This is a genomic window from Lichenifustis flavocetrariae (assembly GCF_026130545.1).
GTDB lineage: Bacteria > Pseudomonadota > Alphaproteobacteria > Rhizobiales > Beijerinckiaceae > Lichenihabitans > Lichenihabitans flavocetrariae.
Genome location: NZ_JAMOIM010000020.1, coordinates 53,111 through 96,636, shown reverse-complemented (window position 1 = coordinate 96,636; position 43,526 = coordinate 53,111). Strand labels below are relative to the sequence as shown.

General features: G+C 64.1%; 40 protein-coding genes (1 of these 40 cut by a window edge). 11 read left to right on the top strand and 29 right to left on the bottom strand.

Translation table 11 applies throughout. The features are described 5' to 3' along the window. The 13 genes from tnpA to M8523_RS24005 form a co-directional block, all read right to left on the bottom strand. The coding region (gene tnpA, locus M8523_RS24065) for an IS66-like element accessory protein TnpA (RefSeq protein ID WP_282587448.1) at positions 1-447 on the bottom strand (447 nt) is incomplete at its 3' end. A gap of 24 nt (positions 448-471) precedes the next feature. After that, complete coding sequence (locus M8523_RS24060; RefSeq protein WP_282587447.1) at positions 472-2,670, bottom strand: nSTAND3 domain-containing NTPase; 2,199 nt, start codon at positions 2,668-2,670, stop codon at positions 472-474. Next, positions 2,637-5,288, bottom strand: a complete 2,652-nt coding sequence (gene uvrB / locus M8523_RS24055; protein WP_282587446.1) for an excinuclease ABC subunit UvrB — start codon at positions 5,286-5,288, stop codon at positions 2,637-2,639. Before uvrB ends, M8523_RS24060 begins: the two co-directional genes overlap by 34 nt. A 186-nt stretch (positions 5,289-5,474) precedes the next feature. Further along, positions 5,475-5,906: an NfeD family protein gene (locus M8523_RS24050; RefSeq protein WP_282587445.1), complete on the bottom strand. Its 432-nt coding sequence runs from the start codon at positions 5,904-5,906 to the stop codon at positions 5,475-5,477. Continuing rightward, a complete protein-coding gene (locus M8523_RS24045; RefSeq protein WP_282587444.1) occupies positions 5,903-6,886 on the bottom strand; it encodes an SPFH domain-containing protein in 984 nt (327 codons plus the stop codon). Before M8523_RS24045 ends, M8523_RS24050 begins: the two co-directional genes overlap by 4 nt. An 85-nt stretch (positions 6,887-6,971) precedes the next feature. After that, entirely contained in the window at positions 6,972-8,309 is a 1,338-nt protein-coding gene (locus M8523_RS24040) for an EAL domain-containing protein (RefSeq protein WP_282587443.1), read from the bottom strand. A 107-nt stretch (positions 8,310-8,416) separates the two neighbouring features. Next, entirely contained in the window at positions 8,417-8,869 is a 453-nt protein-coding gene (locus M8523_RS24035) for a cupin domain-containing protein (protein ID WP_282587442.1), read from the bottom strand. Beyond that, complete coding sequence (gene gloB / locus M8523_RS24030; RefSeq protein WP_282587441.1) at positions 8,866-9,636, bottom strand: hydroxyacylglutathione hydrolase; 771 nt, start codon at positions 9,634-9,636, stop codon at positions 8,866-8,868. Before gloB ends, M8523_RS24035 begins: the two co-directional genes overlap by 4 nt. A gap of 78 nt (positions 9,637-9,714) precedes the next feature. Beyond that, entirely contained in the window at positions 9,715-10,026 is a 312-nt protein-coding gene (locus M8523_RS24025; protein ID WP_282587440.1) for a hypothetical protein, read from the bottom strand. Between the two features lie 56 nt (positions 10,027-10,082). Continuing rightward, positions 10,083-11,255, bottom strand: a complete 1,173-nt coding sequence (aroB, locus tag M8523_RS24020) for a 3-dehydroquinate synthase (protein WP_282587439.1) — start codon at positions 11,253-11,255, stop codon at positions 10,083-10,085. Continuing rightward, positions 11,248-11,922 (bottom strand): shikimate kinase, encoded by a 675-nt coding sequence (locus tag M8523_RS24015; protein WP_282587438.1) that lies wholly within the window; start codon positions 11,920-11,922, stop codon positions 11,248-11,250. The genes aroB and M8523_RS24015 overlap by 8 nt, the downstream gene beginning before the upstream one ends. 60 nt (positions 11,923-11,982) lie before the next feature. Continuing rightward, entirely contained in the window at positions 11,983-13,062 is a 1,080-nt protein-coding gene (locus tag M8523_RS24010; protein WP_282587437.1) for an extracellular solute-binding protein, read from the bottom strand. Then, positions 13,059-14,210, bottom strand: coding sequence for an aminotransferase (locus M8523_RS24005; protein ID WP_282587436.1), 1,152 nt, complete (start codon positions 14,208-14,210; stop codon positions 13,059-13,061). The genes M8523_RS24010 and M8523_RS24005 overlap by 4 nt, the downstream gene beginning before the upstream one ends. Positions 14,211-14,276: 66 nt before the next feature. Between M8523_RS24005 and cobU the strand changes: the two genes are divergently transcribed. The 5 genes from cobU to M8523_RS23980 all read left to right on the top strand — a co-directional run bounded on the left by cobU (position 14,277) and on the right by M8523_RS23980 (position 16,571). Further along, the gene (cobU, locus tag M8523_RS24000) at positions 14,277-14,843 is read left to right on the top strand and encodes a bifunctional adenosylcobinamide kinase/adenosylcobinamide-phosphate guanylyltransferase (RefSeq protein WP_428351185.1); all 567 of its coding nucleotides are present in this window, start codon (positions 14,277-14,279) and stop codon (positions 14,841-14,843) included. Positions 14,844-14,915: 72 nt separating this feature from the next. Beyond that, positions 14,916-15,131, top strand: coding sequence for a hypothetical protein (locus tag M8523_RS23995; RefSeq protein WP_282587434.1), 216 nt, complete (start codon positions 14,916-14,918; stop codon positions 15,129-15,131). Between the two features lie 21 nt (positions 15,132-15,152). Next, complete coding sequence (locus M8523_RS23990) at positions 15,153-15,422, top strand: hypothetical protein (protein ID WP_282587433.1); 270 nt, start codon at positions 15,153-15,155, stop codon at positions 15,420-15,422. Positions 15,423-15,455: 33 nt separating this feature from the next. Further along, complete coding sequence (locus M8523_RS23985; protein ID WP_282587432.1) at positions 15,456-15,674, top strand: hypothetical protein; 219 nt, start codon at positions 15,456-15,458, stop codon at positions 15,672-15,674. A 111-nt stretch (positions 15,675-15,785) separates the two neighbouring features. Then, positions 15,786-16,571, top strand: coding sequence for a 3-hydroxybutyrate dehydrogenase (locus tag M8523_RS23980; protein WP_282587431.1), 786 nt, complete (start codon positions 15,786-15,788; stop codon positions 16,569-16,571). A 6-nt stretch (positions 16,572-16,577) separates the two neighbouring features. Here M8523_RS23980 and M8523_RS23975 read toward each other — a convergent pair whose 3' ends face one another. The 7 genes from M8523_RS23975 to M8523_RS23945 form a co-directional block, all read right to left on the bottom strand. Next, entirely contained in the window at positions 16,578-17,333 is a 756-nt protein-coding gene (locus M8523_RS23975; RefSeq protein WP_282587430.1) for a hypothetical protein, read from the bottom strand. A gap of 53 nt (positions 17,334-17,386) precedes the next feature. Further along, on the bottom strand, positions 17,387-19,741 hold the full coding sequence (locus M8523_RS23970; RefSeq protein ID WP_282587429.1) for a tetratricopeptide repeat protein: 2,355 nt from the start codon (positions 19,739-19,741) through the stop codon (positions 17,387-17,389). A 148-nt stretch (positions 19,742-19,889) separates the two neighbouring features. Next, positions 19,890-21,704: a DUF1217 domain-containing protein gene (locus M8523_RS23965; RefSeq protein WP_282587428.1), complete on the bottom strand. Its 1,815-nt coding sequence runs from the start codon at positions 21,702-21,704 to the stop codon at positions 19,890-19,892. Between the two features lie 99 nt (positions 21,705-21,803). After that, the gene (locus M8523_RS23960; protein ID WP_282587427.1) at positions 21,804-23,321 is read right to left on the bottom strand and encodes a sensor domain-containing diguanylate cyclase; all 1,518 of its coding nucleotides are present in this window, start codon (positions 23,319-23,321) and stop codon (positions 21,804-21,806) included. A 108-nt stretch (positions 23,322-23,429) separates the two neighbouring features. Continuing rightward, a complete protein-coding gene (locus M8523_RS23955) occupies positions 23,430-23,930 on the bottom strand; it encodes a gluconokinase (RefSeq protein ID WP_282587426.1) in 501 nt (166 codons plus the stop codon). A gap of 19 nt (positions 23,931-23,949) precedes the next feature. Further along, complete coding sequence (locus tag M8523_RS23950) at positions 23,950-24,711, bottom strand: SDR family oxidoreductase (protein WP_282587425.1); 762 nt, start codon at positions 24,709-24,711, stop codon at positions 23,950-23,952. A gap of 4 nt (positions 24,712-24,715) precedes the next feature. Next, positions 24,716-26,065: an MFS transporter gene (locus M8523_RS23945; protein ID WP_282587424.1), complete on the bottom strand. Its 1,350-nt coding sequence runs from the start codon at positions 26,063-26,065 to the stop codon at positions 24,716-24,718. Positions 26,066-26,320: 255 nt separating this feature from the next. Here M8523_RS23945 and M8523_RS23940 point away from each other — a divergent pair, with 255 nt between their 5' ends. After that, a complete protein-coding gene (locus M8523_RS23940; RefSeq protein ID WP_282587423.1) occupies positions 26,321-26,512 on the top strand; it encodes a hypothetical protein in 192 nt (63 codons plus the stop codon). A gap of 54 nt (positions 26,513-26,566) precedes the next feature. Here M8523_RS23940 and M8523_RS23935 read toward each other — a convergent pair whose 3' ends face one another. From M8523_RS23935 to M8523_RS23905, 7 genes are all read right to left on the bottom strand, one after another. Continuing rightward, a complete protein-coding gene (locus M8523_RS23935) occupies positions 26,567-26,830 on the bottom strand; it encodes a hypothetical protein (RefSeq protein WP_282587422.1) in 264 nt (87 codons plus the stop codon). 203 nt (positions 26,831-27,033) lie between these two features. Next, positions 27,034-27,510 carry a hypothetical protein gene (locus M8523_RS23930; protein ID WP_282587421.1) on the bottom strand — a complete coding sequence of 159 codons (477 nt, stop codon included), beginning with the start codon at positions 27,508-27,510 and terminating at the stop codon, positions 27,034-27,036. A 95-nt stretch (positions 27,511-27,605) separates the two neighbouring features. After that, on the bottom strand, positions 27,606-28,181 hold the full coding sequence (locus M8523_RS23925; RefSeq protein WP_282587420.1) for a YbhB/YbcL family Raf kinase inhibitor-like protein: 576 nt from the start codon (positions 28,179-28,181) through the stop codon (positions 27,606-27,608). Between the two features lie 83 nt (positions 28,182-28,264). Further along, entirely contained in the window at positions 28,265-29,785 is a 1,521-nt protein-coding gene (locus tag M8523_RS23920; RefSeq protein WP_282587419.1) for an HAL/PAL/TAL family ammonia-lyase, read from the bottom strand. 146 nt (positions 29,786-29,931) lie between these two features. Continuing rightward, positions 29,932-31,185: a peptide ABC transporter permease gene (locus tag M8523_RS23915; RefSeq protein ID WP_282587418.1), complete on the bottom strand. Its 1,254-nt coding sequence runs from the start codon at positions 31,183-31,185 to the stop codon at positions 29,932-29,934. A 117-nt stretch (positions 31,186-31,302) separates the two neighbouring features. Then, positions 31,303-31,719, bottom strand: coding sequence for an alternative ribosome rescue aminoacyl-tRNA hydrolase ArfB (gene arfB, locus M8523_RS23910; protein WP_282587417.1), 417 nt, complete (start codon positions 31,717-31,719; stop codon positions 31,303-31,305). Positions 31,720-31,755: 36 nt separating this feature from the next. Next, positions 31,756-32,262: a GcrA family cell cycle regulator gene (locus M8523_RS23905; protein ID WP_282587416.1), complete on the bottom strand. Its 507-nt coding sequence runs from the start codon at positions 32,260-32,262 to the stop codon at positions 31,756-31,758. 460 nt (positions 32,263-32,722) lie between these two features. Between M8523_RS23905 and M8523_RS23900 the strand changes: the two genes are divergently transcribed. From M8523_RS23900 to M8523_RS23890, 3 genes are read left to right on the top strand one after another with little or no spacing between them, the layout of a single operon-like run. After that, on the top strand, positions 32,723-33,925 hold the full coding sequence (locus tag M8523_RS23900; RefSeq protein WP_282587415.1) for an aspartate aminotransferase family protein: 1,203 nt from the start codon (positions 32,723-32,725) through the stop codon (positions 33,923-33,925). Beyond that, positions 33,922-34,875: an ornithine carbamoyltransferase gene (argF, locus tag M8523_RS23895; protein WP_282587414.1), complete on the top strand. Its 954-nt coding sequence runs from the start codon at positions 33,922-33,924 to the stop codon at positions 34,873-34,875. The genes M8523_RS23900 and argF overlap by 4 nt, the downstream gene beginning before the upstream one ends. Continuing rightward, entirely contained in the window at positions 34,872-35,852 is a 981-nt protein-coding gene (locus M8523_RS23890; RefSeq protein ID WP_282587413.1) for an Hsp33 family molecular chaperone, read from the top strand. Before argF ends, M8523_RS23890 begins: the two co-directional genes overlap by 4 nt. A 34-nt stretch (positions 35,853-35,886) precedes the next feature. Here the strand turns inward: M8523_RS23890 and M8523_RS23885 are convergent, their stop codons facing one another. Then, a complete protein-coding gene (locus M8523_RS23885; RefSeq protein ID WP_428351168.1) occupies positions 35,887-37,578 on the bottom strand; it encodes a cation acetate symporter in 1,692 nt (563 codons plus the stop codon). Beyond that, entirely contained in the window at positions 37,575-37,856 is a 282-nt protein-coding gene (locus M8523_RS23880; protein WP_282587412.1) for a DUF485 domain-containing protein, read from the bottom strand. The genes M8523_RS23885 and M8523_RS23880 overlap by 4 nt, the downstream gene beginning before the upstream one ends. Positions 37,857-38,376: 520 nt before the next feature. Here M8523_RS23880 and M8523_RS23875 point away from each other — a divergent pair. Together M8523_RS23875 and M8523_RS23870 are read left to right on the top strand one after the other, a co-directional pair. Then, positions 38,377-42,003 (top strand): hydantoinase B/oxoprolinase family protein, encoded by a 3,627-nt coding sequence (locus M8523_RS23875; protein ID WP_282587411.1) that lies wholly within the window; start codon positions 38,377-38,379, stop codon positions 42,001-42,003. Positions 42,004-42,271: 268 nt separating this feature from the next. Then, positions 42,272-43,526 carry the 5' portion of a methyl-accepting chemotaxis protein gene (locus M8523_RS23870; protein ID WP_282587410.1) on the top strand. 533 nt of this gene lie beyond the right edge of the window, so the window shows 1,255 of its 1,788 coding nt (coding positions 1-1,255); the start codon lies at positions 42,272-42,274; the stop codon falls past the right edge of the window.

The window sequence follows — 43,526 nt, the reverse complement described above, 5'->3', positions numbered from 1 at the left end:
CAACGCCGCGCCGTCGACCGGGCCATGAACCCGGATGCACGCGCCGCCGAGTGTAATTTCAATCACGGCCCCATGAGTGCTCGGCCTGGCCTCGCAGGATTCCTCCATCGCCAGGACAGGCACGAACGTCGTATTGGCGCCCGCGGTGGCGCTCGCAGCCTCGCGCGCCAGGCGTCGCCAGTGGTGAAGAAGGCCCAGGCTCATCCCATGACGCCGCGCCACGTCCGAGACATTGGCGCCGGGCACAAAGCTCTCCGCCGTGATCTGCGCCTTTTCCTCGCGCGCCCAACGCCGACGGCGCTCCACCCCGCTGATCACCTCAACACGGCGCCCGACCCCATATCCAACATGTACGCGCTGGGCATCATGCGGATCACCTTGCCGATCGTCGTCACTGGCCAAATCATCCCCCTCTACCTCATCGGAGTGGCCATCATCGCGCCTCACGCGCGGCTCCGAAACGTGGGGTGCTCATGCCGGATACTCCCCTTCTGCATCTCTCAGGGTGGAAAGCGCGTCATCGTCGTCTAAAAATATCCTCTCCAGGTCAAACAGGGCTGTTTTGTAATCGTCGAATGCTGATTCCCCATCCTCGTCGAGCCCTACTCTGTTCTCAATATCTGCGACATGATCTTTGATGTCGGGAAGAAACTTCCTCATCCAAATTGTAAATTCTACTAGATCCATCGGATTGAATAGGGAAAGCACATCGTCTGTTAGGAATAATGTATCGAGCTCGTCTCTCAAGCGCTGTTTGACGACGTACACAATGTTTGACCTTTCCTCGTCGGGCAGTAGACCTAGTTTCTGTGCGCGAGCCATGAGGCCGATTTTTGGATTGTTTGACAGGCTAAAATAGCTTCGAGACTCTCTTAGGAAAACGTCCGGTTCGTGTTCAAGAAACATTTTAAGACATACATCTGATGCTCGAACTTCAAGAAACCTGAATAGCAGCGTATTTACATCTGGTTCGTTAGTTACGTCCAATAGACGCCTTGCAAGTATAGGGAATTGATCCTCGCTGACAGCAATCGCGTCTTTAATGGGTTTACAGCCTATACAAACAACCTCAGAAAGTATGCTGCTCCAATGAGCTCCACGGATATAGAGCTCTGCAGATTGGGGATTCAGTGCGATAATCTCCGAAAAAGCATCCACTAGGGTTGGGTGTTTAAATGTCCACCAATTATGGACACCGTCGGTAGCTTTAACTATAAATGAATGGTCGAGCTCATGAAGCGCTTCAGATAGAGAAATGTCTTCAAGTCCATATGCTTTTGCAACAAGGCCCCATGCGCTACTGTTTTCTGATGAGTTAATAACGAGCCTACTTCTCTCGACATAAACAAGCGCCAGAGCCGCTTGATGAACACGTGCCAGCTCTCTTATAACTTCTACAAGGTGTGTCTTAGGTTCTCTAACAAATGCAAGTAGGGCAGCACGACTATACCCTACTCTACTTGTATACATAGAGTCGCCAAGTCGCCTGGCTATCTCGGGTATAAATCGGCCTTCCGACGCGAGATCCTGCAGATGCGGTTTGACCTCGCGTTTCCAGCAAGCGGGCTGGTTGCCCGCTTTGATGTGATTATAAAGGATTTGGCGACGTTCCTCCTCAGAAAGGTCGCCAACATCTACTATAGCCTTCTTATTCTTGAAAAGAGGATGATTGCGAGTACCTAATCTTGGCTTGGCTCCCTCATATATATGACGCCGCGAAGTCAGTACAAATCGATTCCCTTTCGCCATTGCGGCTTGCACAAATGGCATTATGGAAATCCATGTGTCTATGTAATCTGTACGGACTTGAGTTGGTCCAAATGCGTCATCTACCCAGTAAAAGCGGCTGGTCTCATGAGGATTCCATCGGTTTATGAGGTCCATAGGACCGTCGCACTTAATGGATCTCTGACCGTCGCCTTCGAGTACTGTTGTTGCCAGAATTGCGGCTATTGTCGACTTTCCAGTCGCTGGCTCACCCAGCAAAAGAATTATCTTGTGCTCTGTAAGAGCGCGTACGGCGTGTCTGTGTGCTTCAGTAGGTACATACACCTTTAGGGTGTCTGTCAGGTGTCCTAGTAGTGCAGCAGTCTGTGCGGCACGTCGCTCATCTAATATCGTTGACAGATCGCCAAGCCCATAAACGCGAGGTACAAGTGCCCGCAGCCTTGCACTCTGACGAATGACCTTAGTAATGAACTCACCACCAAAAACATGAGGCTTGCTCACCCCGAGTGCACGCAGCCGATCTCGTACCTGTACTGCTGTGGTAGCATCAACCCCCATGTTGGTGATGACAACATAGGTATTCGCCTGCCCACGAGCTACCAAATCAATAATAGATGCCTCTTCGGAGTGAAGGTCCGATAACTTAAACCTCCTCGTCGCTTTGGATGTGAACTTACATTGCGCAGTGCCGTCCTTGTACGTCCCCGATTTCGACTTAATCAGGAAAACGGCGTCTTGTCCCCCATCTTGGGCCTCTCGGAAAATCGCAACAGTGCTCCTCAAGGTCTCTTCTAAAATCTGAGCCGACAGATCCTGGAACGCCTTCCAGCCTAGCGTGTGTAATTGCAGATCAGTCCACGCGCCTTGCGGTCTGGAATGTAACGGGAGCTCTGGTGCATTATTCATTATTACGCCCGCCGCCCCCGCCCCCCCTTCTTCCAAACCCCCACCCCCGGATCCGGCCGCTCCCGCTTATCCGGCACCACGCCCGAGGCAACCGGCCGCTCCGTCGCCCCCGGCCCCATCTCCTCCAATGTCGGCTTCCGCGCCCGTGGCTTCGCCTCGCCGCCCCCGAAATTATGCGGCCCCATATCCGCATCCGTCGGCTTGTGCGGCCGGCTCTCCGGCAGGTTGGCGGCCCGCCCGTACTTCCGGTCCCCTTTGAACGCCCCGGCCTGGTCCTCCACGGCCTGCTGGCGCGCCATCGGGTCGTTGCCGATGACGAGTTCCGCCTGCTGCATGCGCTTCAGCTCATCGCGCAACCTCGCGGCGGTCTCGAAGTCGAGGTCGGCGGCGGCGGCGCGCATGCGTTTTTCGAGGTCGGCCAGCATGGCCTTGAAATTGTGGCCGATCATCTCGGGCTTGGCGAAGCCGGCGTCGACCGTGACGTGGTCGGCCTCGTAGACCGAGTTGAGAATGTCCTGGATGCCGCGCTTGATCGAAGCCGGGGTGATGCCGTGGAGGGTGTTGTAGGCCGTCTGCTTCTCGCGGCGGCGGCCGGTCTCGGCGATGGCGCGCTCCATCGAGCCGGTGGTCTTGTCGGCATAGAGGATCACCTTGCCGTCGACGTTGCGGGCGGCGCGGCCGATGGTCTGCACCAGCGAGGTCTCGGAGCGCAGGAACCCCTCCTTGTCGGCATCGAGCACGGCCACCAGGGCGCATTCGGGAATGTCGAGGCCTTCGCGCAACAGGTTGATGCCGACCAGCACGTCGAAGACGCCGAGGCGCAGGTCGCGGATGATCTCGATGCGCTCGATTGTGTCGATGTCCGAGTGCATATAGCGGATCTTGATGCCGTGATCGTGCAGGTATTCGGTAAGGTCCTCGGCCATGCGCTTGGTCAGCACGGTGACGAGCGAACGGTAGCCGGCCTGCGTCGTGGCCTTGATCTCGCCGAGGAGGTCGTCGACCTGGGAACGGGCCGGGCGGATCTCGATGGGCGGATCGATGAGGCCGGTGGGGCGGATCACCTGCTCGACGAAGACGCCCTGGGCGCGCTCCATCTCCCACGGGCCGGGGGTGGCCGAGACATGCACGGTCTGGGGCCGCATGGCGTCCCATTCCTCGAAGCGGAGCGGCCGGTTGTCCATGCAGGAGGGCAGCCGGAAGCCGTATTCGGCGAGCGTCGCCTTGCGGCGAAAGTCGCCGCGATACATGCCGCCGATCTGCGGCACGGTGACGTGGCTCTCGTCGGTGAAGACCAGGGCATTGTCGGGCAGGTATTCGAACAGCGTCGGCGGCGGCTCGCCGGGCTTGCGGCCCGTGAGGTAGCGCGAATAGTTCTCGATGCCCTGGCACGAGCCGGTTGCCTCCAGCATTTCGAGATCGAAGGTGCAGCGCTGTTCGAGGCGCTGGGCCTCCAGCAGGCGGCCGGTGCCGTAGAGCTCGTCGAGCCGCGTCTTCAGCTCGGATTTGATGGCCTTGATGGACTGCACAAGGGTCGGGCGCGGCGTGACGTAATGGGAATTGGCATAGACCTTGACGCTGTCGAGGTCGTTGGTCTTCTTGCCGGTGAGGGGATCGAATTCGACGATGCTCTCGATCTCGTCGCCGAAGAAATTCACGCGCCAGCCGCGGTCCTCATAGTGGGCCGGGAAGAGTTCGACCGTATCGCCGCGCACCCGAAACGTGCCGCGGGTGAAGTCGGGCGTGCGCTTGTACTGCAGGGCCACGAGATCGGCGAGCAGCTGGCGCTGGTCGATCCTCTCGCCGACCTTCACCGAGAACGTCATGGCCGTATAGGTCTCGACCGAGCCGATACCGTAGATGCAGGACACCGAGGCGACGATGATGACGTCGTCGCGCTCCAGCAGCGAGCGCGTGGCCGAGTGGCGCATGCGGTCGATCTGCTCGTTGATGGTCGATTCCTTCTCGATATAGGTGTCCGAGCGCGGCACATAGGCCTCGGGCTGATAGTAATCGTAGTAGGAGACGAAATATTCGACGGCGTTGTTGGGGAAGAAGCTCTTGAACTCGCCGTAGAGCTGCGCCGCCAGCGTCTTGTTGGGGGCGAGAATCAGGGCCGGCCGCTGGGTGGCGGCGATCACCTGGGCCATCGTGAAGGTCTTGCCCGAGCCGGTGACGCCGAGCAGCACCTGATCGCGGTCGCCGCGCCCCGTGACGCCCTCGACCAGCTCCTTGATGGCGGTCGGCTGGTCGCCCTTGGGCTCGTATTCGGAGACTAGATCGAAATGGATTCCGCCTTCCGACTTGTCCGGGCGGGGCGGCCGGTGAGGGACCCATTCCGAGGCCTTGCCCTTGAAGCGCGGGTCGCCCGTCTCCAGCAGGTTTTTGAGCACCTCGGCGGTCGCCTGGGCGCCGGAAATGCCGCGCGGGTGGCTGAGTTCCGGCTCGGGCTTTGGCGTGATCTTGCCGCTCGGCAGAGGTTCGCCGCTGTCGAAGCCGGCCTGGGGCGCCTCGCCGAAGCCGGGCCGTGGCGCCGTCTGGGGCTCGTTCAGGGCCGGATTCAGCAGGGCCGCGAGATGTTCGCCGAGCGGCACGACATCCGGGCGGGACGCCTTGGCGCGGGAGGGCTTGAGGGGCTTTTTGACGGGTGGCATGAAGCGAATATGGAGAGTTTAGGCGGCAAGGCCAAGACTTCCTTCTCCCGTGCGAACGGGAGAAGGTGTCGCGGTGAAACCGTGACGGATGAGGGCCGGCTCAGCGTCTACGATTCCCCTCATCCGACCTTGCTCCGCAAGGCCACCTTCTCCCGCTCACGCGGGAGAAGGGATGACGCCTTCGCTCTAAACTGGCTCCACCACCAGGGTCACGCCATCCATCCGGACGATCCGCACGCGCGTGCCGGCCGCGAGATCGGGCCCGACGAGGCGCCACGAGGTGTCGCCCTGCGGCAGGCGGCCGACGCCATTGTGGATCGGCGTGTCGAGCACCACCTCCCGGCCGACGAGATCGTGGCCGCGGCGGTTCAACGTGGGCGGCGGATTGCGCATGAGGCGGCGTCCCAGCAGGGCCGCCACGGGAGCCAGAAGCGCGAAGACGATCACCTGCACGGGCCAGGAAGGCGCGGTTGCCGCGACCACGAGCCCGGTCGCCAGGCAGGCGAGGCCGAGCCAGATGAGGAAAATGCCCGGCGCGATCACCTCGCCGATCGCGAGCCCAAGCCCGGCGATGATCCAACACCAGCTGGCCCCGATGCCGAGCGCCAGCGCGCTCATCGCGGCGGCGTCGCACCGGTGTTGGGCACCCGGCCGCGCGGAACCGGCGGCGTGTCGCGGTCGCCGAACACCGAGCGCGTGATCTCGGCGATGCCGCCGAGCGTCCCGGCCAGGGCCGCCGCCTCGATCGGCACGACGATGACCTTCTGGTTGGGCGCCGTGGCGATCGCCCGCAGGGCATCGATGTATTTTTCGGCGACGAGGAAGTTCGCGGCGGCGAGGTCGCCCCGGCCGATGGCCTCGCTCACCATGGCGGTGGCCTTGGCTTCCGCCTCGGCCTGGCGCTCGCGTGCCTCGGCGTCCCGGAAGGCCGCCTCCTTGCGGCCTTCGGCCTCCAGGATCGCCGATTGCTTGCGGCCCTCGGCGCGCAGGATGTCGGCCTGACGCTGGCCTTCGGCTTCGAGCACGGAGGCGCGCTTTTCCCGCTCGGCCTTCATCTGCCGCGCCATGGATCCGGCGAGATCGGCCGGCGGCAGGATGTCCTTGATCTCGATGCGGGTGACCTTGACGCCCCAGGGCGAGGCGGCCGCATCCATGACGCGCAGGAGTTTCTCGTTGATCTCGTCACGGTGGGACAGCAGCTGGTCGAGGTCCATCGAACCCACGACCGTGCGGATATTGGTCATGGTGAGCGTCAGGATCGCGGTCTGCAGGTTCGAGACCTCATAGGAGGCGCGCGCTGCATCGAGCACCTGCCAGAACGCCACGGCATCGATCTTCACGCCGGCATTGTCGCGCGTGAAGGCCTCCTGGCTCGGCACTTCGACGACCTGCTCCATGACATTCACTTTGCGGCCGATCTGCTCGATGTAAGGCGTGATCAGCCCGAGCCCGGCGCTCAGCGAGCGCGAATAACGGCCGAAGCGCTCGACCGTGTAGACATAGCCTTGCGGAATGGTGCGGACGCCGGCCGCGATGGTGACGATGACGAGAAGCGCAAGGACGAGCGCGAAGATACTGAAACCGACCGACAGATCCATGCGTTCCGCCTCGCGCTACGAGCGATCCTGTGTACGTCGGAAGCAAGGCCGGGGTCCAGAGCGGCGCACTTTCGCCGCATGGCGGCTACACCGGGAGTGGCAGGGCCGCGCCGATGAGATGTCCCTGCAGGTAGTCGACCCCCCAGCCGGTCAGCAGTTCGGCGGTTTCCTCGGTCTCCACATATTCGGCCACGACCGGGATGCCGAGATGCTTGGCGAGGCCGACCAGCGTGCGCACGAAGACCGCGTCGTCTGGCGACTGCGCGAGATCCCGCACGAAGGCGCCATCGATCTTCAACAGGTCGATCGTCAAGTCGCGAAGGTTGCGGAAGGACGAGAAACCGGCCCCGAAATCGTCCATGGCCACTCGCACCCCGCAGGCCTTCAGGCGCTTCACCGTCGCGGCCATCACGGCGAGGTCGTCGATGGCGGCGGTCTCGGTGATCTCGACGATCAGGCGCGAGGCCGCGGCGCCGTGTTGGGTCAGGCTGTCGAAGGCGGCTTCCATCCAGGCGGCATCCTGCGCGCTGCGCATCGACAGGTTGACCGAGAGCCGCGCCTGCGGATCGGCCTCGAGATGAGCCAGCGCAAGGTCGAGGACACGACGGTCGATGCGTTGGACCAGACCGGTACGCTCGGCGACCGGAAAGAAATCCGCCGGAGACACGAGCGTGCCATCGGGGCGGCACAGACGCGACAGGGCCTCATGGCAGAAAAGCGCCCGGGTGGAGGCGACCACGATGGGTTGGAAAGCAAGCTGCAGGCGTGATTCGTCGAGGGAGACGATGATCTCCTCGGCAACAGCCTGCTCTCGAAGCTCGCCGCGCCGCAGAAAAGCCGGCGCCTCCAAGATAACATGGCGTCCCGAGGCACGGGCTTGGTCGAGCGCCGTCTCGGCCCGTCCCACCACGGCCGCGGCATCGCGATCGCCAGCCGCCGTGGTCGCGGCACCGATGCTGACTTTGGCCGTCACGACGCCGACGGATGTCGGGATCCCGGTTTCAGCGAGAACGGACGCAAGACGGTCGGCAACATGGGCCGCCTCGGTCGGCGCCGCATCGGCGAGCAGGATGGCGAAGCAGAAGGCCGAATGGCGCATGACGATATCGGTGTCGCGCAGTGCGCGGCACAGCGCCTCCGCCACAGCGAACCGGAATTCCTCCTCGACATCCGCGGCGCCGAGGCCAAGCCTCCCGGGAGGCGCGGCATGGACCAGCATCAACACCGGCAACTTCCCGTCCCGGCGTGCTGTCTCCAGCAACGAGGGCAGCAGACCGAGAAGGGTGGTGCGGCAGAATTGCTGCGCGATCAGGCCGTGATAGCTATCCGTCGCCTCCGTGCGGCGCAGGATCGCAAAGGTCTGAGGGTCCAGGCCGGCGTCGCCGGTCGAAAGAGCCGGCGGATGATCGGTGGCACGCCGCATCGGGATCCGGGTCTCGCTGAGGTCATCATAGTGCGTCTGCGATCTGTCGAGTCGACACGCCGGACGCACCGTCATGCTAATCTACTGCCGTGGTCTTAACAATCGATTCACGATCGCCGCGGCGTCGGGCGCCATCCCGGCGGGGCCAGTTCGAAGCCCGCGAAGTCGAAGCCGGGCGCGACGGTGCAACCGACGAGCGTCCAGGCGCCCAGGCTTGTGGCCGTCTGCCAGCATCCGGGCGGCACCACGATCTGCGGGATCTGGCCAGCCATGATGTCGGGGCCGAGACGGCGAGCCTCGGCATCGTGCCCGTTGGGCGAGACCGTCAGCACAAGTGGCGCTCCTGCATAGAAGTGCCAGACCTCGGTCGCGTCGATGCGGTGCCACTCCGACACTTCACCCACATCGAGCAGGAACAAGATGGCTGTCGAACGAGAGCGCCCTGTTGCATCGACGGCCGGGTCGCGGAACATCTCGCGATAATGGCCGCCTTCCGGATGCGGCTTCAGGCCGAGCCGCGCGATGATGTCGCGCGCCTCCTGCCTGACCGGCGAGGTCACGCCCGGTTCTTCCGTTCCCGCAATTCGACGAAGACGGCCGTCGGATCAGCCCCTGCCATGCCGATCGAGCGCTGCAACGTCGGGTCGCCCGCCCGCAGGAACGGGTTCGTGGCGACTTCGAGGGCGATCGTGGTCGGTACGGTCGGCTTGTCGTCCTTGCGTAAGGCCTCGACATCGAGGAAGCGGGACTGCAGCAAGGCATTCTCCGGATCGACCGTCAGGGCGAAGCGAGCGTTGCTGAGCGTATATTCATGGCCGCAATAGACCAGCGTCTCGATTGGGAGCCGCGTCAGCTTCAGCAGCGATGTCAACATGATCGGCAGGGGAGTCTCGAGCACACGACCGCAGCCGAGCGGAAACAGCGTGTCGCCCGCGAAAAGCAGCGATTCGTCCTCGAACCAATAGACGACATGGCCGGCCGTATGGCCGGGAGTTTCCAGAACCTTCGCCTTCAGCTTGCCGACGCTGACAATCTCGTCTTCAGCGACTTCGAGCGCGACATTCCCGATCTTCGAAGCCTCTTTGGCCGGCGCCACTACGCGCGCCTCGGGAAAACGCGCTTTCAGGCCGGGGATGCCTTGGACATGATCGGCATGGTGATGTGTGACCAGAATGTCGGTCAGCGTCCAACCCTTCTGGTCGAGGGCGTCGAGGATAGGCTGCGCCTCGGGCGCGTCGATCGCGGCCGTGCTGCCGGTGACGGAATCGTGCAACAGGACGCCGTAATTGTCCTTGAGACAAAGGAACTGATGGACATGAGCTGTCATCCGGCTTCTCCGAAGCGGCCACGGCTCCTCACCTGAGCCGTTGGGGATGTGGGTCGGAATGGCGCGATGTCCATCCGGCTATCGTGTGAAGAACGAGAAGAACGTTCCGTCACTCATCTCGGGATCGCGTTTGATTCGGCAGGGTGTGATGAACTGGAAGGCATTGGAATTGTAGCAGTAAGTATCCTTGCCGCAGAAAGTCATCTTGCCTGTCTTCCGGTTGACCTTGATCTGCGTGATGGGACCGAACTCCTCATTGGTTTTCGATTTCATCTGTTCCGGCGCCTCTTCGGCCGGAACATCCATGAGGATCCGCATCATGCAGTGGGGTGCCTCGGCCTGGGCCCTCCCGGCCAGCAGCATGAGCCCGGCAGCGATGATGAAACGCATAGTCGTTGCTTCCCCTTCGTTCGCAAAACACCTAGGCGTCGCGTGCCTGAGGACAATCAGGCGCGCTCGCCGTCGGGAGGCAATTCGTCCCGAAGGAAGGCCCTGACGCGCTCCGGCACCACGCCGCGGGCGATGAAACTCTGGCCTATGCCGCGGGCCAGAATGAAGGTGAGACTGCCGCGCGAGACCTTCTTGTCCTGGGCCATGGCGTCCAGCATGGCGTCTGCATCCGCGGTCCAGCCCGGTATGGCCCCGATGCTCGTGGGGAGACCGGCGGCGCGCAGGTGGGCCGTGACCCGCTCCGCATCCTGGCCGGAGCAGAGGCCCTCATGAACGGAATACCGGAACGCGAGGCTCATGCCGATGGCCACACCTTCGCCATGCACCAGCCGGGTGCCGTCGTAACCGGTGAGGCGCTCCAGCGCATGGCCGAACGTGTGGCCGAGGTTGAGCAGGGCGCGGTCACCCGTCTCAAATTCATCGCGTGCCACGACGGCGGCCTTGGCCGCGACAGCGCGGCGGATGGCCTCGACGCGTTCCAGTCCGCCGCCGCACACGGCGCCGCGGTAGCGTTCGAGCCACTGGAAGAAATCGAGATCGTCGATAAGCCCGTATTTCACGAGTTCCGCATAGCCGGCGCGGAATTCGCGGGGCGCCAGCGTGTCGAGGCTCGCCGTGTCGGCCAGCACCAGGCTCGGCTGATGGAAGGCGCCGACCAGGTTCTTGCCAAGCGGGGAATTGATCGCCGTCTTGCCGCCGACCGACGAATCGACCTGGGCGAGAAGGCTCGTCGGCAGTTGCACCAGCGTCATGCCGCGCTTGAGGCTTGCGGCCGCGAAGCCCGCGAGGTCTCCCACGACGCCGCCGCCGAGCGCCACCACGCAGTCGCCGCGCTCCAGCCGCGCGGCCAGAAGCGCGTCGCAGACCTCCGCGAAGCCCGCATAGGACTTCGAGCCTTCGCCGGGCGCAACCGTCACCACGGTGTGACGGAGGCCCGCCTCGTCCAGGCTCGCCTGGAGGGGCGCCAGATGATGGGCCGCGACCGTCGTGTCCGTGACGATCCCGCAGGCTGCGCCGGGTGCCACCGCCGCGATCCGCCGGCCGGCGTCCCGAAGCAGGTCCGGGCCGATCAGGACGTCGTAGGACCGATCCCCGAGACGCACCGGGACCACGGCTGGAGATGTGGCCGTGACGGTCTCGAACTCGGTCGGCGACGCGGGGTTACTCATCAGGCTCTAGGTTCCGTGGTTGGCCCGACCAGGGCTGAGCGCCAAGCTCCGCCGCGGCCCGCAGTGGTCCGGCTTCGAGGGCCGCGAGAATATCCTGCACCACCTGGTCCTGCGAGCCGTCCCGCGAGATCACAGTGGCGTCCGCCTGGGCGTAGACGGGATAGCGGATGTCGATCAGGCGCCGCATCGTCCCTTCGGGATCGGAGGTGTAGAGAATCGGCCTGTTGTTGCGCTTGCGCACGCGTCGCATCAGCACCTCGAAATCCGCCTTGAGCCATACCGAGACGGCGCCCGACCGGACGGCCGCACGCGTGGCAGCATGAATGAAGGCGCCTCCGCCGGTCGCCACGACGCGGGGTGCGACGCCAATCACGCGGGCCACGACCCGGCATTCCCGATCACGGAAATAAGCCTCGCCATGGCGCTGGAAGATCTCCGGGATCGTCATCGCGGCCGCGATCTCGATCTCGTGGTCCGTATCGACGAATTCGAGGCCGAGCCGCGCCGCGAGGCGGCGTCCGATCACGGTCTTGCCGGCCCCCATCAGCCCGACAAGCGCGATCGAGCGATTGCCGAGGGCGGCCAGAATGGCCTCGGCCCGTGCGTCGCGGTCTAGCGTCAGCACGGCCTGATGGCCATGCTCATTTCCCTCTGGAAGTCCCCTCATGCGGCTTCTCTAGCACGACCGCGTCGTCGCGCTCCACCGTTCGACAGAAGAGGGAATTCGTCAATGGGCTGCGCCATGCTGCCACTGCGTTTCGATGACTCGTGCCAAAGCCGGATCGAGCGGCTGCGGAATGACGAGCGACCGAAGCATGGCGGCATCGGCCGTATTGCCGATCCCTGGGGCGGGAGGATTGCGGGTTGCAGGGGCAACATGGCCGGCGCGGGCCATGATGGCCGCAGTCTCGGGCCGCAGCAGAAACCGAAGCAGGGCCAGCCCAGCGTCACGGTTCACGGAGGCGGCCGGAACCGCCAGAACATCCATCCAGAGGAGGCTGCCTGTTTGCGGAGTAAGGACCATGAGATCGACCCCGCTCTCGGCCACTTTGGCGCGCTCGGAAGCGAGAACGGCGGCCGGCCCTGGCAGAATCGCGGCGCAGAGATCCCCTTGCGCGGCGCTGTCGGCGAGTTCGGCCTCCGTGCCGGATTTGGCCGCGAGTTTCAGCTGCGCCAGAACCGACAAAGCGCGCCGTCGATCGAGCACGGTGGGTGCGCGGTCGGGCGGAACGGTGATGGCCAGGGTTAGAGCGTAGAGGGTCCTCGGTTGGTCCGGCACCCCGAAGCCACAGGCCGCCACGGCGCGCAGCACATCGGGCTTGGTCAGGACGTCCCATCCCGTGCCAGCGTCGAGCGTGACGTTGGCCGCTTTGAGGCGGGCGGCGTTCAGCGCCAGCACGGTCGCATACCAGTCGAACGGAACGGCAAAGCCGGTGCCCGAGAGGGCTGCCAGGGCCTCGACCAGGCGCGGTTCGATCGGCACGGCGTCCGGGACCGCCGCCGCATCGAGCCGGGCCAGAAGACCGGCCTTCAACAGAGGCCCGAGAGCTGACGCGGGAATGAGAACGAGGTCATAGGGTGGTGCGGCCGCCCGCATCATTCGTTCGATCGCATCCGACGCCACGAAGCTGTCGACCAGGACCCCGATGCCCGTCTCACGGCCGAACGTGTCGAGGCTGGCGGGATCAAGCGCGTCGCTGATCGACAGAACCCGGACAGTTCCGGCCTTCTCGGCCGCGTCGACCCGCTCACCCACGGTGACCGAGGTCAGGACCAGGAAGGCCAGCGCAGCGACGTGTCGGATCACGCCAGGCTACCGGCCTGACCCAGCCGGTCCAGCGCGGCATCGAGGGTCTCGTCGGACTTGGCGAAGCAGAACCGGACCGCCGTGCGGATCGCGTCCTCAGCATAGAAGGCCGAGACCGGGATCGCGGCGACGCGCCGCTCGCGCACCAGGGTCTCGCAGAAGGCGATGTCGTCCACGAGACCCATACGGCCGATGTCGACCGTCAGAAAATAGGTGCCCTGGCTCGGCGCGACCGGCCAGCCGCGCGCAGTGAGCCCCGCCGCGAAGCGGTCGCGGCTGCGCTGCAGCCCGGTCCGCATGGTCCGGAAATAGCTCTCGTCCTTGCCGAGCCCGTAGGCGACGGCAGTCTGCAGATTGGGCGGGGTCGTGAAGGTGATGAACTGATGGGCCCGCGCGAGCACGCGCAGGAGGCTCGGCTGCGCCATCACGAAGCCCACTTTCCAGCCCGTGAGGGAGAAGATCTTGCCGGCCGATCCGATCTTGACCGTTCGGTCGCGCATGCCCGGACAGGCGATGAGGGGCGTGTAGGGGTTGTCATCGAAGACCACGTGCTCCCACACGTCGTCGCAGATGGCGATCACGTCATGGGCGACGCAGACACGGGCCAGCAGCGCGAGATCCTCGCCGCTGAACACCGTGCCGGTCGGATTGAGCGGATTGTTGAACAGCACGAGCTTGGTCCGCGGGCCGAAGGCCCGCGCCAGCATGTCCTCGTCGAAGCGCCAATGCGGCGGCCGGAGTGTGACGAAGCGCGGCACCCCGCCGGCCCGCCGCACGAGCGGCAGATAGGCGTCGTACATGGGCTGGAACAGCACCACCTCGTCGCCGGGCTCAATCAGGGCCATCAGGGCACCGGCCAGCGCCTCCGTGGCGCCGGACGTGACCATGATCTCGCTCAAGGGATCGAAGTCGATAGCCTGGAACCGCTGGTAGTGGGCCGCGATCGCCTGCCGGAGCTGCGGCAGTCCCAGCATCGGCGGATATTGGTTCCAGCCGTCGAGCACCGCGGTCGCGGCCGCCTCGCGTACGTCGCGCGGCCCCGGATCATCGGGAAAGCCCTGGCCCAGGTTGATCGCCCCGTGCTGGACGCTCAGGCGCGACATGGTTTCGAAGACGCTCGTGCCCGTCTCGGCGAAGATGGGATTCATGGGGCCACGTCATGTATGGTTTGCGGCGCGACGGCAATCGTCGAGCAGCCTGGAGACCGCGTTTTGATCGGAAGCCCTACGGAGCCGGCCGCCCTTGCGGTGCGGTCCTGCCTCGTTCTCGGGGGCGCCAGATCGGGCAAAAGCGCGCACGCGCAGGCGCTGGCCGAGGGGTCGGGCCTGTCGCCTGTCTACCTGGCGACGGCCGATATTTGGGACGCGGAGATGGAAAGCCGCGTGGCGCTCCATCGCGCCGCGCGCGACGGACGTTGGCGCACAGTGGAGGAACCGCTCGCGCTCAGCGCAGCGCTGGGTCGCGAAGCCGTCCCGGGCTCCCTGGTGGTGGTCGATTGCCTGACGCTCTGGCTCACCAATCTCATGCTCGGCGGACATGACATCGAGAAGGCCGTTCAGGGGCTTGCCGCCTGTCTGGGGAACCTTCCCGCCCCGGTCATCCTCGTGTCGAACGAGGTCGGGGGCGGGATCGTGCCCGACAATCGTCTCGGACGCGAGTTCCGGGACGCACAGGGCCGGCTCAACCAGTCGATCGCGCAGGTCTGCGACACGGTGGTGCTGGTCACGGCCGGCCAACCCTTGATGATCAAGCCGGCTGTGACGCCCCGTCTGGTGTTCTAAACCGGTTATCCGGCTCAGGATTCGTCCACGGACGTCGACGCGCCTTGCGACGCGTAGGACTGGAAGGCCCGCATGACCGCAGCCGCCTGCTCGTTGCTGATGGTCGAAATCGTGCTGTCGCCGGCGGTCACGCCACTGCTCGTCGTCGAAGCCGTGTTTGACGCGCTGGCCGATATTTCGGAGCTGACCGGCGGCGGGGGCGGCGTGGTGGCGTCCGTCCCGGAACGGCCGGACGCGACGCGTGAAGATGAGCTGTCGGCATCGGCAAAGCTCGACGCAAACGCCTGAAGTGCCGTCTCGATCGCCTTGATGAGCTCGGCGGAATCCGGGGTTGCGCTGGTCGAAGCCGAGGAGGTGGAGGACGCCGCGATGCTCGTGAGGCTGTCGGTGCTGGTCGAGGCGGTCAGAGACGAAAACAGAGACGAGGTGGTCGAATCCGTGCTGGTGGCGGTCGATGCCGTCGACGTTGAAGTCGGCGGTGGGCCGCCTGCGCCGTGCGGACCATGTCCGCCATGCGCGCCTTTCGTGTGCATGGTGTCCTGCGATCCCGAAGTCGAACTCGTCAGATCGGAGAGCTGAGTCAGGAAGGCCGCCAGGGCTGCCGCCGTCTGCGTGCTGCCACTGTTCGTGCTGTCGATCGTGGAGGACGCATCGGTGGAGGTCGACGTGGTCGCGCTGGTGCCGGAGGTACCGGTGCTCGACGTCGCGCTCAAGTCCTTCATCAATTTCAAAGCTTGCGCCATTTGGCTGCTGCTACTTCCCGATATCGAAAGAGACATCGTCGGCTCACTTCCTGTGAAATCGTTGCTCGTAGGGTGCAGATTAGGTTAAATGTCCTAAGGTGTGGTTATTTTTCCCACGAAACGACGGTGGGTCGTGAGTGGGAGCGCGCGACATTTCGGGTTAGAAAGCGACACGGACCCCGTCAGACAGGAGTGTTGCATGCCAAAGTCCCAGCATCGTGCCGTGGTAACCGGCTCCACCAGCGGCATTGGACTCGCGGTGGCGACGGCCCTCGCCGGCCGCGGGATCGATGTGATGTTGAACGGCTTCGGTGAACCCGAGGCGATCCGGGCCCTGGTGGAAACGATCGGCCGGGACCACGGGGTTCGCTGCCTGCACTCGCCGGCCGACATGTCGAAGCCGGCCGAGATCGCCGCGATGATCCAGGAGGCCGAGGACAAGCTCGGCTCCGTCGACATCCTGGTCAACAATGCCGGCATCCAGCGTGTCTCGCCGATCGAGGACTTCCCCATCGACGCCTGGGACGCCATCCTGGCCATCAATCTCTCGTCGGCCTTTCATACGATCCGAGCCGCCGTGCCGGGCATGAAGCGGCGGGGCTGGGGGCGGATCATCAACACGGCATCGGCCCATTCACTCGTGGCCTCCCCGTTCAAGGCCGCCTATGTGGCGGCGAAGCACGGCCTGACGGGATTGACCAAAACGGTGGCGCTGGAACTCGCGACCTCCGGCGTGACCGCCAATTGCATCTCGCCGGGCTACGTCTGGACGCCTCTCGTCGAGAAGCAGATCCCCGACACCATGAAGGCCCGCAATCTCACGCGCGAACAGGTCATCAACGACGTGGTGCTGGCCGCGCAGCCGACCAAGCAATTCGTGACGGTCGAACAGGTCGCCGCGACGGCTCTCTTCCTGTGTTCCAATGAGGCCGCGCAGATCACGGGCGCGAACATCGTCATGGACGGCGGCTGGACGGCCGCCTGAAGCGGTTCAGCTCAGCCCGACGGGAAAACGCGTGATAGGGTTGCCGCGATATTCAGCATTGCCGATATGGGTCAGCCGACACTGCGTATCGAGCCAGATATCGCCGCCAATCGCGTGCCAGCGATGGCAGAAGGCATAATCCTCGCTCAGATATTCGCCCGTCTCGGGAACGATCATCGTGTCGAACAGGGCATAGCGCTCGCGCTCCGGCCCTTTCGGAAGCGGCCACGCGTGGATCGTCCGATAACGCGTCTCCGGATAGGCGGCGATCAGCCGCTCGCCCGCGTGCCGGCTGATCATCATGAAGCCCGTGCCGGCATAGGTCGCAGGGATCAACCCGTCTGGCGTGCCCCGCTGCGCCGGATTCTCGGGCTTGCCGACATACATCAGGCAGGCCGCTTGGCCCTCCTCGCCGAATTTCTGGCGGTTGTGAGGGGCGATCTCCCAGTTCAGATCCTTGATCGGATACATGCCCGCGACGACATCCTTGCCGCTGCGCAGCAGGCGCACGACCGCGGCGGGCGCGAATTCGATGTCGCTGTCGATGAACAGAAGATGGCTGGCTCCGCCCTCCATGAAGGCGCCGAGCAGCGTGTTGCGGCAGCGCGTGATGAGCGCGTCCTGCCCGAGGAGGCCGATCGACATGTCGAACCCCTCCTGGTTGGCGACATGCATGAGCCCGAGGACGGACTGCATGTAGCCGGTTTTGACCTGACCGCCGAAGCACGGGGTGGCTAGAAAGATGTGGGGACGTTCAACCATGCCGAAGACGGTAAACCGGCATACTTAACAAAACCTCTCACGCGACCGGTTCGTTAAGCCCGGGTGGAGGGCGCGTCGCCCGCGCCCAGGGTCTCACCTGCCACCGTGCCGGCCATCAAGGTCACGACAGCTTGTGCGATCTCCACAAAGACCGGCTCCCAGGCGTCACGCTGCGTCTGTCGGAACAGACGCATGGTCGGATACCAGGGGGAGTCGCTGCGGGCGAGAAGCCACCGCCAGTCGGCGGCCTGCCGCAAGGCCACGAAAACCGGCACCCCCAAAGCCCCGGCCAGATGAGCGATGGACGTGTCGCTCGTCACGACGAGATCCAATCGGCTGATGATCGCGGCACTATCGACGAAAGCATGGGGTCCGCGGTCGAAGGTCGGACCGGCGGATTCGATTCGCCAAGGGTCGCGTACCGCGCCGAGCTCGTCGGGTCGTTCATCCTTGACGAGGCTGATGAGGCGAACGCCCGGGATTGCCGCGATCGGAGCCAGACAGGCAGGCGGAAAGCTCCGTTTTGGGCTCGTCACCGTGTTGCCACGCCAGCAAACACCGATCCGGAACCCTTGCGCACCGAGTTGGGCCGCCCAAAAGCCAGCACGCTGAGGGTCGGGATGCAGGTACGACCGCGACGACGGGATCGAGCCGAGTTCGGTGCGGGATCCGCGCGGCAGGCTGAGAAGCGCGCTGGCGAAATCGTACGGGATTCGGGGGTCGGGTGCTTCGACGAGATGGACTCCCGTCAGAAGTCCTCCGAGCAGCCGCCGCATGCTGGGGCGGCACAAAAAGTCGACATCGGCGCCACAATCGACAAGCAGCGGAAGATAACGGGAGAACTGGATCAGATCGCCCAAGCCCTGCTCGTCATAGACCAAGATCCGTCTGCCCGCGAGATCCTCCCCGTCCCACTGCGGCGCCGGCGGGGTCACGAGCCTCGACACCGGTTTCGTCCGCTCCCACCGGCTCTCGTATTCCGCAAAGCCTTCGCCGAGCCGGCCCTTGAGCAGCAAAACCCCGGCCCGATTGGCCCGCGCGTTGGGAAAATCCGGCTGCAGCGTCAAGGCCCGGTCGAAACACGCGAGAGCCTCGTCCACCTGCGCCAATTCGAGCCGGGCGACGCCGAGATTGGACAGCGCGTCCGCCCCCTGCGGATTCCGCTGCAGCGCTTCGCCATAGGCCAGAATGGCGGCGTCGAGATCGTCCATGGCCCGGAGCACGTTGCCGCGGTTGAGCCACGCCTCCGGGAGATCCGGTTGCACCGCGATGGCACGATCGAGCGCCCCCAAGGCCTCATCGTCCCGTCCCTGCTCGTGCAGAATGGCACCTAGCAGATTCGACGCCGGCGCATGATCGGGTTCGCGGCGGAGGATTTCCCGGCAATGGACCAGCGCCTCGTTGAAACGGCCGGCCCGGTAGTGGATATTCGCGCGATTGAGATGCGCGGGCAGAAAGCCGGCATCGATCGCCAGGGCGCGGGCATAGGCCGCGAGAGCGGCGTCGGTAGCGCCACGCTGGTGCAGCAGGTTGCCACGATTGCAATGGGCCTCACAGGACAGCGGATCCTTGACCAGGCCCGCGTCATAGGCTGCAAGCGCCTCCGGCAGCCGATCGAGCATTTTCAGTGCAGCCGCTTTGAGGAACAAGGGCCGCGCGTCATCGCTCGACTGATGCGCGGCCCGCTCGTAGCACGCGATGGCGTCCTCATAGCGGGCAAGCCGAACGGAGCTCTGGCCGCGCTTGAGCTCCGCCTCGACATCGAGCGGCCGGCGACCGCCCGCGGCCGCGAAGACCGCGACGGCTTCGTGATCCCGGCCCGCGTTGTGCAGCCGGATCCCTTGTGGGGTCAGCACATCCTCGTCGGGTCTCAAGGTTGCCGCCTCCGCGAGAGCCGCGATCGCCTCGTCAGAGCGCCCTAGAACGGCCAACAGCAGTCCCGATTGAACGAGCGCTTCGCACGGATCGGCCGCAAGCCGCTGGGATTCCGAGAATGCGGCTAGCGCCTCCTGCGCACGACCGATGTTCCGCAGGACGATTCCGATGTCGCATCGAAGCCCGGCGTCACGTGGCTGCAGGCGGGCCATGTGTTCGAGGCTCGCGAGGGCCTCTTCAAGGCGACCGAGGTCCTGCAGAACGACGGCCCGCGCCCTCAAGGTCCGCATATCGTCAGGGTCGAGACCGATCGCCCGATCGAACCAGGACAGCGCGGATGGGAGGTCACCGGCTTTGACGCAGAGAAGCCCGAACCCATAACACGCGACCGGCTGTGCGGCTGCGATCCCGGCTTGCCCCGCAAGGTGCGCGACAGCCCCTTCCAAGTCGCCGCCCTCGATGAGCGCGAGTGCCGCCTCGGCCGCGGATTGCAGCAGAAGCCGAGCATCGTCGCGCGGATCAACGGGCGCCATTGCTTTGGTCCGTAGGCTCTCAGCGCGGATATGAACGCTATCGGCGCAGTACGTTCTGAACAATTATACCAAAACACACTTTCGCGAGGCGTTCACGTCCGGTCGAAGTTGGCGGTCCTCATCGGTAACCGTGCGACACCCTCGTCAATTATGATGATGGAGGGGAGAAGAGCGAAAGGACGGAGCTGTCGCTATTGCTCCCATTCTGCAAGTCGTAGAGGCTGGCGAACTGCGACAGGAACCTGTCGAGTTTCACCGGGTTCTTGAGGTCCGCCAGATTGAGGCGATTGGTGATTTGCTTCGCCTGGATGTCGATATCCTGCCCGGATGTGTTTGAGGGAATGTTGAGGGCTGTCTGAACAACCTTCAGCAGTGCGGTATCGGCCAGAATGTTGTACACATTGTTGATGGCCCCCGACGAGGCCTTCCGCTGGAAATAGAGCGCCAGCTTGACACCAGGATTGCTTTGGCCGGCCTCGTCTTCCAGGGTTTGCCGCAGGTAGCTGTCCTGCATCACCTGGACGTTCTTGGCACTTTCGGCGGTCCCGGTGTCGCGGGTGATGGTACCCTTCGGTCCGAAATTGAAGGCCGCCGCCAGCTGGCGATAGGTGCCGCCCATCGTGCTGGCGACACTCTTCGGGTCGGCGAGATTGCTGGTCAGAACGTTGCGGAGCGTCGCGGTCGAGGTCTTGCTGTCAAGGCCGTAGGCCGTCTTGATGTAGGAGACGAGGCGCGCATTGCCGAGGAGGTCGTCGAGCGTTTTGATCGACCCCATCGCGCTCGTGTAATAATTCGACTCCGTTTTGGCGGCGGCCTGGGATGCCGTATCGGTTTTGGCTTGCGAGGTGTAGAGCGTCTCGATGGCCGCGATATTGACGGTCGATTGGGCCACGCGCTGCGACGTGGCCGCGCCGCTGGAGTCAAAATTGAAGTCCTGCGCGAGCGCCAGATAGGGATTGGTGGACGACGAAGATGTCGTCAGGTTGAAGGCCTTGGCGAAACCGATCGCCTTCGGGCCGAGCTGGTTGGCGACACTCATCGGGTCGTCGAGGTCGCTCGTCAGGATCTTCTTGAGATCGGCCGTCGAATAGGCGTTCGTGTCGAGCCCATAGGCTTTTTCGGCCACTGACACCAGGGTTGGATCGGCCAGGAAGGCATCGACGGTGTGGACCGAGCCGATCTTGTTTTCGTAGCTGATCAGTTCGGACGTCCGTCCGTAGAGGTTGGTATAGGCCGCCGAAGTCGCATCCTGCTGGGCGCTGGATTGCACATAGAGCGGGATCGCCGACGCGTCGCCGGTGCCGCTGGCGATCATTCCGGCCGTGCTGTTCGGGTCCGACGCGTCGCTTTCGAGCACCCCCGTCAGCGCGTTCTGGGCTTGCGTCGATTGGGCCAGGGTGCCGTGGTCCAAGGCGTTGCTATCGAGCCCATAGGCCGTCATCACGTAGTCGAGCAGCTGCGAGTCGTTCATCAGATCGCCGATGCTCTTCACACTCCCGATATGCGCCTGGTAATAGCTCGTATCGACGATCGCATCGACCGAGCTCGCGCCGACCTTGGCGGTGAAGAGCGCGACCGTATTGCTCTCCTGGGTCCCTGTCTGCGCGGCCGGGGCACCCGTCACCTGTCCCTTGGCGCTGAAGGAGAAAAACTGGGCAAAAGCCTTGAAGCGCTTGTCGGTCAGACTATTGGCGAAGCTTTTGGGATCGGTCAGATCGCTCGTCAGGACCTTCTTCATATAGGCCTTGGCGTAGGTCATATCCTCCAATCCCGCCGCCTTCATGGCATAGCTGAAGAGCCGATAATTGCCGATGAAATCATCGACGGATTTCACCTTGCCGATGTTTGCCGCATAATAGGTCTGATCGTTCTTGACCTGCGCCTCAGAGGCGACGTTGCTCAGGCTCCTAGAAATATTGTTCGAGTAGAGCTTGTAGCTGAAGTAGGTCGATGTCGAGGTCATGCGCAATCCACCCGGGAGGGCGGCCTCCAGGCCTTGAGCATGCCGGGTGCAGGTTAAGAACGGGTTGCCAGATCTCTGCGAGACAGTGCGTGCGACCCCTCAGGATGCCAAACGCAGAGAATCTGACGCGACGTCGTGCCAGTTGACCGCATTTCGTCCGGACCGTTTCGAAAGGTAGAGGGCCGAATCGGCGCCACTCAGCAGCGTCTCGGTCGACATGGCCTCGCCGGGCTCGAACCGGGCACCTCCAATGCTAACCGTCAACCTGCCCAGATTGGAGGCGGGATGCGAGATATCGACCCGCTCGACGGCACGGCGAAGGCCATCCGCGATCTTCAGGGCGGCCGCACGATCCGTGCCGGGCAGAATGATCACGAATTCTTCTCCCCCATAGCGCGCCGCGAGATCTCCCGGCCGACGTATGTGGGCGGCGAGGCAAGCGGCGATCTGGCGCAGCGCGGCATCGCCGGCTGCATGGCCGAGAGCGTCGTTGTAGTTCTTGAATTGGTCGACGTCGATCATCAGGAGGGCCAGGGAAAGACCCTGGCGGACCGCACGGCTCCATTCAGCCTGAAGCACCCGATCGAAGCAGCGACGATTGGCCAATCCGGTCAGCGCATCCTTGTCGACGAGCATCCGCAAGGCGGCTTCGGCTTCGAGCCGCCGACTTAATTCGCGTTCGAGCCGGATCGTCAGCAAGATGATCAGCACACAACAGCCGGGCACGATCGTTCCAATCATCGCGACCCTCCACCACCATTGATGGTAGATCTCGCGTGTGGACATTCCGACATCCACGATCAGCGGAAGCGTTCCAAGGCGCCGGTAGCTGTAGAGGCGGTTTATGCCATCGACCACTGAGGCCGCTACATATCTCCCCATGGGTGCCCGGCTGACGAGATTGAACAAAATGCTCGGTGTTTGGCGAACCCCTTCCAGGTCTGGGTCGTAGGGCTGGCGCATGATGACGGTGCCGTCGTTACGGAACAACGTGATGCTGCTGTCGGGCCCAAGGTTGATCTGCTTAAAGAGCTGATTGAAATATTCGACGCGCAGCATGCCCGCCACGACGCCGCCGAAGCTTCCGTCCGGATTGGTGCGGCGCCGGCTGAATGCGACGACGGATTGACCGTCGATGGGCGACTTCATGGGCCGGCTGACGAAGAGTCCGAAGTCCGGCCTTTGGGCGTGAATGCGAAAAAAGTCGTGATCTGCGAAGCTATATTGCGTCGGCCCGAGGGGATTTGAGGAGACCACCCGATTGCCCGCAGAATCGAGGATCACGATTTCGGACAAATAGGACGCGGTCGCGGATCGATCGAACAGAATGGCATCGCGCAGATCGGCCGGAGCCGACATGACCGCAGGCTTGCCGACCTGTTCCAGCGCCCCTTGGATCGACAGATCGAACACCTCGATGTTGCGCTGAATGTCTTGGGTGAGAGCCGCCGCGATGTTGGAGGTTTCAAGCGCGGCGCGGGCGGTCTCGCTCTGACGCGCCACAAAAAGCACATCACCGACGGCCGCACAGATCAGGGTCAGAAGAATCCCCAGCAGGACGCCAATCCAGCGCGAACGATGTTTATTCGATCGGAGCCTCGACAAAACAAGCTGCATAGTTGTGCGGATATCCGTCCTGGCCGCGCAACGGTAGCGGCCCACACCTCCAAAACTCTCAACAGCATCAGGAAAGGGGGCCGGTCGGACCCATGATTAATGTCATGCTTAAGCAGATCTCAACCGTGTGTGTTTCAGCCATGCGGCGGCTCGTTCGGCATTGCTCGCGGCAGGTGCGGTCGCCTGGAGCACGAGAACACCGGTCTCTCCACTTGGCGGTTCGAGGGTCGCGAATTGGCTGCGGACGAGCGACGCGGGCATGTAGTGATGCGGCCGCGCGCGCAAGCGGCGTTCCATGTCGGCTTCCTCGGCTTCGAGATAGATGAAGGCGACCGGTCCTGTCGCCGCGGCGCGGATACGATCCCGATAGACGCGGCGAAGGGCCGAGCACGCAATGACAATCCCGGCCGGATAGGCGGTCCGATTGGCCAGAGTCCCGCCGACACGGTCGAGCCAGGGCCAACGGTCGTTGTCGTCGAGCGGCGTCCCGGCCGCCATCTTTTCCACATTGGCGGCGGGATGGAGATCGTCCCCATCCACGAAGGCGGTCCCGAGCGCCGCGGCCAGATCGGTGCCGAGCGTCGTCTTGCCGGATCCGCTGACACCCATGACGATGACCGTCAGGCGCTCAGAGGCAGGAGGTGATACCGCCGTCGACATAAAGAATCGTCCCGTTCACAAAGCTGGCCGCGTCGGAGGAGAGGAACACCGCGGCGCCGACCAGTTCTTCGACATCACCCCACCGCCCCGCAGGCGTCCGGGCTGTCAGCCAGGCCGAGAAAGCGGCGTCCTCGACCAGCGCCTTGTTGAGTTCCGTCTTGAAATAGCCGGGTGCGAGGCCGTTGACCTGGATATTGTGCCGGCCCCAGTCGGTCGCCATGCCCTTGGTCAACATCTTGAGCGCGCCCTTGGTGGCCGTATAGGGCGCAATGTTGGTACGCGCGAGCTCGCTCTGGACCGAACAGATGTTGACGATGCGGCCGCGGCGGCGGGGGATCATGCGGCGCGCGACGGCCTGCCCCACCAGGAAGGCGCTCGTCACATTGGTCTCGAGCAGCTTCTGCCACATGGCGACCGGAAATGTCTCGAGCGGGGCGCGATGCTGCATGCCGGCGTTATTGATCAGGATGTCGATCGGACCGATCTCCGCCTCGACGGCCGTGATGGCAGCTTCCACCGCCTCGGCGTCGGTTACATCGAAACGTGACATGTCGGGGTGCTGACCCTGGACGGTCAACCGCTCCCGCGCTGCCTCCAGAGCAGACTGGTCGCGGCCGTTCAGCACGATTCGGGCGCCATGGGCCGCGAGACCCTGCGCAAGCGCGAAGCCGATCCCTTTCGAGGATCCCGTCACGAGGGCGATACGGTTCTTAAGATCGAAGAGAGACATGCGATTACCCTCGGGTGCGAAATTGCGACGCCGACCGAGCAGCATCGAAGGGAGGCACCGCCGCCGCCTGTGAGGAGGCCGCCAGGCCACCGGGCCGGTAGATGACCCAGGCGGCCCCGAGTCCGCACACCGCCGCTGCGGTCATCCAGAGTCCGGGCGCAGCCTTGTCCCCGGTCGCCTCGATCAGCCAGGTCGAGATGGCGAGCGAAAAACCACCGAGCGTCGTGGCGAGGCTGTAGGCGAGCGAAAAACCCGACGCTCTGACGCTGGCCGGGACGATCTCGGTCAGGGCCACCACCATGGCGCCATTGTAGCTGCTGTAGAGAAAGGACAGCCAAAGCTCCACTTCGAGCATACGGATGAAGCTTGGGGCACGGGCCAGCCAGGAAAGCGCCGGGTAGGCGGTGAGAATGGTCAGGATCGTGATGGCGATCAGGATCGGCTTACGCCCGATCCGATCAGAGATAGCACCCCAGATCGGCAACCAGATCAGGTTCGAAATACCGACGCAGCAGGTGACGATGAGCGCATCCGACCGGGTCAGCTTCAGCTCGCGTTCGCCGAAAGTCGGGGTATAGGCGGTGATGAGGTAGAACGACACCGTGGTCATCAAGACGAGCGCCATGCCGGCCAGAACGATGCGCCAATTGTCGGCGAGCGTCCGCATGATCTCCGCATGGGTCGGGTGATGGGTGCGCTGCGCGAAACTTTCGGTCTCCTGTAGACTGCGCCGGATGGCGAACAGGAAGGGGACGATGAGGCAGCCGATCACGAAGGGAATGCGCCACCCCCAGGCGCCCATGGCCTCCGGCTGCAGCGTCTGCGCCAGGACATAGCCGATCGTCGCGGCCACGACGGTCGCGACCTGCTGACTGGCCGATTGCCACGCGACATAGAAGCCCTTGTGACCCGGCGTCGCCATTTCCGAGAGGTAGACCGACACACCGCCAAGTTCCACGCCGGCCGAAAAGCCCTGCAGCAAGCGTCCGAGCAGCACGAGCAAGGGTGCCCAGACGCCGATGCTGGCATAGGGCGGCACAAAGGCAATGAGCACGGTGCCCGATGCCATGATCCCGAGTGTGAGGATGAGGCCGCGGCGGCGTCCGATCCGGTCGATATAGGAACCGAGCACGAGCGCACCGAGGGGACGCATCAGAAAGCCAGCGCCGAAGACGACAAGCGTCGACATCAACGACGCGAACTCATCCTCGGCAGGAAAGAACGCCGCCGCGATGTTCTTGGCGTAGAACCCGTACAGGAAAAAGTCGAACATCTCCAGGAAGTTGCCGCTGGCGACCCGAACCACGGTCGCGGCCTTCGAGCCCGGGCTCCTTTGTGCGAACTGGTCGTCCATTCCCGCCTCCCCGTCGGCCCCTTTATGCGGGGCACATTTCTGCCCTCGTCCTAACAAGACCTGTGCATGGCGTCACCTTTCGTCACGCGTGTCGCGTCATCCGCGTGACAGTTCCATGAAATACGGTTGCCGGGGATGGGGACCGGTGCCGGGCGATTTTTGGTCATCAAAAATTTACCCTTGCGACTCACCTTTGGCAGATGACCCTGCGGGGCGTGTACTCGCCCACCAAGCACATGCGTCGGAGGAGCCACCGTGATACCCGGACAGCGAACGATCACGATCGATCAAGACTTCCAGGGCGGCCTCACGCTGTCGGCCTCGGGCGTGAAGAATGGACTTCTGGCCGCCATCGAGCTCGGTCTTGTCACCAAGTCTGAAGCGACCGAGATCCTCTTGTTGATCCGTGAAGCGACGCAGCAGCTTATGGACACGATGGCGCAGTAGCAAACGGGAATGCGGGTAGCGCCGCGCTCTGCCCAATCGACGCTCCGCATCGCATCATGACCTGCCCAGGACCAGGGAAGTGCCGGGCCTGGACGTCAGCTGGAACAGGTAGAACCCGTTGAACCGCTCGGCGACAGCTGCGGCAGCACGATCGAAGCCTGGTGGCGGCGCCTGCCTTTCGGATTGATGGCCGCTGAAATGCCATTCGCCGGACAAGAGAAATGCCGGCAGCGCCTGATGGGCGGGAACGGCGCACCAAAGTTCAGTTTCGGTTTCACGACAGAAGAAGTGCCATGTCGCCATGGGCCTATCGTCCATGTTGATCGTCCTTCCGATCCGGCTTCTCACGGGATAGAATCGGCTTTGCGCCAGTCTATCCCAAAGCCGATGAGGCTATGGAGCGTATAGCCTCAGAACCCGGCGGCATTAGGGCTCTCTCAACACAGAAACGTGACAGTCTCGACGCCAGAATCCAAAGTACCCGACAGAGGCGTCGGCTGCTTACTTTTGAATGCTTCTTATTAACCTCGCGGAGCCTTGTCGATGGCGGCCAGAGCTTTGCCGATCTGCCTCGGAAGACCTTCGGCGTCAGGCAAGGCCGCAAAATCGGCTTCCGTATAAGGAGCCGAATGGCCGCCGAGGAACACCCGAATACCCTTGCTGGTCATCACCGCGTCGCCGGCCCGCAAGGTTGTGTCCTGATAGATCGACACGGGTGCAACGGGACCGACCGCCACCTTCGCTTGCGGCCTCCGCGTGATGGCTCTCGATCGGTGCGGCCGGACAATCAAAGGCCGGTCTTCCGGGATATCGTATTCCTGCTGAGGCTGGACGGCCTGCGATCCGCCGATGCCGAACTGCTCGCGGAAGAATTCGCCGAGCCCACCGTCATCAGCCGCAAACCCGGCCGAGGTCGGAATCATCAAAGCCACCATGGCCGCTGCAACAAGCCGCCCAGGCGTCTTCGGCAAAACCCAGGGAGATCTCCGGAAGAACATCACAATTCCATTCGATAAAACAACAGTAGGTGGCCGGAGGTCTTTCTCCGGGGAGAGGGACACAGTGGGCGCCCAGCTTCACCGGTCAAACGACCTCACATGCGCTCGTAAGTCCCGATAAGATACCCCTTAGCCAGCACATGTGACCGCATCGCTTCAATCAAAGCTCCCCGGCCTGGTTCATCATCCAGGTCGAGGGCGCAATCAACCGCGAAGACCTGGAAGGCATAGTGGTGCTGGCCATGACCCGCCGGCGGATCGGGTGGTAGATATTCGGCCCTGAAGAAGGAATTCTTGCCGAGGGCCTGGGGCCACCCGCCACTTCCTTCGCTCTTCAGCATGCCCTCTTCCAGCGCGCCGTCGGCCCCCGCGAGGTTCCAGGCGATCGCGTGGACGAGTGGCGACGGCGTCGGGCTGTCGGCATCCTCGACCAGAAGCACGATGGCCGCAGTCGCCGCAGGCACGCCTGCCCAAGCCAGAGGCGGCGATAGCTTTGCGCCATCCTCGGTGAAGCGCACCGGGATGGTACCGCCACTCGCGAAAGCGCTGCTTGTCACCCTCAATGTTTCAGGGACATCGGCGAAATCGGGCGACATGACGGTCAGCTTCTCTACGCCAGGCCTGAAGCTTTTCAGCGCCTGCCCTACCGCCGATGGGACATGTTCAAGCATCCGGACGCTCCGACGTCATTGTTCAGCTCAAGCAACGTCCGAGATGGCGATTGGGTCCGCTATTCCACTGCCAAAGCCATATTTCAGCATGATGACGGCGACCGGGTTCCCACAGGCTTGACGTTCTCCTCGCGGATCACGCGGGCCGCCCGATCGAGATCCCGGCCCAGCGGGCGGTCGTCCGCATAAGGTGGCAGCAACGCGCGGAGACGGGCATGAAGGCGTTCTGTGCCGGGAGCCCGCGTCTCTTCGCCATGGTAAAGATCGGAGGCCTGGGTCGCCGCCACCCATTCGGTTCCGATGACCCGCGCGGAGTTCGAGATAATCGCCAGCGCCTTGAGGCTGGCCGGAGTGGCGTGGCTCAGGTGATCTTCCTGCAGGCCCGACGTGACGCCGCCGTCGAGGCTCGCTGGACCAGCCAGTCGGCGGTTCTCCGAAACAAGCGACGCGGCCGCATATTGGGCGATCATCAGCCCGGAATGCACGCCGCCGGTTTCGGCCAGGAACGGCGGCAATCCACTGACCAGCGGGTTGAGGAGGCGGTCGAGACGCCGCTCCGCCATGGCGGCCACCTCCGCGACCGCGATCGCCAGCGTATCCATGGCCAAGGCGACACCCGCTCCCACCGCATGCGCTGTGGACGAAACCTGGGGATGGGTGGGGGTGCCGTGCACCAGCGGGTTGTCGCAACAGGAGGCGAGTTCACGATCGATCACCGACGCCGCATATTCGAAGGCATCGCGCGCCGCGCCGTGAACTTGCGGCACGGCACGCACGCTGAGAGCATCCTGGAGACGCATGCCTTGCGCCCGCTTCAGACGTTCGCTGCCATCGAGAATGGACCGGAGGACCTCGGCGATACGCCCCAGTCCCGGCGAGCGATGCATCGCCATCGCATCCGCACTGATCGAAGGAAGCTGGCCGCCGAGGCATTCGAAGCTCAGCGCCGCGACGGCGTCGGCCCAATCGAGGAGCCGCTCCGCACGGGCCAGTGCAAGGCAGGCGAGACCCGTTGCACAGGGGGTGCCGTTGATCACGCTCAGCCCCTCTTTGGTGTCGAGCGTCAGGGGCGAAAGACCGATGCACGCGAGAGCGTCTTGGCCGCTCCTCAATTGGCCGGCGACCAGCGCTTCGCCTTCGCCGATCAGCACGAGGGCGACATGGGCCATATGGGTGACATATCCCACCGACCCCTGTCGCGGCACGCTGGGTGTGCATCCCTGGTCGAGCAGCGCCAGAAGATAGGTTACGAGCTCGGGCCGGACGCCCGAATGGCCGTGGGCCATGTTGGCGATCGCGGCGGCCATGATGGCGCGTGTTTCGGGAACGGACATCAATGGCCCGGTGGCCACCGCGTGACTGAGCACGATGTGACGCGACAAGCTGCGTTGGTCCTCGCGCGGGACGACGGTTTCGCTGAGGGCGCCGACACCGGTATTGACCCCATAGGCCCTCACACCTTTCGCCACGATGGCATCAACGATCAGCCGTGCCCGGGCGATCCGCGCCTCGGCGTCGCCGGAAAGGCGCATCGGCGCGCCATCGGCGATCGCGGCGATGTCGCGCCAGCAATAGTCTGGGCCGGGCACTTGGGCAGGCTGCATCGATGGTCCCGTCGCTTCGCTTCCAGATGCGCGTGCGCCCGCCGGGTGCGTTCCGCGCTGTCGTCGATCCGCCCCTAGATCAGACGACCATTCGGCCGTTTTGAGGCGGCCGCTTGCGCTGGCGGTCGGTCGGCCCGGGCGGGCCGCTACTGCGCCGGACTGGGGTGCAGCGCCGCCGCGGCCGGACGATCGGTCTTATACTGCCCCCGCACCACATGCACGAAGGCGAGCCCACCGACGCTGAGAAAGGTCACCCACCAAAGCTGCGTCGTGTCGAGACCCCAGAGCGACACGGTGAAACCGGCCGCAAGTTCCGCCAGAAGGAAAGGCGCGACCGCCGGCGACGCCCGACCCACCGCCGCGAATGCGCTCACGGCGAAACACGCTGCCAGGACGGCGCCCACGAGACCCAGTTCGTACCAGGTCTCGAACAAGATGCTGCGCGGCTGCGGAGCCGGAACGAAACCGCTCGCGATCGCATGGGACATGATGTCGAAGCCATGCCCTGTGACGAGACGGAGCGGCTCGGCGGCAACGACATCGGCCCAGATCCGCACCGATCCCGAGACGTCCGCCAGAGGCGGGATTCGATCCATGAGGCCGATCGCGGCCGCGGCATCGAGCGGCTTCAACAGCACGAACGGCAAGAGTGGCGCGAGGAGGAACAGGATCACGGCGCAGCCCCCCATGACCCGCGCCACCCGAGGCGGATTCCAGGTCGCGACCGCGAACGTCAAGGCGCCGATAGCCAACGCCGCCAGCGCCACAGAGGTCCAAGCCGCGATCGCCGCCACCGTCACGCCGACCGCCATCACGGTCGCGGTAATCCAGCGATCCCGCACCGCAAGGGCGCCGATGGCAGGCCAGACCAGGACGACGAGCGTCAGGGCCGCGCGTTCCGGAGTCGAGTCGCCCGTCTGCATGGTGAGCAAAGGTTGCGGCGCCAGCAGCATCACCACGACGGTCGCGATCGAAGCGACGGCAAGACCGATCGGGAACAGATAGATGTTCGAGGTGCGGGTCCGCTCGGGCAGCAACGCGACCGTAAGGGCCACGAGCCCCAAAGTGCCACCCGTTTTCCAAAGCCGCGCCGCGGCGTCGGCCGGAAAGGGGGTCCAGGCCAGCGAAAGGGCGCACCACGCCAGCAGTGCCAGCCCGCTGAGGCCCGGAACCGTACGGCACATGGCTGAGAGCCTCTGCCGCAAATGAACATGCGGCAGCAACAATCCCCCGATCAACACAAGGCTGCTGCCCACCGGCACGAGCGTGAAGAGCGCGCGCCGCGACAACACGACGCTGACCGGAACCAGGATGGCCAGGATGGTCAAACCGACGCGCACCAGAAAATCGCCGGCGTCGATAGCCGGGTCTTCGGCAGGCTTTCGGGGCACTTGGGACATGCGGGGCCGCGCGGACAGCGTGACGCCTTCGCCGGGAAGGCACGAACGTACCTTAATGCGTCCTCAACAGGTACACTGTGAGACTTTGGCCACAGCGGGCTCCATTCTCACAGTCGGTCAATCCGTGGGATCGCGCCGCTGGGCCTTCGTGCTGGCTCTTCGACCTTTTGCTTCGAGCCGCCTCTTCTTTGAGGCAAGGGTCGGCCGGGTTGGCCGGCGCACGACGGGACGCACCGATGCGTCGCGAAGCAGGGCCACGAGCCGTTCCAAGGCATCCTGACGATTGCGCGCCTGGGACCGGAAAGACTCCGCCGTGATGATGATGACACCCTCGGCCGTCATGCGCTGTCCGGCCAGCCGCCGCAGGCGATCCTTGAGATCCTGCGGGAGGTTGCACGATCCAAGAGCGTCGAAGCGCAACTGGACGGCGCTCGCGGTCGTATTGACGTGCTGCCCGCCCGGACCCGAAGCCCGGACGAAATTCTCGCTGATTTCCCGCTCATCGATGCCGATGAAATGCGTGATGGCAATCACGGCATGCCCTCGCGAGCCGCGACGAAACTACGCCGATCAGGCGATCCGCGCATACCGTTCGACGCGATCCCGCCGGCGGTCTTGCGTCGGCTGGAATGCAAGCCGCGCATGGGTCGCGCAGTAAGGCCCACTGCCGATGGCCGTCTTGGCGCCACAGAAGCGGAATTCGGCATGGCTCGGATCGCCCATCGGCCACCGGCAGCTCGTTTCCCGAAGCTCCATGATCGTGACCCGCTCAGACGGCGGGATCGCAAGCTCGCCCACTGCATCCTGGATCGGGGTCGGGACATTGCGCAATGGCACAACAGTGGCTTCGACCTCCTCGACCTCCGGCGCGGCAGTGACCTGCGCCTTGGCCTTCGTGCGTCCTTGAGCCTGAGGCGCAACCACTTTGGCGCGCCCGGCGAGCCCTAGCCGATGGACCTTGCCGATCACCGCGTTCCGCGTCACGCCAAGCCCAAGCTCCGCCGCGATCTGGCTGGCGCTCCGGCCTTCGAGCCAGAGCTTACTGAGTTGTTCAACGCGTTCGTCAGTCCAGGACATGGCCTCTCCTGTTCATTCCAAGATATTGGTAAAAAAGGGAAAATACCTCTCCGCCGAACTGGCGGCAGGCTACGCACGCATCGAGAAGGACGAGGCCGCCACTCGGCTTCCGATCGGTTTCGAGTCTATACGTCCGGCGGATTCACGCGCAAGAGTCGGCCGGACCGGACCCAAGTTTTCCCCAAATGGCTTCCAAGTGTGACGGGAAAGACTCACGTCGAATTAGCATCGTCCAGTAAACAAAAATTGACGCGGCCAAGCAAAACGCTTTATCAAAGAGCCGTTGCCGTCCCATTGGGGCGGCAACTTTGGTTTTGCGCCTCTATCATCCAAGCCTGCTTCGCGCGGGCGACCCCGGACCGGATACGGCATCTCTCGGTCTTGCAACGCAATGGCCGGAACTGTCGTTTTCAAAGGGCGGCCGCAAACCCTAAGGCCATGTCGACGCAAGGTTAAGCCGATGACTTCTTCGTTGCTTCCCGTATTTGCCCGGAGCGAGCTCAGCTTCGAGCGTGGCGATGGCGCATGGCTCACGACCCGCGAGGGGGAGCGCTATTTGGATTTTGGCGCCGGCATCGCCGTGGCCTCGCTTGGCTATTCGCACCCGCATCTCGTGGCCGCACTTACCGAGCAGGCCGGCAAGCTCTGGCACAGTTCGAACCTGCATCGCATTCCTGAGGGAGAGCGTCTCGCCAAGCGCCTGACGGATGCCTCGTTCGCCGATGTGGTCTTCTTCACAAATTCGGGCGCCGAAGCCAACGAGGCGGCCATCAAGATGGCTCGGAAGTATCATGCTGCCAAAGGCCATTCCGAGCGGTTCCGGGTCATCACGATCGAAGGCGCCTTCCACGGCCGGACGCTTGCCACGATCGCGGCCGGCGGACAGCAGAAATACATCGACGGGTTCGGACCGAAGGTCGACGGGTTCGATCAGGTGCCGTTCGGCGATCTCGCAGCGACCGAGACGGCCATCGGGCCAGAGACCGCTGCCATCATGCTCGAACCGATCCAAGGTGAAGGCGGCATCCGGGTGATGCAGAGCGAGCTGCTGCGGGCCTACCGGGCCTTGTGTGACAAGCACGGCCTGATGCTCGTCATGGACGAGGTGCAAAGCGGTGTCGGACGCACCGGTTATCTCTTCGCTTACGAGCCGAGTGGCATCAGCCCTGATATCATGTCGGTCGCGAAGGGGATCGGCGGCGGCTTTCCCATGGGGGCTTGCCTCGCCACCCACGAGGCCGCGTCCGGTATGACGCTCGGGAGCCACGGCACGACCTTCGGCGGCAACCCACTCGCCATGAGCGTCGGCAATGCCGTGCTCGACGTGCTGCTCGATCCGGAGTTCCTGCCGCGTGTCAAGCTTCTAGGCCTGTCGATCAAGCAGCGCCTCGCCGCGCTCAAGGACGCGCATCCGGGGATTATTGCGGAAATACGTGGCGAGGGGCTGATGCTCGGGCTTCGCCTGACCACCCCCAACACCGAATTTGTGGCGGCCGCGCGCCGCCATCATCTCCTGGTGATCGCGGCCGGCGACAATGTGGTGCGGCTCCTGCCCCCCTTGGTGGTGACCGAGGCGGAGGTCGCGGACTGCTGCCGTCGGCTGGAGGCGGCCTGTGTCGATATCGAGGCCGCGACCGCCGAATCCAGACGGGGGGCCGCATGACAGGCGCCAACGGGGCCCTTCCCAAGCCTCGGCATTTCCTTAACCTCAGCGCGATCGACGCCGCGGATCTCCGCCGTATCATGGATGGTGCGGCGGCGATGAAGCGGCACAGGGCCGAGCAGCGACTGAACGGCCAGCACCGGCCCTTGAACGGCAAGATGCTGGCCATGGTGTTCGATCAACCCTCGACCCGGACGCGCGTTTCGTTCGATGTCGGCATGCGCGAGCTCGGCGGCGAGACGCTGATGCTGACAGGCGCCGAAATGCAGCTCGGCCGCGGCGAGACCATCGCCGACACGGCGCGCGTCCTGTCGCGCTACGTCGATGCCATCATGATCCGGATCTTGAACCAGGACGATCTGGAAGAACTGGCTGCCCACGCCACGGTGCCGGTGATCAACGGATTGACCAAGGCGTCGCATCCCTGCCAGGTCATGGCCGACGTCCTGACCTTCGAAGAACATCGGGGACCGATCCAGGGCCGCACGGTCGCGTGGAGCGGCGACTCGAACAATGTGCTGGCAAGTTGGATCCATGCCGCGCAGCGCTTCGATTTCACCATCAACGTCGCCAATCCGCCGGAACTCGCGCCCGACCCCGCGCTGATCGGCTGGGCCAAGCAGCACGGCACCAAGCTCAACCTGACCACCGATCCGTATGAAGCGGTCAACGGCGCCGACGCTGTCATCTCTGACTGCTGGGTTTCGATGGGCGACGAGGACGGCGAGCAACGTCATAACCTCCTTGCGCCCTATCAGGTGAATGCGCATTTGTTGGGAGCGGCGGGCAAGGATGCGATCTTTATGCATTGCCTGCCGGCTCACCGCGGTGAAGAGGTGACGGATGACGTCATCGACGGGCCGCAATCCGTGGTTTTTGATGAGGCCGAGAACCGTTTGCATGCGCAAAAGGGGGTTCTGGCCTGGTGCTTTGGAGCGCTGCCTGAATGACGTCGATGTCGTCGGGGTCGCGTGCGGTTTCCGATCTCGGCCGTGACGACCTCATTCTTCCCTTCGCGATCGCCCCCCTCGACGTGCGTGGTCGTGTCACCCGGCTCGGCGCCGCCGTCGACCATATTCTGACCAAGCACGCCTATCCCGATCCGGTCAGCCGGCTCGTCGGGGAGGCCGTGGTTCTATGCGCGCTTCTCGGATCGTCGTTGAAGACGGACGGACGATTTCAACTGCAGACGCGCACGGACGGTCCGGTGGACATGCTGGTCGTCGATTTCGACGCGCCCGACCGACTTCGCGCCTTCGCGCGGTACGACGCGGACAAACTCGCGTCCGACCATCGCATGACGGCCGCCGAACTGCTCGGCCACGGCCATCTGGCGCTGACGATCGACCAGGGTCCGGACATGTCGCGCTACCAGGGCGTGGTGCCGCTCGACGGGCAGGGGTTGGAAGCCGCGGCGGACCAGTATTTCCGGCAATCCGAACAGATCCCCACCTTCGTTCGCTTGGCGGTCGCCCAGAACGTGACAGGGTCCGGCACCGAATGGCGGGCTGGCGGATTGATGCTGCAGTTCCTGCCGGAGTCGGAGGACCGCAAGCGGCAGGCCGACCTCGATCCCGGCGACGCACCCGAGGGAATGCAGGCGCAGCCCGTCGACGAAGATGATGCTTGGTCGGAAGCCAAGGCCTTGGCGGCGACCGTCGAGGATCACGAACTCGTCGATCCCACCCTGTCGAGCGAACGTCTGCTCTACCGCCTCTTCCACGAGCGCGGCGTCAACGTCTTCGAGCCGCAGAACCTGCGGGACGCCTGTCGGTGTTCGCAGGAGCGGATCGAGACCATGCTGCGGAGTTTCACGCCGGCCGAACGGCATGACATGATCGGCCCGGACGGCAAGATCGGCGTGACATGCGAGTTTTGCGGCACGCATCGGGCTTTCAATCCGGCGGATTTCGATCCACCAAATTGATCGTCGGCTGCGGGCCGTCCGCAGCCGACTCTCGTCAGTGCGCGCCCATCACGCTCGCGCCGATGCCGGTTTCCGAGCGGACGAATTGGGCGTCGAAAGCGGCACGTTCCGCATCCCCGCGTCGGCTGGTGTCGAGCTTTGAGAAGACCCAGATGCACAGGAACGCCAGCGGCATGGAGAACAGCGCCGGATTGTCGTAGGGGAAGATCGCGGCCGGGTGCCCGAAGGTCGTCACCCAGACGGCCTTGCTCAGCACGACCATGCCGACCGCACTGACGAGCCCCACGACTCCGCCCACGAAGGCCCCCACCGTCGTGGTGCCCCGCCACATGATCGACATCAACAGGACGGGGAAGTTACAGCTCGCCGCGACCGCGAAGGCGAGACCCACCATGAAGGCGACGTTCTGTTTCTGGAACACATAGCCGAGGTAGATGGCCACGAAACCGATCACAACCGCGGCGATCTTGGAGATCCGCACCTCGCGTCCTTCCGTCGTGCGCCCTCGGGCGATGACGCTTGCATAGAGGTCGTGGCTGATCGCGGACGCGCCCGACAGGGTCAGGCCTGCCACAACGGCCAGAATGGTCGCGAAGGCCACGGCCGAGATGAAGCCGAGGAAGAGCGACCCGCCAACCGCGTTGGACAGGTGGATCGCCGGCATGTTGGCGCCGCCGATCAGGTCCTTGATCTTGTCATAGTGTCCATCGGCGCCGAGCTTGAAGAAATTCGCATTCGGCATGAGATAGGTGATCGCCCCGAAGCCGATCACGAAGGTCAGGAGATAGAAATAGGCGATGAAGCCAGTCGCGTAGAACACCGACTTGCGCGCCGCCTTGGCGTCCCGGACCGTAAAGAAGCGCATCAGGATATGCGGCAGGCCAGCGGTGCCGAACATGAGCGCCAGGCCGAGAGAGACGGTCGAGACCTGATCCTTCACGAAGCCGCCGGGCGCCATGATGGCCGCGCCTTTCGGATGGACCGCGATGGCGTCCGCGAACATGGCATTGGGGCTGAAGCCGTAGTGCCAGAGGACCGATAGGGCCAGCAACGTCGCGCCGACGAGCAGCAGGCAGGCTTTGATGAGCTGCACCCAGGTAGTCGCCTTCATGCCACCAAAGGCCACGTAGACGATCATCAGGACGCCGACGATCACCACGGCATGGAGGTAGTCGAGGCCGAAGAGAAGTTGGATGAGCTGTCCGGCCCCCACCATCTGGGCGATCAGATAGAAGGCCACGACCACGAGCGTGCCGACCGCCGAGAGAGAGCGGATCGGTCCCGGCGCGAGTCGGAACGAGGCGACATCCGCAAACGTATAACGGCCGAGATTGCGCAAGCGCTCGGCGATGAGGAACAAGACGATCGGCCAGCCGACCAGAAAGCCGATCGAGTAGATCAACCCGTCGAAACCCGAGCTGAAGACCAAGCCGGAAATCCCGAGAAATGACGCGGCCGACATGAAATCGCCCGCGATCGCGAGCGCGTTCTGCAACGGCGTGATGCCGCCGCCGGCGGCGTAGAAGTCGCGCGCCGAGTGCGTCGTCCGGGCGGCCCAATAAGTGATGCCGAGCGTCAGCAGGACGAAGCCCACGAAGATCGCAATGGCCGCGAAATTGAGGGGCTGCTGCTGCACGGGTCCGCTGTCGAGGCCGGCCGCTACGGCCGAGGTGGCGGCCAGTACCGGGATGGCGGCCGCCACGAAGGTCTTGAAGGCTCTGGTCACAGCTTGGTCCCCGTCAGCTTACGGGTGAGATCGTCGTAGCGTCCGTTGGCACGGACGACGTAGATTCCGGTCAGCAGAAACGCGAAGACGATGACGGCAAGGCCGAGAACGATCCCCAACGAGAGAGGCCCGCCGCCGATCGTGGTGGCCATCAGATCATGTGCGAAGGCGACCAGCAGGATGAAAGCCAGATAGACGACGACCATGACGATCGACATCGTCCAAGCAAAGCGGGAGCGTTCCTGCACAAGCGCTTTGAAGTTGGGATCGCGGAGCATTCGTGAGCTCTCGCCACGCGGCGGAGACGGGTTTTTGTCCAGCATTGAAGCTGCCTCGACGGGGGTGCAGAGTTATGAAGGGAAGGCGCGGCGCGCGTCTTGCGGCCGGTGCGGAAGTGAACGGCGTTGGATCAGTCCGAACGAGACCTACCGAGATTGGCGGTTCGCCATCTCGGCTAAATGCCAGAAGGCAAGAGCTCTCGTGCAGAACGCGCTATCCGCGATCCCTTGAGGCGGCCTTCGTGAATGCTGATCATCGTCTCTCTTCCTCCTGGTGACCCGCACTCTTTGGTGCGTTGTCCGGCGACGTTCACGCCGAGTTGGGCATTGAATACCGGTTCTCCAGATTCTCCAACATGAATGCGGCTCATTCCACCGCGACGGCGGCGTGGTGGCAACGATGTCGTTCGTGCCAGACCGCTTCGCCCGGAACCAGCCCGAGGCTCGTGCCGTCCAGGATGTTTGCACGAGGATCGCTCCGTGCCACAAGGCTGTTGAATCTGACGGAGCAACGGTCGCGATGAACGACGCCGGACGGTGGGATTTCTGGATCGATCGCGGCGGCACGTTCACCGATGTGGTGGCGCGTGATCCTGCGGGTGGCCTTCGCAGCCTGAAACTTCTGTCGGAAAATGCCGGCGCCTATGAGGATGCGGCGATCGAGGCGATCCGCCGTCTGCTCGATGTCGCACCGGGCGCCGCGATCCCGTCGGAGCGGATCGGCACCGTGAAGATGGGCACGACGGTGGCCACCAATGCGCTTCTGGAGCGCAAGGGAGAACGCACGGCACTCCTCATCACCCGTGGCTTCCGGGACGCCTTGCGGATCGGTTACCAGGACCGGCCCGACATCTTTGCCAAGCATATCGTGCTTCCCGAACTGCTCTATGCCCGCGTCGAGGAAGTCGCCGAGCGCGTGCGGGCCGACGGCACGGTCGAGCTGGCACCCGACGAGGCAGCCATGGGCCGGACCCTCGAGACTCTCCGGGCGGACGGCTTTCGTTCGCTGGCGGTGGTTTTTCTCCATGCCTGGAAATATCCGGCCCATGAAGCGGCCGTTGGGCGCCTGGCGCGCGCGGCGGGGTTCGAACAGGTGTCCGTCAGCCACGAGGTCTCGCCGCTCGTCAAGCTGGTGGGACGCGGCGATACCACGGTGGTCGACGCCTATCTCACGCCGATCCTGCGCCGCTACGTCGATCGGGTCGCGGCGGCGCTTGGAGCCACGCCCGATGAAGCATCCGGCGCGCGGCGGCCGCGTCTCATGTTCATGATGTCCTCCGGCGGCCTCACGGCAGCGCATCTGTTCCAAGGCAAGGACGCGATCCTGTCCGGCCCGGCGGGCGGCGTCGTCGGCGCCGTCGAGACGGCCCGCATGGCGGGCCTCGACCGGGTGATCGGCTTCGATATGGGCGGCACCTCGACCGACGTGTCCCATTTCAAGGGGGAGCTCGAACGGGCTTTTGAAACCGAGGTGGCCGGCGTGCGCATGCGCGCGCCGATGATGCACATCCACACGGTCGCGGCCGGGGGCGGCTCGATCCTGTTTCATGAGGCGGGCCGCTTCCGGGTCGGCCCGGACTCGGCCGGGGCCGACCCGGGGCCGGCCGCCTATCGGAAGGGCGGCCCGCTGACCGTCACAGACGCCAACATCATGACCGGTAAGCTTCTGCCCGATCATTTCCCGGCGATTTTCGGACCAGGGCAGGACCAGCGGCTCGACATCGACATCGTCCATGAAAAGTTTGCGGCACTCGCCGCGAGCCTTGGCAAGACGCCGGGGGAGGTCGCGCACGGCTTCCTGGATGTCGCGGTCGACAATATGGCCAATGCGGTCAAGAAGATCTCGGTCGCGCGCGGCTATGACGTGACGCGCTATGCGCTGTCCTGCTTCGGAGGCGCGGGCGGCCAGCATGCCTGCCTGATCGCCGACCGGCTCGGCATGGAAACGGTCCACATCCATCCGCTGTCCGGCGTGCTCTCGGCCTACGGCATGGGGCTCGCGGACATCCGGGCCAATCGCACGCGGGCCGTCGTGCTGCCGCTTGGCGCGGGTTCGCGGGATGCGTTGGAGTCCACCATGCAGGATCTCGCTCGGGAAGCCCAGGCGGAACTCGCCGGCCAGGGCTTGGCAGCCGCGGATGTCGTCACCGTGTCACGCGCCCATGTGCGCTACGACGGGACCGACACTGCTCTTCCAGTGCCGTTCGGCGCGCCGGATGCTATGCAGGCGGCTTTCGAGGCGGAACACCGGGCCCGCTTCGGCTTCATCGATACCGCCAAGCCGCTCGTGGTCGAGGCCGTCGAGGTCGAGGCGCAGGGTGGGGCCGCGGCGATCGAGGAGCCCGACGAGGTGATGCGCGACAGGACACCGGAGCCGATCCGCAGGTCGCCGATGTTCTGCGCCGGCGCCTGGCACGAGGCCTCCGTCTACGCACGCGCCGATCTTGGGGCCGGTCAAGCTGTCGTGGGGCCGGCGCTGATCATCGAACCGCATCAGACCGTGGTGGTGGAGCCCGGCTGGGCAGCCGAAGTCAGCGCCAAGAACCATCTCCTGCTGCGGCGGCGCGACAAGCTCACGCGCAACCGTGCGGTCGGTACCGACGCCGATCCCGTGATGCTCGAAGTGTTCAACAACCTGTTCATGTCGATCGCCGAGCAGATGGGCCTGACGCTGCGCAACACGGCCTATTCGGTCAACATCAAGGAGCGGCTCGACTTTTCCTGCGCGCTGTTCGATGCCGACGGGCAACTTTGCGCCAATGCGCCCCACATGCCGGTGCATCTCGGCTCGATGGACCGCTCGGTCGACACGGTGCGTCGCTCCAACCCGGAGATCGCGCCGGGCGACGTCTATGCCCTCAACGCGCCCTACAATGGCGGCACCCACCTGCCCGACATCACGGTGGTGACGCCGATCTTCGACGCGGCCGGCACCGAAATCCTCTTCTGGGTGGCGAGCCGGGGCCATCATGCCGACGTCGGCGGCACCTCGCCCGGCTCCATGAGCCCGCTCGCGACCACGGTCGACGAGGAGGGCGTGCTGATCGACAATTTCAAGCTGGTGGACCGTGGCCGCTTCCGCGAGGCCGAAATCCGTCGCGTGCTGACCGATCATCCCTATCCGTGCCGCAACCCGGTCCAGAACATCGCCGACCTCAAGGCGCAGATCGCCGCGAACGAGAAGGGCGTCGCCGAGATCCGGGCCATGGTGGCGCAATTCGGACTCGCGACCGTGCAGGCCTATATGCGGCATGTGCGGGACAATGCGGCCGAGTCGGTCCGGCAAGTCATCGACCGGCTGACCAATTCCGCCTTCGAATACCCGACCGACCAGGGCGCGGTCATCAAGGTCCGGATCACAGTCGACAAGGCCAACCGGCGCGCCAAGGTGGATTTCACCGGCACGAGCCCCGCTCAGCCCAACAATTTCAACGCCCCCGCGCCGGTGACGCGCGCCGCCGTCCTCTACACCTTCCGGGTCATGGTCGAGCAGAACATCCCGATGAATGCCGGCTGCCTGGAGCCAATCGACATCGTGATTCCCGAAGGCTCGATGCTGGCGCCGCAATACCCCCGCGCGGTCGTGGCCGGCAATGTGGAGACGAGCCAACATGTCACCAACGCGCTCTTCGGCGCCCTTGGGGTCGTGGCCGCCTCGCAGGGCTCGATGAACAATCTGACCTTCGGCAATGCGAGCACGCAATATTACGAGACGATCTGTTCCGGCGCGCCCGCCGGCATCCGCAACGACGGAACAGGCTTCGACGGCACCGACGCCGTCCATGTCCACATGACAAATTCCCGGCTCACCGACCCGGAGGTGCTGGAAATGCGCTTCCCCGTGCTGCTGGAGGACTTCCATATCCGATCCGGGTCGGGCGGGCGCGGACGTTGGTCCTCGGGCGGGGGAACGGAGCGGCGCCTGCGCTTTCTGGAGCGCATGGAATGCAGCATCCTGTCCTCGCACCGCATGCTGCCGCCGCACGGCCTCGCGGGTGGCGCGCCAGGCGCATGCGGCGCGGCCTTCGTGCGTCGCAACAACGGCAGCCAGGATGACCTCAAAGGCGCCGACCACACCGTTCTCGAAGCCGGCGAAGCCGTGACGATCCGCACGCCGACGGGCGGAGGGTTCGGCCCGGCGGACTGACCGGCCGAGCTCGAAAAAGCAGTCTCGCCCCTTGGCGACGGTTACGCAGCTTCCACGCGCGTGCACGTCGCGCTGCATGCACGACATTTTAAACTGTCGATGTCCTGATGCCATGAGTCAAATCGAAGGCAATGGCATGGTATTGCGGGATCTTGGCGTGTCCAAAAAGATGATGCTGGGGTTCAGCGGCGTCTTAGCGACCGTCCTTTCAATGTGTATTTCAATTTACCTATGCCAATCGAATTTTACAGAAGCAGCGCATCTGGATGTGACGTCTAAGATCGTGGTCGATGATATCGATCAAGTGTTGGGAGGGCTTTACGATCAGAATGCCTCGATCCGAGGCCTGATCCTTTACAAGCTTCCACGCTATGTCACGAAATACCAGGATGCGGGCAAGTTCATCGAGGCTGCCGTCGCGCATGCCGGGACAGACGCTAGGGGCAAACCAAGCGTCCTCGCGACCGTTGCTGCGGTGGCGGCTTCCGTCAACGGCTGGCAGGAGGAGATCGGAAATAAAGTCGTGTCGCTCGGGGGCGATCCTTCCAAGATGAGTGAAGCGGCGGCAATTGCCGTGTCGGAACGCGCTTCGGTTCTTTTTACGGAGTTCCGCAGGGCGGCCGATGCGGCCCGCACCGAGATCAAACGATGGTCGGAGGAAGCCGAGGCCGACGAAGCTCAGGCCAATGCGCTGCTTCGTATCATTTTGGCAGGGGGCGCCCTCGTTTCGCTGACCATGACGCTGGTGGCCTGGTTCTGGCTCCGTCGAACCATCGCGGCGCCAGTCTCCGCCATGACAGCCCTGATGAGCAGGCTCGCGGCCGGTGACAACTCGGTCGTGGTTCCGCTGGTTGGACGTGGGGACGAGATCGGGCAGATCGCAGGTGCCCTCGAAAGCTTCAAGCAGGCGGCGCTTGAAAAAGGTCGCTTTGAGGCCGCTGCCGCCGAGGCACGTCAGTCGGCCGACCGCGAGCGCGACGCCAACGAGGCATTGCAGACGCGATCGGCGCAGGATCAGGCCGTCGTGATGACAGCGGTGGCCAGCGGCCTGGAACGTCTGTCCCAGGGCGATCTCGTGTTCCGTCTCGAAACTCCGTTCAGGACCGGATACGAGAAACTTCGCCATGACTTCAACGACGCCCTCGCAAAATTGCAGCAAACCATGAGGGTGGTGTCGACCAATACGGACGCGATCCGCTCGGGATCCGGGGAAATTTCGACCGCGACGCAGGATCTGTCACGCCGCACCGAACAACAGGCCGCGAGCCTCGAGCAGACGGCTGCCGCGCTTGAGCAGATCACGACCATGATCGGCAAGACAGCGGGCAGCGTGCTTCATGTTCGAGAGGTCGTGGGCAACGCGACGGCCGATGTGGAAGCATCCGGCGTCGTGGTCCGGCATGCGGTTGAAGCCATGGCGGGTATCGAAACCTCATCCCGGCAGATCGGCCAGATCATCGGTGTGGTGGACGAGATCGCCTTTCAGACCAATCTGCTTGCCTTGAACGCCGGCGTTGAAGCGG

Excerpts from the sequence above, each read along its gene's own strand:
- M8523_RS23970 (WP_282587429.1), bottom strand. The coding sequence starts at position 19,741 with ATGGCGCCCGTTGATCCGCGCGACGATGCTCGGCTTCTGCTGCAATCC.
- M8523_RS24005 (WP_282587436.1), bottom strand. The coding sequence starts at position 14,210 with ATGAATCCCATCTTCGCCGAGACGGGCACGAGCGTCTTCGAAACCATG.
- gloB (WP_282587441.1), bottom strand. The coding sequence starts at position 9,636 with ATGACAGCTCATGTCCATCAGTTCCTTTGTCTCAAGGACAATTACGGC.
- M8523_RS24040 (WP_282587443.1), bottom strand. The coding sequence starts at position 8,309 with ATGCGGCGTGCCACCGATCATCCGCCGGCTCTTTCGACCGGCGACGCC.
- M8523_RS23980 (WP_282587431.1), top strand. The coding sequence starts at position 15,786 with ATGCCAAAGTCCCAGCATCGTGCCGTGGTAACCGGCTCCACCAGCGGC.
- M8523_RS23925 (WP_282587420.1), bottom strand. The coding sequence starts at position 28,181 with ATGCTTGAACATGTCCCATCGGCGGTAGGGCAGGCGCTGAAAAGCTTC.
- M8523_RS23945 (WP_282587424.1), bottom strand. The coding sequence starts at position 26,065 with ATGGACGACCAGTTCGCACAAAGGAGCCCGGGCTCGAAGGCCGCGACC.
- M8523_RS23960 (WP_282587427.1), bottom strand. The coding sequence starts at position 23,321 with ATGCAGCTTGTTTTGTCGAGGCTCCGATCGAATAAACATCGTTCGCGC.
- M8523_RS24025 (WP_282587440.1), bottom strand. The coding sequence starts at position 10,026 with ATGCGTTTCATCATCGCTGCCGGGCTCATGCTGCTGGCCGGGAGGGCC.
- M8523_RS23935 (WP_282587422.1), bottom strand. The coding sequence starts at position 26,830 with ATGGACGATAGGCCCATGGCGACATGGCACTTCTTCTGTCGTGAAACC.
- M8523_RS23930 (WP_282587421.1), bottom strand. The coding sequence starts at position 27,510 with ATGTTCTTCCGGAGATCTCCCTGGGTTTTGCCGAAGACGCCTGGGCGG.
- M8523_RS23890 (WP_282587413.1), top strand. The coding sequence starts at position 34,872 with ATGACGTCGATGTCGTCGGGGTCGCGTGCGGTTTCCGATCTCGGCCGT.
- M8523_RS23955 (WP_282587426.1), bottom strand. The coding sequence starts at position 23,930 with ATGGGTGTCAGCGGATCCGGCAAGACGACGCTCGGCACCGATCTGGCC.
- aroB (WP_282587439.1), bottom strand. The coding sequence starts at position 11,255 with ATGAGTAACCCCGCGTCGCCGACCGAGTTCGAGACCGTCACGGCCACA.
- M8523_RS23900 (WP_282587415.1), top strand. The coding sequence starts at position 32,723 with ATGACTTCTTCGTTGCTTCCCGTATTTGCCCGGAGCGAGCTCAGCTTC.
- M8523_RS24045 (WP_282587444.1), bottom strand. The coding sequence starts at position 6,886 with ATGGATCTGTCGGTCGGTTTCAGTATCTTCGCGCTCGTCCTTGCGCTT.
- M8523_RS23995 (WP_282587434.1), top strand. The coding sequence starts at position 14,916 with ATGACCGCAGCCGCCTGCTCGTTGCTGATGGTCGAAATCGTGCTGTCG.
- uvrB (WP_282587446.1), bottom strand. The coding sequence starts at position 5,288 with ATGCCACCCGTCAAAAAGCCCCTCAAGCCCTCCCGCGCCAAGGCGTCC.
- M8523_RS23915 (WP_282587418.1), bottom strand. The coding sequence starts at position 31,185 with ATGTCCCAAGTGCCCCGAAAGCCTGCCGAAGACCCGGCTATCGACGCC.
- M8523_RS23990 (WP_282587433.1), top strand. The coding sequence starts at position 15,153 with ATGAGCTCGGCGGAATCCGGGGTTGCGCTGGTCGAAGCCGAGGAGGTG.
- M8523_RS23975 (WP_282587430.1), bottom strand. The coding sequence starts at position 17,333 with ATGGTTGAACGTCCCCACATCTTTCTAGCCACCCCGTGCTTCGGCGGT.
- M8523_RS23875 (WP_282587411.1), top strand. The coding sequence starts at position 38,377 with ATGAACGACGCCGGACGGTGGGATTTCTGGATCGATCGCGGCGGCACG.
- argF (WP_282587414.1), top strand. The coding sequence starts at position 33,922 with ATGACAGGCGCCAACGGGGCCCTTCCCAAGCCTCGGCATTTCCTTAAC.
- M8523_RS23920 (WP_282587419.1), bottom strand. The coding sequence starts at position 29,785 with ATGCAGCCTGCCCAAGTGCCCGGCCCAGACTATTGCTGGCGCGACATC.
- M8523_RS24015 (WP_282587438.1), bottom strand. The coding sequence starts at position 11,922 with ATGAGGGGACTTCCAGAGGGAAATGAGCATGGCCATCAGGCCGTGCTG.
- M8523_RS23950 (WP_282587425.1), bottom strand. The coding sequence starts at position 24,711 with ATGTCTCTCTTCGATCTTAAGAACCGTATCGCCCTCGTGACGGGATCC.
- M8523_RS23880 (WP_282587412.1), bottom strand. The coding sequence starts at position 37,856 with ATGCTCCGCGATCCCAACTTCAAAGCGCTTGTGCAGGAACGCTCCCGC.
- M8523_RS23965 (WP_282587428.1), bottom strand. The coding sequence starts at position 21,704 with ATGACCTCGACATCGACCTACTTCAGCTACAAGCTCTACTCGAACAAT.
- M8523_RS24050 (WP_282587445.1), bottom strand. The coding sequence starts at position 5,906 with ATGAGCGCGCTGGCGCTCGGCATCGGGGCCAGCTGGTGTTGGATCATC.
- M8523_RS23905 (WP_282587416.1), bottom strand. The coding sequence starts at position 32,262 with ATGTCCTGGACTGACGAACGCGTTGAACAACTCAGTAAGCTCTGGCTC.